The sequence below is a fragment of the Halorientalis litorea genome (assembly GCF_023028225.1).
Classification (GTDB): domain Archaea; phylum Halobacteriota; class Halobacteria; order Halobacteriales; family Haloarculaceae; genus Halorientalis; species Halorientalis litorea.
The window spans coordinates 2,529,554-2,586,281 of record NZ_CP095482.1 but is presented as its reverse complement, the minus strand read 5'-3'; the positions used below and the strand labels follow the sequence as shown (position 1 = coordinate 2,586,281).

54 protein-coding genes (2 of these 54 cut by a window edge) are annotated in these 56,728 nt (G+C 64.9%); 20 read left to right on the top strand and 34 right to left on the bottom strand.

The genetic code is table 11. The annotated features are described in order from the left end of the window. The 5 genes from MUG95_RS13785 to MUG95_RS13765 all read right to left on the bottom strand — a co-directional run. A protein-coding gene (locus tag MUG95_RS13785) for a poly-gamma-glutamate biosynthesis protein PgsC/CapC (RefSeq protein WP_247008785.1) crosses the window boundary here: on the bottom strand, positions 1 to 972 show its 5' portion. Its footprint begins 192 nt before the window's first position; 972 of the gene's 1,164 nt are visible here — the first part of the coding sequence; it begins with the start codon at positions 970 to 972; its stop codon lies off the left edge, out of view. Between the two features lie 62 nt (positions 973 to 1,034). Further along, complete coding sequence (locus MUG95_RS13780) at positions 1,035 to 1,415, bottom strand: response regulator transcription factor (protein ID WP_247008783.1); 381 nt, start codon at positions 1,413 to 1,415, stop codon at positions 1,035 to 1,037. Positions 1,416 to 1,463: 48 nt separating this feature from the next. Beyond that, positions 1,464 to 3,497: a GAF domain-containing protein gene (locus tag MUG95_RS13775; RefSeq protein ID WP_247008781.1), complete on the bottom strand. Its 2,034-nt coding sequence runs from the start codon at positions 3,495 to 3,497 to the stop codon at positions 1,464 to 1,466. A gap of 197 nt (positions 3,498 to 3,694) precedes the next feature. Further along, positions 3,695 to 4,000, bottom strand: coding sequence for a hypothetical protein (locus MUG95_RS13770; RefSeq protein WP_247008780.1), 306 nt, complete (start codon positions 3,998 to 4,000; stop codon positions 3,695 to 3,697). Positions 4,001 to 4,256: 256 nt separating this feature from the next. Continuing rightward, positions 4,257 to 5,015, bottom strand: a complete 759-nt coding sequence (locus tag MUG95_RS13765) for a hypothetical protein (protein WP_247008779.1) — start codon at positions 5,013 to 5,015, stop codon at positions 4,257 to 4,259. Positions 5,016 to 5,614: 599 nt separating this feature from the next. Between MUG95_RS13765 and MUG95_RS13760 the strand changes: the two genes are divergently transcribed. From MUG95_RS13760 to MUG95_RS13750, 3 genes are all read left to right on the top strand, one after another. Next, positions 5,615 to 6,931: an ABC1 kinase family protein gene (locus tag MUG95_RS13760; protein WP_247008777.1), complete on the top strand. Its 1,317-nt coding sequence runs from the start codon at positions 5,615 to 5,617 to the stop codon at positions 6,929 to 6,931. Positions 6,932 to 7,135: 204 nt separating this feature from the next. Continuing rightward, entirely contained in the window at positions 7,136 to 9,529 is a 2,394-nt protein-coding gene (locus MUG95_RS13755) for a sensor histidine kinase (protein ID WP_247008775.1), read from the top strand. Positions 9,530 to 9,725: 196 nt separating this feature from the next. Next, positions 9,726 to 9,920 (top strand): cold-shock protein, encoded by a 195-nt coding sequence (locus MUG95_RS13750; RefSeq protein ID WP_247008773.1) that lies wholly within the window; start codon positions 9,726 to 9,728, stop codon positions 9,918 to 9,920. 56 nt (positions 9,921 to 9,976) lie between these two features. Here the strand turns inward: MUG95_RS13750 and MUG95_RS13745 are convergent, their stop codons facing one another. The 3 genes from MUG95_RS13745 to MUG95_RS13735 all read right to left on the bottom strand — a co-directional run bounded on the left by MUG95_RS13745 (position 9,977) and on the right by MUG95_RS13735 (position 13,056). Next, positions 9,977 to 10,381 (bottom strand): metal-sulfur cluster assembly factor, encoded by a 405-nt coding sequence (locus tag MUG95_RS13745; protein ID WP_247008771.1) that lies wholly within the window; start codon positions 10,379 to 10,381, stop codon positions 9,977 to 9,979. Continuing rightward, a complete protein-coding gene (locus MUG95_RS13740; RefSeq protein WP_247008754.1) occupies positions 10,378 to 11,445 on the bottom strand; it encodes an amidohydrolase family protein in 1,068 nt (355 codons plus the stop codon). Before MUG95_RS13740 ends, MUG95_RS13745 begins: the two co-directional genes overlap by 4 nt. A gap of 75 nt (positions 11,446 to 11,520) precedes the next feature. Continuing rightward, entirely contained in the window at positions 11,521 to 13,056 is a 1,536-nt protein-coding gene (locus tag MUG95_RS13735) for an FAD-binding domain-containing protein (protein WP_247008752.1), read from the bottom strand. A gap of 130 nt (positions 13,057 to 13,186) precedes the next feature. On the opposite strand from MUG95_RS13735, the gene MUG95_RS13730 reads away from it, so the two are divergent. After that, a complete protein-coding gene (locus MUG95_RS13730) occupies positions 13,187 to 14,911 on the top strand; it encodes an ATP-binding protein (protein ID WP_247008751.1) in 1,725 nt (574 codons plus the stop codon). Here MUG95_RS13730 and gatA read toward each other — a convergent pair. Then, positions 14,908 to 16,191: an Asp-tRNA(Asn)/Glu-tRNA(Gln) amidotransferase subunit GatA gene (gene gatA, locus MUG95_RS13725; RefSeq protein ID WP_247010495.1), complete on the bottom strand. Its 1,284-nt coding sequence runs from the start codon at positions 16,189 to 16,191 to the stop codon at positions 14,908 to 14,910. The two genes, MUG95_RS13730 and gatA, sit on opposite strands and share 4 nt — an antisense overlap. Next, positions 16,188 to 16,466 (bottom strand): Asp-tRNA(Asn)/Glu-tRNA(Gln) amidotransferase subunit GatC, encoded by a 279-nt coding sequence (gene gatC, locus MUG95_RS13720; protein ID WP_247008750.1) that lies wholly within the window; start codon positions 16,464 to 16,466, stop codon positions 16,188 to 16,190. The genes gatA and gatC overlap by 4 nt, the downstream gene beginning before the upstream one ends. Before the next feature lie 232 nt (positions 16,467 to 16,698). Between gatC and MUG95_RS13715 the strand changes: the two genes are divergently transcribed. After that, positions 16,699 to 17,676 carry a transcription initiation factor IIB gene (locus MUG95_RS13715; protein ID WP_247008749.1) on the top strand — a complete coding sequence of 326 codons (978 nt, stop codon included), beginning with the start codon at positions 16,699 to 16,701 and terminating at the stop codon, positions 17,674 to 17,676. A gap of 43 nt (positions 17,677 to 17,719) precedes the next feature. Here the strand turns inward: MUG95_RS13715 and MUG95_RS13710 are convergent, their stop codons facing one another. The 3 genes from MUG95_RS13710 to MUG95_RS13700 form a co-directional block, all read right to left on the bottom strand. Beyond that, entirely contained in the window at positions 17,720 to 18,244 is a 525-nt protein-coding gene (locus MUG95_RS13710) for a plastocyanin/azurin family copper-binding protein (RefSeq protein WP_247008748.1), read from the bottom strand. Between the two features lie 82 nt (positions 18,245 to 18,326). Beyond that, on the bottom strand, positions 18,327 to 19,412 hold the full coding sequence (locus tag MUG95_RS13705) for an asparagine synthase C-terminal domain-containing protein (protein ID WP_247010494.1): 1,086 nt from the start codon (positions 19,410 to 19,412) through the stop codon (positions 18,327 to 18,329). Continuing rightward, positions 19,412 to 20,095, bottom strand: a complete 684-nt coding sequence (locus MUG95_RS13700; protein ID WP_247008747.1) for a PHP domain-containing protein — start codon at positions 20,093 to 20,095, stop codon at positions 19,412 to 19,414. Before MUG95_RS13700 ends, MUG95_RS13705 begins: the two co-directional genes overlap by 1 nt. A gap of 162 nt (positions 20,096 to 20,257) precedes the next feature. Between MUG95_RS13700 and MUG95_RS13695 the strand changes: the two genes are divergently transcribed. After that, positions 20,258 to 20,635: a winged helix-turn-helix domain-containing protein gene (locus tag MUG95_RS13695; protein ID WP_247008746.1), complete on the top strand. Its 378-nt coding sequence runs from the start codon at positions 20,258 to 20,260 to the stop codon at positions 20,633 to 20,635. Further along, the gene (locus tag MUG95_RS13690) at positions 20,635 to 20,919 is read left to right on the top strand and encodes a DUF7521 family protein (protein ID WP_247008744.1); all 285 of its coding nucleotides are present in this window, start codon (positions 20,635 to 20,637) and stop codon (positions 20,917 to 20,919) included. The genes MUG95_RS13695 and MUG95_RS13690 overlap by 1 nt, the downstream gene beginning before the upstream one ends. Positions 20,920 to 20,932: 13 nt before the next feature. On the opposite strand, the gene MUG95_RS13685 is transcribed toward MUG95_RS13690, so the two are convergent. Genes MUG95_RS13685 through MUG95_RS13670 form a run of 4 tightly spaced genes read right to left on the bottom strand, consistent with a single transcriptional unit; the run spans position 20,933 to position 25,061 of the window. Then, a complete protein-coding gene (locus MUG95_RS13685) occupies positions 20,933 to 21,763 on the bottom strand; it encodes a sulfite exporter TauE/SafE family protein (RefSeq protein WP_247008743.1) in 831 nt (276 codons plus the stop codon). Continuing rightward, positions 21,763 to 22,440, bottom strand: a complete 678-nt coding sequence (locus tag MUG95_RS13680) for an SCO family protein (protein ID WP_247008735.1) — start codon at positions 22,438 to 22,440, stop codon at positions 21,763 to 21,765. The genes MUG95_RS13685 and MUG95_RS13680 overlap by 1 nt, the downstream gene beginning before the upstream one ends. Then, complete coding sequence (locus tag MUG95_RS13675; RefSeq protein WP_247008733.1) at positions 22,440 to 24,863, bottom strand: heavy metal translocating P-type ATPase; 2,424 nt, start codon at positions 24,861 to 24,863, stop codon at positions 22,440 to 22,442. Before MUG95_RS13675 ends, MUG95_RS13680 begins: the two co-directional genes overlap by 1 nt. A gap of 9 nt (positions 24,864 to 24,872) precedes the next feature. Then, positions 24,873 to 25,061, bottom strand: a complete 189-nt coding sequence (locus MUG95_RS13670; RefSeq protein WP_247008732.1) for a DUF8131 family protein — start codon at positions 25,059 to 25,061, stop codon at positions 24,873 to 24,875. Between the two features lie 202 nt (positions 25,062 to 25,263). Here MUG95_RS13670 and MUG95_RS13665 point away from each other — a divergent pair, with 202 nt between their 5' ends. From MUG95_RS13665 to MUG95_RS13640, 6 genes are read left to right on the top strand one after another with little or no spacing between them, the layout of a single operon-like run. Then, positions 25,264 to 26,541, top strand: coding sequence for a halocyanin domain-containing protein (locus MUG95_RS13665; protein WP_247008730.1), 1,278 nt, complete (start codon positions 25,264 to 25,266; stop codon positions 26,539 to 26,541). A gap of 7 nt (positions 26,542 to 26,548) precedes the next feature. Next, positions 26,549 to 27,079, top strand: a complete 531-nt coding sequence (locus MUG95_RS13660) for a cytochrome c oxidase subunit II (protein WP_247008728.1) — start codon at positions 26,549 to 26,551, stop codon at positions 27,077 to 27,079. A gap of 1 nt (position 27,080) precedes the next feature. Continuing rightward, positions 27,081 to 28,835, top strand: coding sequence for a b(o/a)3-type cytochrome-c oxidase subunit 1 (locus MUG95_RS13655; RefSeq protein WP_247008726.1), 1,755 nt, complete (start codon positions 27,081 to 27,083; stop codon positions 28,833 to 28,835). A gap of 24 nt (positions 28,836 to 28,859) precedes the next feature. Next, entirely contained in the window at positions 28,860 to 29,426 is a 567-nt protein-coding gene (locus MUG95_RS13650) for a hypothetical protein (RefSeq protein WP_247008724.1), read from the top strand. A 47-nt stretch (positions 29,427 to 29,473) separates the two neighbouring features. Further along, positions 29,474 to 31,798, top strand: a complete 2,325-nt coding sequence (locus MUG95_RS13645) for a DEAD/DEAH box helicase (RefSeq protein ID WP_247008722.1) — start codon at positions 29,474 to 29,476, stop codon at positions 31,796 to 31,798. A gap of 41 nt (positions 31,799 to 31,839) precedes the next feature. Further along, the gene (locus MUG95_RS13640) at positions 31,840 to 32,871 is read left to right on the top strand and encodes an NAD(P)/FAD-dependent oxidoreductase (protein WP_247008720.1); all 1,032 of its coding nucleotides are present in this window, start codon (positions 31,840 to 31,842) and stop codon (positions 32,869 to 32,871) included. 19 nt (positions 32,872 to 32,890) lie between these two features. On the opposite strand, the gene MUG95_RS13635 is transcribed toward MUG95_RS13640, so the two are convergent. From MUG95_RS13635 to MUG95_RS13625, 3 genes are all read right to left on the bottom strand, one after another. After that, the gene (locus MUG95_RS13635) at positions 32,891 to 33,070 is read right to left on the bottom strand and encodes a zinc ribbon domain-containing protein (protein ID WP_247008718.1); all 180 of its coding nucleotides are present in this window, start codon (positions 33,068 to 33,070) and stop codon (positions 32,891 to 32,893) included. A gap of 112 nt (positions 33,071 to 33,182) precedes the next feature. Continuing rightward, positions 33,183 to 34,403, bottom strand: a complete 1,221-nt coding sequence (locus MUG95_RS13630) for a TIGR04347 family pseudo-SAM/SPASM protein (protein WP_247008716.1) — start codon at positions 34,401 to 34,403, stop codon at positions 33,183 to 33,185. After that, positions 34,400 to 34,636 (bottom strand): Htur_1727 family rSAM-partnered candidate RiPP, encoded by a 237-nt coding sequence (locus tag MUG95_RS13625; RefSeq protein WP_247008714.1) that lies wholly within the window; start codon positions 34,634 to 34,636, stop codon positions 34,400 to 34,402. The genes MUG95_RS13630 and MUG95_RS13625 overlap by 4 nt, the downstream gene beginning before the upstream one ends. Positions 34,637 to 34,789: 153 nt before the next feature. On the opposite strand from MUG95_RS13625, the gene MUG95_RS13620 reads away from it, so the two are divergent. Together MUG95_RS13620 and MUG95_RS13615 are read left to right on the top strand one after the other, a co-directional pair. Then, entirely contained in the window at positions 34,790 to 35,317 is a 528-nt protein-coding gene (locus tag MUG95_RS13620; RefSeq protein ID WP_247008712.1) for a halocyanin domain-containing protein, read from the top strand. A 182-nt stretch (positions 35,318 to 35,499) separates the two neighbouring features. After that, complete coding sequence (locus tag MUG95_RS13615; protein ID WP_247008710.1) at positions 35,500 to 35,760, top strand: DUF7520 family protein; 261 nt, start codon at positions 35,500 to 35,502, stop codon at positions 35,758 to 35,760. On the opposite strand, the gene MUG95_RS13610 is transcribed toward MUG95_RS13615, so the two are convergent. The 3 genes from MUG95_RS13610 to MUG95_RS13600 all read right to left on the bottom strand — a co-directional run bounded on the left by MUG95_RS13610 (position 35,761) and on the right by MUG95_RS13600 (position 41,240). Next, complete coding sequence (locus MUG95_RS13610; protein WP_247008708.1) at positions 35,761 to 37,374, bottom strand: long-chain-fatty-acid--CoA ligase; 1,614 nt, start codon at positions 37,372 to 37,374, stop codon at positions 35,761 to 35,763. It abuts the gene before it with no gap. A 74-nt stretch (positions 37,375 to 37,448) separates the two neighbouring features. Beyond that, positions 37,449 to 39,458, bottom strand: a complete 2,010-nt coding sequence (gene acs / locus MUG95_RS13605; RefSeq protein WP_247008706.1) for an acetate--CoA ligase — start codon at positions 39,456 to 39,458, stop codon at positions 37,449 to 37,451. An 81-nt stretch (positions 39,459 to 39,539) separates the two neighbouring features. Continuing rightward, complete coding sequence (locus MUG95_RS13600; protein ID WP_247008704.1) at positions 39,540 to 41,240, bottom strand: methylmalonyl-CoA mutase family protein; 1,701 nt, start codon at positions 41,238 to 41,240, stop codon at positions 39,540 to 39,542. Positions 41,241 to 41,406: 166 nt separating this feature from the next. Here MUG95_RS13600 and MUG95_RS13595 point away from each other — a divergent pair, with 166 nt between their 5' ends. After that, complete coding sequence (locus MUG95_RS13595; protein WP_247008702.1) at positions 41,407 to 42,171, top strand: enoyl-CoA hydratase/isomerase family protein; 765 nt, start codon at positions 41,407 to 41,409, stop codon at positions 42,169 to 42,171. 282 nt (positions 42,172 to 42,453) lie between these two features. Next, positions 42,454 to 43,437, top strand: coding sequence for an LLM class flavin-dependent oxidoreductase (locus tag MUG95_RS13590; protein WP_247008700.1), 984 nt, complete (start codon positions 42,454 to 42,456; stop codon positions 43,435 to 43,437). Positions 43,438 to 43,458: 21 nt separating this feature from the next. On the opposite strand, the gene MUG95_RS13585 is transcribed toward MUG95_RS13590, so the two are convergent. Together MUG95_RS13585 and MUG95_RS13580 are read right to left on the bottom strand one after the other, a co-directional pair. Continuing rightward, positions 43,459 to 44,586, bottom strand: coding sequence for an acyl-CoA dehydrogenase family protein (locus MUG95_RS13585; protein WP_247008698.1), 1,128 nt, complete (start codon positions 44,584 to 44,586; stop codon positions 43,459 to 43,461). A gap of 67 nt (positions 44,587 to 44,653) precedes the next feature. After that, on the bottom strand, positions 44,654 to 45,256 hold the full coding sequence (locus tag MUG95_RS13580; protein WP_247008690.1) for a flavin reductase family protein: 603 nt from the start codon (positions 45,254 to 45,256) through the stop codon (positions 44,654 to 44,656). Positions 45,257 to 45,388: 132 nt separating this feature from the next. Here MUG95_RS13580 and MUG95_RS13575 point away from each other — a divergent pair, with 132 nt between their 5' ends. Continuing rightward, positions 45,389 to 46,201: an N-acyl homoserine lactonase family protein gene (locus MUG95_RS13575; protein ID WP_247008689.1), complete on the top strand. Its 813-nt coding sequence runs from the start codon at positions 45,389 to 45,391 to the stop codon at positions 46,199 to 46,201. Between the two features lie 65 nt (positions 46,202 to 46,266). Further along, the gene (locus tag MUG95_RS13570; protein ID WP_247008686.1) at positions 46,267 to 47,022 is read left to right on the top strand and encodes a citryl-CoA lyase; all 756 of its coding nucleotides are present in this window, start codon (positions 46,267 to 46,269) and stop codon (positions 47,020 to 47,022) included. A gap of 24 nt (positions 47,023 to 47,046) precedes the next feature. Here MUG95_RS13570 and MUG95_RS13565 read toward each other — a convergent pair whose 3' ends face one another. After that, a complete protein-coding gene (locus tag MUG95_RS13565; RefSeq protein ID WP_247008685.1) occupies positions 47,047 to 48,000 on the bottom strand; it encodes a cyclase family protein in 954 nt (317 codons plus the stop codon). 130 nt (positions 48,001 to 48,130) lie between these two features. Here MUG95_RS13565 and MUG95_RS13560 point away from each other — a divergent pair, with 130 nt between their 5' ends. Continuing rightward, positions 48,131 to 49,744, top strand: coding sequence for an AMP-binding protein (locus tag MUG95_RS13560; protein WP_247008683.1), 1,614 nt, complete (start codon positions 48,131 to 48,133; stop codon positions 49,742 to 49,744). An 11-nt stretch (positions 49,745 to 49,755) separates the two neighbouring features. Here the strand turns inward: MUG95_RS13560 and MUG95_RS13555 are convergent, their stop codons facing one another. From MUG95_RS13555 to MUG95_RS13520, 8 genes are all read right to left on the bottom strand, one after another. Further along, on the bottom strand, positions 49,756 to 50,157 hold the full coding sequence (locus MUG95_RS13555) for an acyl-CoA thioesterase (protein ID WP_247008676.1): 402 nt from the start codon (positions 50,155 to 50,157) through the stop codon (positions 49,756 to 49,758). 45 nt (positions 50,158 to 50,202) lie between these two features. Beyond that, positions 50,203 to 51,834, bottom strand: coding sequence for an AMP-binding protein (locus MUG95_RS13550; protein WP_247008674.1), 1,632 nt, complete (start codon positions 51,832 to 51,834; stop codon positions 50,203 to 50,205). Positions 51,835 to 51,915: 81 nt separating this feature from the next. Then, complete coding sequence (locus MUG95_RS13545; protein ID WP_247008672.1) at positions 51,916 to 52,356, bottom strand: nuclear transport factor 2 family protein; 441 nt, start codon at positions 52,354 to 52,356, stop codon at positions 51,916 to 51,918. A gap of 43 nt (positions 52,357 to 52,399) precedes the next feature. After that, positions 52,400 to 53,116, bottom strand: coding sequence for an ABC transporter ATP-binding protein (locus MUG95_RS13540; RefSeq protein WP_247008670.1), 717 nt, complete (start codon positions 53,114 to 53,116; stop codon positions 52,400 to 52,402). 28 nt (positions 53,117 to 53,144) lie between these two features. Next, a complete protein-coding gene (locus MUG95_RS13535; RefSeq protein ID WP_247008668.1) occupies positions 53,145 to 54,182 on the bottom strand; it encodes a branched-chain amino acid ABC transporter permease in 1,038 nt (345 codons plus the stop codon). After that, on the bottom strand, positions 54,175 to 55,110 hold the full coding sequence (locus tag MUG95_RS13530; protein WP_247008666.1) for a branched-chain amino acid ABC transporter permease: 936 nt from the start codon (positions 55,108 to 55,110) through the stop codon (positions 54,175 to 54,177). Before MUG95_RS13530 ends, MUG95_RS13535 begins: the two co-directional genes overlap by 8 nt. A 20-nt stretch (positions 55,111 to 55,130) precedes the next feature. After that, a complete protein-coding gene (locus MUG95_RS13525; protein WP_247008664.1) occupies positions 55,131 to 56,351 on the bottom strand; it encodes an ABC transporter substrate-binding protein in 1,221 nt (406 codons plus the stop codon). Positions 56,352 to 56,517: 166 nt separating this feature from the next. Beyond that, positions 56,518 to 56,728: the 3' end of an ABC transporter ATP-binding protein gene (locus MUG95_RS13520; protein ID WP_247008662.1), read on the bottom strand. The gene runs 473 nt beyond the window's last position; 211 of the gene's 684 nt are visible here — the last part of the coding sequence; the start codon falls outside the window, past its right edge — the gene reads right to left on this strand; it ends in the stop codon at positions 56,518 to 56,520.

Below are 56,728 nucleotides of genomic sequence, written 5' to 3'. Positions count from 1 at the left end.
TGGAACGAACACGACTGCTTGGAGAGGCAGTACCAGACGCCGCTCGAATGGCCCTGTCACGTGAGCGTTATACGCTGTGATGCCCGCGAGGAAGGCAATGAAAAACGCAGACAGCCCACGACTAATCGGGAGCGAGAGCGTGAGTGGCACTGCCACGAGAAGTGCAAACGCGGTGGTGGTTCCGAGCAGTACCCGGCCATACCGCAGTATTGCGGCGTTCACCGCCTGAACGAAGCCAAATGCAAGAACCACTAACACGAGATACATGGCGATCAGCCAGGCGTTTGTGAGGGCGTAGACTGCCAGCAGGACAGCCGTAATGACCCCCACCCGGACGCCAAATCTCCCTCGGATACGCTCGGATAACAGAAGACCGAGAACGAAGAGACCGGCCACGACTTCCCTCGAAATGACGACTGCTTCTGCTGAAATATCAACAACTGCATTTTTATACACCGCAACGTCGGCGGTTTCTGCGAACAACACCGGTGGCGTCACTGTCCCGAATCGGGCAGCTATCCCCGGCGTGACCAGTCCCCACCCGATGACGACCAGTCCTGCAAACAGTCCTATCGTTGCGAGTAAATCGTTCCGGCGAAACTCCGGCTTGATGCTGTGGAAGTTGTAGGCCGCGAGACCGGGGAGAATGCTGCCGATAAACACGATGAGATCTGCATCAAACCCGACCTGAGTCAGCCCAAGAAGCGTTACCAACGGGACTGACGTTCCGATGACTAATGCGGCGACGAATTGGTCTCGACCGTAGATCAGGGTTCGCTGTCGAAGATACCAGAGACCGATGTACGCTGCGATAGTACTGAGGACGAACACCGGCACCATCAGGACGTTTTTGAGCGTGTACACTGCGAGGACCGGGACGGTGATCGCTCCACCGAGTCGGTAGCCAGTAAACTGTGTCGTCACTGCTACGCCAAGTAACCCTACGACGGCCAACAGCGTAGCAACCCACATTACAAAAGGAAACGAGACTGATACCTAAAGGTCTACGCATGTGAACGACTACCACTCGACACTCAGACTGCGTCGAGAACGACCTCGATTCGCCCCACAAGTTCGGCTTCCGAGAAGGGCTTTGCCACAAAATCGTCAGCACCGGCGTCGAGTGCTTGCACGATATCTTCCTCCCGGTTGCGGGACGTCAACATGACGACTGGCAGATCCACGAGTGCGTCGTGATTCCGGATACGTTCGAGGACGGAAAGGCCATCGAGTTCGGGCATCATCACGTCTAAGACCACGAGATCTGGTGTATCGCTGGTCCGTGATCCGAGATGCTCCCAACACGCATCACCATCTGTGAACGCCACCACGTCCCATCCGTTTTCAGTCAGGTTGAATTCGACGGCTTCCCGGGTCGTCTCATCGTCCTCAGCGATCACTATTTCGGCGGTCATGTGGGTCTCCTATCCACGCTTTATTACGGCGACGCTTGGTTCCACGGGTCATTCGCTCCGTTCACCAGTTCGGATTTCGATGCGTGCTCCCTGGTCTGTGGCGGGTACTGAGAGGTCCCACCCGTGTGCTTCCACGACATCGACGACGCTCATGAGTCCGATTCCGAATCCCGACATCTCGTCCGTGTCTCCGAGTGCTTCGATCTCCGTCCGTTGCTTGTCGGAAAACCCTGGCCCGTCGTCGGCGACGTAGAACCCCGCCTCATCAGCGAGTGGGCCGACCTCCACGGTAACGTCGTCGCCACCGTGTTCGACACTGTTGCGAAAGAGATTACCGAACAGTTGCAACAGTCGTGTCTCGTCGGCCTGTATCTCACCGAGCGGGTCGTCTGCGGACAAGGTCGCTTTCTGGGCGTCGGTATACGACCACGCTTCCTCGACGATTGGTTGCAACGAAAGTGTGCGTATGTTGACTGCCTGTCGATCACCGCGTGCGATCATCAACAACTCGTCGATGAGTTCCTCCATCCGCTCTAAGGACTGTTCGACGCGTTCGAAATGCTGTGACTCGTTCGTTTTGCGGGCGATTTCGAGAAAGCCGACCGCTCCCGTCATTGGGTTTCGGAGGTCGTGTGCCACGACATCGGCAAACCCTTCGAGGCGGTCGTTCTGTCGCTGGAGTGCTTCACCACGCTCGGCTAGCTGTTCTTCTCGCTTGACTGCAGTTATAGCCTCCGTGACCAACGCCTCAAGAAGGCGGAGACTTTCGATGTCGATCTCGTCGAAGGCACGTGGCTCGGTCGCGGAACTCGTGATGATGCCATGATTCCCGCAGGGAACGTGGACCTCTGACCGCAATTGTGTCTCCGGGTTGTAGGTTCCTGTTTGTTTGGTCAGGTCCTCGTGGTACCGGATTTCGCCACTATCGAAACTCTCCCAAATGAGTGCGTCACCCCGCTCGAACGTCGGGGCCTCCCCAACGACCCGTACTGCTTCGTCTGTTTCAACCGCCGCAGATAACACGTCGTCGTCAGCATCATACTCCCAAAACGCACTCACCGGGAGATTGAACAACTCGACGACCATCTCCATCGTGATCTGTGCGACGTCCGTCATCGTTTCAGCCGTCAGCAACCGCTGTGATACTTCGTGCAGACCTTCCAGGCGTTCTTCGAACCGCTGCCGTTCGAGTTCGTACCCGGCCCACTGTCCGAGAAGCTTGATTACCTCTCGTTCGCCGGCGGTGAATTCCCGGTCACGGTCGTGTGGGGCCGCAAAGCAGAACGTCCCGTAGAGGGTCTCCCCGACCTTGACCTTCGTTCCGATATAACAGCCTAAGTCGAACAGTTCGTACGCCGGGTCGTCGTCGCCCAACTCCGCTCGTGCGTCCTGCATACCGACCAGGTCGTCGCTTTCGATGGTCTTCCGACAGTACGACTGCTCCAGCGGTGCGGTTTCGTCTGGCTGGAGCAGTGTATGATCGCCAACAGCGTGTACAATCTCTTGTGTGTCTTCCTCTATTCTCGACAGGAACCCAAACGGCAGATCAAGGTACTCACACCCAATGGAGAGGATGCGCTCGGCTTTTTGTTCGAACGTGAGAGCGTCCTCTGCACCAACTTGATAGAGTTTGGCCAGTACCTCCTGTTTTTGTTCTGCCGCTCGGGCCCTCCGCTCGCGGTCTGTCACATCCCGAACCACGCCGACAATATCGTCAGTGCCGTCGTCCCGGATATGTTTCGAGACGCGAACGTCTACCATTTGTTCGGTTTCCTGATCAATTTCGAAGGTCAGAATTTCATCCTGGATTTCTCCGTCGGCAATGGAGTTGATGGTTGTAACGAATCGATCAAACTCGGCTGATTCAACCAGTCCTGATTCGACCAGCGTGTCGAACGTGTTGCCAACCAGTTCGTTCCGCTCACGTCCAGTCAATGAGCAAAGCGAGTCGTTGACGTAGGTGATAGTCCCGTCCAGATCAACGATGAAAACGCCGTCTCGAATGGCTTCGATGACGGACCGATAGACACTGATGCTCTCTTCGCGGTCCCCCCAAGCGTCGTCATGGGGATCTGCGTCCATAATTTATACTCATACTCATGAATAATGGTTATTTGGTTTCGCTGAATCAAAGCGCTGTGAAGAGAGGTTTGTCGACCAGTACAGAGCCCGATAGTGAATGGTTCAGAATCTCGTCTGCACTCCGGAGCTGGGCGAATCGTTGGATCCCAATGCGCTCGTAATCGTTCGTGGGCTTCAAAACTCTTCATGCTCGATATCTATTTCGCCGGGTTCGGCGTTACGAGCGTCTTCGAGGTCGTCCTGCAACTGCTCGACTTGCGGTTGGAGTTCTTCGGCCTTCGATTCGTTCTGACTGTAGCGAGGGATCCTTCTTGACGGGCAGCGCGGGCCTCCTGTATCAATTCGTAGAGATACTTTGATCGACTCCCGTAGCCCTGCTCCTCGGCTTCCTGCATCCACTTTTCGGCGTGCTTGCGACTGGGGTAAATCGCAACGTAGGTCGTCTCTTCGGACAGGCCGACCTCGGTCTCCCACTCGGTCTGCTGTGGCTCTTCATCGCTCATAGTGTTTCACAATGGACAATTACGGCTGGATGCACCTAGGCCTATGGATAGATCGTGAGTCGTGAGTGCCGAGGCCTCCGAGTTACCGGTATCAGAGAGCCATCTGTGGCTCTGGACAGCGTTGAGAATACAGACACGTAGAGCGACCGCAGCGGACTCTCGCTCTTCTCATACAGAGTTTGTCAGGAAGGACGTGCGAGACACAGGGCACGTATCGGGAACAAACGGTCACGACCGCCTCGATAGCGCGAATCGGTTACAGATGGGTCAAGTACCGGTGGCCGCCGCTGACCACCAGTCCGAGTCCGAGGAGCCACTGGAGTGCGCCAGCGACGAAACGTAGCGCTGGCTTGCCTGTGTGGTAACTGGTAGTGACGACGACGAAGCCGTCTTGTGTCTCGACTACAAGTCCTCCGTCGTCGTACTCGTTGGCGGGGACAGGCGGCAGTTCAGTGTCTACCTCTGCACCCTCGACGTAGTGGTCAGTCGTCAACGAGTCCCGCCGAATCACACGGCGCAGTTCCGGCGGCACCCTCTCGATGGGGACGGCGATAGCGTTTAGCACCTCCATAGGTGAACGAGGAGTCAGCGTGACTCTGACCTGCCCCTCCGGAACCGTTTCTGAGATACGGTGCGTCGTCCGGGTCCGTTCGTAGAACTGCCCACCGTGGACGGTGTATGCTTGGCCCGTGGTCCAGACTTCCGGTCGGTCGATGGTCAGCGTCCGTGGTTGGCCACTCCCGTTCAGTAGCCACGTCTCCAGTACACAGAGTCGCGTGCTGCTGGTGTCGGTAAGCCCATCACAGCCGATGCCGGCGATGCTTTCCGGTCGGTTGGCCCACTCGCCGTCGACAGTAAAGCGCGTGTCGTCGTCGGCGGCAGTGACGGCCACGCGCTGGTACTCGTAGCGCTCGTCGCCGGGTGAAACGATGTGGAAGTGGCCCACGTTCACCAGCAGAAAAACACCGACGACCAGAAAGATCAAACCTCGACGAGCGGGCGCGTCCAAGGTCATTAATTACCGGCCCTGTGTCGAATCAATATACCTTTGCTCCGGACAGTCTGGACTCCGGGCAGTACGTGTACTTCAGAGTCACGCGGCCAACTGAGGGCCACCAGTTGGAGAGTATATCGCTACAGATTGCACACTCAAAAACGGAGTGTGGAGTATCCGACACCTGAATCGTGCCGGTACGAACATACGACACCACGACTGACGTTGCAGGAGTGAAAACTGTCATCAATCGGTTTGTGCCCGTAGGTCGTCCGGATTCGAGTGCCGAGGCCTGCATCTCCCATCTGAGGGGATGTATCCGGTAGTGGCCGAATGAACAGCGAAGCGTGAAATCAAGCGGTGCTAATACCAAGCAAATACCGTTCGTACGGGAATGGGTGGTACTCTCCCTCACTGCAGACGGGTTTAAATACAGTAAGAAATACCTCGTATGAGAGGATGTAGAGTCAATTTGATATTGAATATATACTTGTAACGATGGCTCAGCCAGTCCATCGGTATCGAGGGGGTCGTACGGAACGGGCGATGCGGGGCCGTCGGCGCGTCCGTTCGGGGCCGGGGACCGCACTCGAACCGCCCACATGTCGAGGTGATACGGCGTGATATCGAGACTTCGGACCTACGCTCGCATCGTCGTCATCGTCTATGCGTTCCTTCCGATTATCGTCACTTCCACGCTCGATAGACTGCTGGGTGGAAACGAGCGATTGCGGGAACGACAGGCGGTCTGGTTGCGGGAGACGCTCGTCGACCTCGGGCCGACGTTCATCAAACTCGGGCAGTTGCTCTCGACCCGTCCGGACGTGGCTCCACCGGAGTGGCTGGCGGAACTGGAGAAACTACAGGACGACGTCCCGCCCTCCCCGTGGGAGGACGCCCGGAAAGTCGTCGAAACGGATCTGGGACCAATCGAAGAGCGGTTCGACTCCTTCGACACCGAGTCGATAAGCGGTGCGAGCCTCTCACAGGTCCACCGGGCGAGCATCGACGGCCGCGACGTCGCGGTCAAGGTGCGCAGACCGGAGCTAGAGCATCGCGTCGAGCGCGACCTCGAAGCCCTCGACAAACTCCTGTGGGTACTCATCCAGTTCGTCGACGACGGACGGGCCTTCTCGCTCGAGAACCTCTCGGAACACTTCCGGGAGACGCTCTACGAGGAGATGGACTTCGAGCGCGAAGCGCGCATGATGGCTGAGATACGCGCGAACTTCGAGGACGACGACCGCGTGACGATTCCCGAGGTCGTCGACTCGCACTCGACGGAACGGGTGTTGACGATGGAGTACGTCGACGGCACGAAACTGACCGACCTCGAAGAACTCGACCGGATGGATATCGACCGACCGCGACTGGCGAAGGACCTCCACCAGGTGTACCTGAAGATGTGTCTCGTCGACGGCGTCTTCCACGGCGACCCCCATCCGGGCAACGTCGCCGTACAGCCCGACGGCACCGCGGTCCTGTACGATTTCGGGATGAGCGACCACGTTCCCGATGGGCTCCAACAGAAGTTCGTCAGCTTCTATCTGGCCGTCGGCAGCGAGGACCCCGACGAAGTGATTACGGCACTCTCCGAACTCGGGATGCTCGATCTCGATGCTGCTGAGGGGGGCCGCGAAGAGTTAGAGGAACTGGTCGCCACGCAGGTCGAGGCGGCACAGGGCGGCGGGTTCGACTTCGCGGAGATGCGCGCTCTCGTCGAGGACCTCGAGGAAGTGGTCTACGAGTTGCCCTTCCGGCTGCCGAAGGACATGGCACTCGTGTTGCGCGTCATCGCCATCGGCGAGGGCATCTTCACGACTGTCGACCCGGAGCACGACATCGTCGAGGTGAGCGCGGAGATGCTCGCTCGCCACGGCTACGCCGATGCCGAACGGGTCAAAGAAATCGCCGAAGGTGGCCTCGAAGTCTCCTGAGATACCGGGGCCGCCTTTCGCCCCACGACACCGCAGGAACCGACCGTCGACCGGTCGTGCGGGCCGGTACAGTTCGAGGGCTTCCGAGAGAGTGCGTGCGTAACTCCGGCCGAAGCCAGGGCGTGACCAGTCTCGGTCGACGTGGCAACTGAGTGGTGTGAGAGAGGCAGTAGTGTTTATACGACCCAAGCCTTTCGATAACCAATGAGCGGTGGCTTTCGGGAGGCGTATCACCAAGCGAGCGAGGTACTTCACAGTATCCACAGAGTCATCATCGACGCTTCGACCCGCGACGAACTCGAAGCGGGGGTCTGTTCGGCGTTCGCCGACTCCGAGGCGTACGTGTTCGCGTGGATAGGTGAACACGACGAGGAGACCGACGAAATCAGGCCACGGGTGGCGGCAGGTGTCGGCGGCGGGTATCTCGACGAAATCTCGATTGCCGTCCACGAACCGCCATCCAAGCACGGACCGACGGCGACGGCCACCCGCACCGGTCGTGTTCAGGTGATGCAAAACATCAGGGACGACCCGGAGTACGAGCCGTGGCGGGACCACGCGCTCGAACAGGGCTTCGAGTCGAGTGCCGCCATCCCGATAACCGACGGGGACATACAGTACGGCGTTCTGAACATCTACTCCGCGCGGGCCGAGGCGTTCGGCGAAGACGAGCGAAGTCTGTTCACGGAGGTCGGTGAGACCATCGGGACGGCACTGTCCGGCATCGAGGCACAGCAGGAACTGCGCTCCCGCAAACGGAAGTACGAGCGACTGACCGAGCGAGTCTCGGACGCGTACTACGCGGTCGATTCCCAGTGGCGAATTACCTACTGGAACGAGCAGATGGCGGAGCGAGGGGGCGTACAAGGGGAGGAAGTACGTGGTGAGGTACTCTGGGACGCGTTCCCGGAACTCCTCGGGACGGAGGCCGAGACGCAGTATCGCGCGGCGATGGAGACACAGGAGCCACGGTCGTTCGAGACGTACATCGGCGAGGGGTTCGACTACTGGGTGGACGTGGACGTGTATCCCGACGAGGACGGGCTCTCGGTGTTCTCCCGGGAAATCACGGAGCGCAAAGAGCGCGAGCGTGAACTCCGCGAGACGACACGAACATTGGAGGGGGTCATCAACGCCGCACCGGACCCCATCGTCATGCTCGACGACGAACTGCGAGTCACGATGTGGAACCCCGGGGCAGAACGGGTGTTCGGCTGGACGGAGTCGGAGATTCTCGGCGAGCGGGCACCGTTCGTGCCCGACGAGAAGGAGACGGAGTTCCAACAGTTCGTCGAGAAACTGGACAGCGGCGGCCAGAATCGGTTCGTCGACACGGTCCGGCAGACGAAAGACGGGGAGCGTATCGACGTCGGATTGTCCTCGGCGAAAGTCGAGACCGAGGGCGAGTTCTCCGGCTACATCGGCATCTTCAAAGACATCCGAAAGCCGAAGTCGTACGAACGCCAGATGGAGGCACTCCACGACGCCACGCGGCGGCTCGTGGACTCGGCGGACAAGGACGAAGCGGTGGCGATAGCGGTCGAAGCCGCCGAGGACCTGCTCGACTTCCAGATACCGTCGGTCTGGTATCCGAACGAGGCGAACGACGCGCTGGAAGTCGTGGCGGACTCGGACGAACACCGCCGACTCCTGCGCGAATCCGGGACGCCCTCCCCGGCACACCCTCGCGGCGACTGGCTGTGGGATGTCTTCGAGGCCGGGGAGACAGTCGTCTACGACGACATCGACCCCGAGGACTTGGTCTCGGACGTGCCGTTCAAGTCCGCGATACTCGTGCCGCTCGGTGAACACGGCCTGTTGGCCTGTGCGAGCCGTGAGGAAACCGGGTTCGAGGACCGGCACGTGACGCTTGCGACCGTCCTCGGACGGAACGTGACCGCAGTGCTCGACAGCCTCGAAGGGGAGAGCGAACTGCGGGAGCAACGCGACAACCTCGAAGTCCTCGACCAGATGGTTCGACACGACATCCGAAACGACCTCCAAGTCATCTCCGGGTACGCAGAGGCACTCCAGACACGAGTCGACGACAGCGAACGGGAGTACGTCGAGCAAATTCTCGCGAGTACCGAAAGCGCGACCAGTCTGACGCAGGCAGCCCGTGACCTCGCGGAGGTCATGCTGCAAACCGAAAGCGAGTACGAACCGATACCGCTCCGACGGCGGTTGATGACACAACTCGAAGAAGTTCGCGCCATGCACAGTCACGCGTCGATAACTGTCGACGGCCGGCTTCCCGACAGTACCGTCGTCGCCGACGAGATGCTCCCGTCGGTGTTCCGGAACCTCCTAAAAAACGCCATCCAGCACAACGACAAGGAAGTTCCAGAGGTCGTCGTCACGGCGTCCGAACGCGACGAGACAGTCGTCGTCAGCATCGCCGACAACGGGCCGGGTATCCCCGACGAGATGCAGGGCGAGATGTTCGCGAAGGGTGAGAAAGGACTGAAGAGTGACGGAACCGGCATCGGCCTGTACCTCGTGGAGACACTCGTGGACGGCTACGGCGGCACCGTCTGGGTCGAGGACAACGACCCCGAAGGGGCGGTGTTCAACGTCGAACTGCCGCTCGCGGAGTAGCGACCGACCCAGAACTGCCGATACGTCGAAAGCCCGGACAGGCAGTGTGGAATCGAGGGGCATTTTTGTTGAAAGCGGCCAAGTTGGCCGGATGTTCAGATTATACCCGATACAATGGATATACAAAATCTATAATCCGAACAGAGAAAACAGATTGCCAACCCTTATCCGTGTACCCAGTCTCCGTTTACTCGCAATGGCAAACGGTAAAGTTGATTTCTTCAACGACACAGGCGGTTACGGTTTCATCGATACTGAGGACGCGGACGAGGACGTTTTCTTCCACATGGAGGACGTTGGCGGCGAGGACCTCACCGAAGGTACTGACATCGAGTTCGACATCGAACAGGCCCCCAAGGGCCCGCGCGCGACGAACGTCGTTCGCAACTAACTAGTTTCGCACCGTCGCGTCACCGCGACACCGCGTGACTCTGCTTCTTTGGACACTCACTCCGTAGCGCGGTCGCCGCTGTAGCGTGCCTCGTACCGTTCTAGCGTGGCGTCCCGCTTGGCTCTGGCAGCGTCAGTCATCATTTCGGGCGTCCACTCCATCCCGGCGTCGGTGTCGACGGTGACCGACTCAACGCCGGCGAGCGGTTCCACGCAGTCCGTTATCTCCGTGATGAAGTACGGGACCATGTGACAGGCCGGCGTCGTGAGGTGCATCTCGACGCGCGCCTCGCTGCCGTCGACGGTGACCGACTCCACCAGCCCCATCTCTACGATGTCGAGGTTCGACCCGTTGGCCGCCGTACAGGGGTCAACGACAGCCCGGAGTTCGTCGCGGATGCGGTCGGGTGTGACCGAAGCGTCGGCCGCAGTATCCACGGCCGCACCGTCGTCCGTGCTCATGCTTCCACCTCGAAGGGGGTCGTGGAGTACGGGTCGGCGAGGTCGGTGTCGGCGTACTCGTCGTCGCCGATGGCGTCCTGCAGTTCGTCCACGTCGAACCCGTGGGCGTCGGCGAGGTTCGCACCGACCATCTTCCGCTTGTCGTCGTCGGTAATCGTGTAGGTGCCGTCACGGGACTCCATCTCGGGGAAGTCGAGTTCCCACAGCGACTCGAGCAGCAGTCGCGGGTGGAACTGCGGCGTGCCACAGCCCCAGATGACTTTCTCGACGGCCTCCTTCCCGCCGGCCCACAGCAGGTTCTCCATCGTCTCGACGAACTGGTCGGGCCGGGTCGCGGCGTCGGCCGCCGTGATTTCGAGGTTGACGTAGACGTTGTCGTGTTCCGCGATGCGGTAGCCCGTCTCCTCGGCGAGGATGAACCCGCCGTGGACGATTTCGAAGTTCAGGTCCGGGAAACTCGCGGCGGCCTCCTCGATATCGTCGACCCGGTACGGGTCGAGCGGGACGTTCCCGAACGGGACCGCCTTGTGAACGGCAACCACGTCGAGACCCAAGTCTGCGCACCGCTCCCAGAGCGGGAACGCAGTCTCGGCATCGTCCATCTTGAACCCCGTGTGCCCGTCGTCGCTCCAGTAGGAGGGGTAGACTTTCACGCCGTGGACGCCGTACTCGTCGGCCTGCCGGGCGAGTTCGTCGCCCGGGTTCTCCATGCCGATGATGTCGATGCTCGCCAACTGCGCGCTTCGGTTCGGATGGGCTTCCACGAACTCGCGGGCCTTCCCCATCGACGTGAGGCCGTCCTCGAAGATGGTGATGGACTGGGGATGGAAGACGGTGAAATCGACCGGACTCTCGCGAAACAACATGTTCGCCGTCACCGACGGGTCCCAGTCGGTCAGGAAAGACTCCTCCGTTCGGCGGTACTGTTCGGGCATCGCCGCCTCCGCCCCCAGCATCAGGTCCACGACGGGTTCGGCGTATCGCTCGATGGCGTAGTTCGACGGGTGCAGGTTGTAGGCGTGGGACACGGCATCCGCCACGAATACGTCGTCCAGTGTTACCATGAGAACGCACATCACGCCCGGCCCGGTTAAAAACTCTGCACGAATAGTGGGGTGGAAAAAAAGATACCCCACGGTTCAGAACTCGTCGAGTGTGGCCTGCCCCTCGCCGGTGCCGTCCGCGGCCTCCTCCGTGGCACGCCCACCCCGTCGAGACAGCGACGCACGCCGCCGGACGGTCGGGTCGGCGTACACTGCCTCTTTGGCCCGGTCGTCGAGTCGTGCCATCTCCTCGCGGGCACGGTCGGCGCGTGCCTCGAAGTCGACGACCGGATACGGATAATCCGTGCCCACCTCGACGCCAGCCTCGTCCTGTACGGCGAGCGGTGCCTTCTCGGGACGGGGCAGGTGTTCGTCCGGGAGCGGCGCGAGTTCGGGGACGTACTCGCGGACGAACGCACCGTCCGGGTCGTACTCCCGGGCTTGTTTGGCCGGGTCGTAGACGCGAATCGGGTGAACGCCGACGAGTCCCGCCTGTGCCTGCCACTGCGTGTAGTTGATGGCGGCGTCTGCGTCGACGAGGTGGGCGTACATGAAATCGGCTCCACGCTTCCACCACTCCCGAAGGATGTAACAGAAGACCGACGCGCACATCGCCCGCATCCGGAAGTTGATGTAGCCCGTCTCCACGAGGGCACGCATCGCGGCGTCGACCATCGGGAACCCCGTCCGTCCCTCCTGCCACGCCGCCACCAGTTCCGGGTCGTGTTCGTCGCGTCGGAACCCCCGGAAGACGGGGTTCGCGGCCGTCTCCGTCCATCCCGGCCAGTCGGCGAGTTTCTGGTTGTAGTGGCGGTTCCAGTACAGTCGCGACTCGAACATCGACCGCCCGCGGCCGTCCGGGGCGTCCTGTACCGTCTGGTAGGCCTGCCGCACCGAGAGACACCCGAACGCGAGATACGGCGAGAGCCGCGACGAGCGGTCCTCGGCGGCCGCGGGTGGCGAGACGACCGACGGGTACTCGCCGACACGCTCACGGAAGGCCGACAGTCGCTCGTTGCCCGCGACGGTCCCACCCTCGGGGACGGCCGTCTTCGCCGGAGCCACGTCGTATTGCTCCCGCACGTCGTCGGGCGTCACGTCGCTGTCGAGCGGGTTCGGCGGGAGCGAGTCCGGGCGCGGGTGCGGGTCGGCCTCGAAGTACGCCTCACACTGGTCGCCCCATCCGTCGCGTGTCTCGACGGTGACGGTCCCGTCCGGTTCGCGGTTCTCGGGTCCGGGACGGACGATACCGTCGTCGGCGAACGCGGTGACAGCGGGCCAGTCGCGGACGGCGCGGTCACGCTCGCGGCCGCGTCGGGCCGTCACGTCGCGGTTGAGAGACACCGCGTCGACAGCCCCGGAGTCGAGGAGCGTACGCAGTCGCTCACGGGGGTCGCCGTGCAAGAGCGCGAGGTCCGACCCGAGCGAGCGGTACTGCCGCCGGAGGTCGGCCAGCGACTCGTGGAGGAACTCGCGTCGCGCGTCACAGGCGAGTGCGTCGGGGCCGTAGTACCGCGGGTCGAAGACGAACGCGGGCACGGGCCGGGCGTCGGCGTCCGCGGCGGCCGCCGCGAGGGCGGCGTTGTCCGCGGTCCGCAGGTCCGCACGGTGCCAGACGAGGACGCGGGTCACGTCCGAAGGGAGGGCCGGGACGTGCAAAAGCGTTCACTCGCGACTGCGGTTCGAATTTTGGTCCGAATCAGAATGCTTCCGGAAGGGACGCCGAACAACGCTTTTGTGGGTTGCTACGTGGGTTTCGTGCGTGCAACTCACCGTGATGGCGGTCGCACGCGCGGTGTCGCTGGCGAGTGGCCTCGTCCTGTTGGGCATCGGCTACCGCGCGTGGGCGACGCGTGACAGACCGCTCGCGCGGCGGTTCGCGCTTCTATCCGGGACCGTCGGGCTGTCGGCACTGGCGGTTGCCGCCGTGGCACCGGCTTACGGGCCGTACGAACTCGTCTGGCTGTACACGTATCTCGCCGTCCCGGTCGCACTCGCGTTGCTGAGTTTCGACCACTACGGGGTCGACCTCGTGACGACGCGCGGCCACGCTGTCGCGTTCGTGCTCCCCGCAGTCGCCGGTGCTATCGGCGGAACCGTCGTGACGCTCGGTGGCGGCGGAATGATGGGTGCCGGAACAGCGGCGACGCTCGCCGGCCTCCCACCGCTCGTGGTGGAGGCCGCCGGGCTGTTCCACGAAGCGGGCCTCTACTACGCCAGTGGCCTCGTCGTCGTCGCCGTCGGTCTGTTCGTCCGCACCGTCGTCCGATACGACCACCTCGACACGGGACTCGGTGCGTCGCTCTCGCTCGTCGGCGTCTGGCCGTGGGTCGGGTTCGTTCTCATGCCGGAGGTAGCCGCCACGAGCGGCTACGACATCGCACTCGGTATGGTCGGCGGCGGCTACCTCCTCTGTGTCGCGGCCGTCGGCCTCGTCGCCGGCCCGTACGACCTGTTCGATTCGGTGCCCGCGGCCGGGAACGTCGGCCCGAAGACTGCCCTCGACTCCATCGACGACGCCGTGTTCGTCACCGGAACCGACGGGACACTGCTCAGAACCAACGCCGTGGCCCGAGAGACGTTCGGAGTCGCGGACGGTGATGCCGTCGGAATGCGACTCGCCGCAGTGCTCGGAACCGCACTCGACACGTTCCACGCTACGGACACCGTCGACCTCGAAACCGTCGGCGGGACACGCCGCTTCGAGACGCAGGTGTCGCCCGTGCCCGGCCGCGACGGCCCACGCGGCCACACCGTCGTCCTCAGAGACGTGACACGGCGACAGACGCGCGAGCAACGGCTCACGGTCCTGAACCGCGTCCTCCGGCACAACCTCCGCAACGACTTGAACGTCATCCGCGCACACGCCACACGCATCGCCGAAGCCGAGGACGCGGACCCGGAGACGGGTGCCGAGCAGATACGGACGACGGCGGACGGCCTGTTCAGTCTCGGCGAGCGCGCCCGCGACGTCGAACGCATGATGTCGTTCTCGGCCGCTCCCGCTCCGCGGGCCGACGTGGCCACAGTCGTCGAGCGCGTCGTCGCCGACGTGGACGCGGCGTACCCGGACACGGAGTTTACTTCGGCCGTCCCCGACGACGCCGTCGCTGGCGTCGACGAGCGCGTCCTCACGATTACCCTCCGAAACGTGGTCGAGAACGCCGCCGAACACAACGACGCGGAGGCACCACTGGTCGTCGCGTCCGCTACCCGACGCGAGGATGGCACGGTGTGTGTGGCCGTCAGCGACAACGGCCCGGGCATCCCGGAGACGGAGCGTGCCGTGGTCGAGGCGGGCACGGAGGACCCACTCGAACACGGGAGTGGCCTCGGCCTCTGGTCGGTCAAGTGGGGCGTCACGCGGATGGGTGGGACGCTCTCGTTCGCCGAGAACGACCCGCGGGGCACCGTCGTCCGGGTCGACCTCCCACCCGCGACAGAGCCGGACCGAGCCACGACAGGAACGACTGCGCCGGCTGATTAGGCCAACGCACTTCCCGCCCGGATAATCGTCTCCTCGCCGAAGGCCGGGCCGACGAACTGCAGGCCGACCGGCCCCTCGTCGGTTTCGCCCGCCGGGACCGAGATGGCGGGGAGGTTGGCGAGGTTCACCGGCGTCGTGTTAGCGTCCGCGAGGTACATCCGAAGCGGGTCGTCTAGGCTCTCGCCCATCGCCATCGGTGGGACGGGCATTGTCGGTGACGCCAGTACGTCGGCGTCTTCGAGTGCCGAATCGAAGTCCTGCTTGACCCACGCACGGGCGTCCTGTGCCTTCTTGTAGTACTTGTCGTGGTAGCCCGCCGAGAGGGCGTACGTACCCAAGAGGACGCGGCGTTTGACCTCCTCGCCGAAGCCGCGGTCACGCACGTCGGCGAACTCCTCGTTCCAGTTGCCCTCGTGGTCGCTCTCGGGGCCGTAGCGCACGCCGTCGAACCGTGCGAGGTTCGAGGACGCCTCGGACATGGCGATGACGTAGTAGGCTTCGACGGCGTGTTCGACGGACGGGAGGTCGACCTCGTGGTAGCTCGCACCCTGTGCTTCCAACTCCGCGATGGCGTCCCAGAACGTCTCAACGACGCCCTCGTCGGCACCGTCGAGCAGTTCCGTCGGCACGCCAATTTCCATCCCGTCGACGTCCCCGTCGGCGGCGGCAGCGTAGTCCACGGCCGCCTCACTGTCCGGCGGTGCTTCGCGGGTCGTCGCGTCGTACTCGTCGGGGCCGGCGACGACCGAGAGGAGTTCCGCGGCGTCCTCGACGGTCCGGCCGAACGGCCCGATTTGCTCCAAGGAGTTCGCGTAGGCGACGAGACCGTACCGGGAGACGAGGCCGTAGGTGGGTTTGATACCGACGACGCCACAGAACGCGGCGGGACAGCGTACCGACCCGCCGGTGTCCGACCCCAGCGCGAGGTCGGCCTCGCCCGCGGCGACGGCGGCCGCAGAGCCACCGGACGACCCGCCGGGTACCCGACCCTCGGCGGCCGGGTTCTCGGTGGGACCGAACGCCGACGTTTCGGTGGTCGTCCCCATCCCGAACTCGTCCATGTTGGTCTTGCCAGTGATGGTCGCACCGGCGTCTTTCAGCCGCTTGACGGCCGTCGCGTCGTATGGGGGCACGTAGTCTGCGAGCATCTCGGACCCGCAGGTCGTGCGGAGTCCCGCCGTCGAGATGTTGTCCTTGACGGCGACCGTCCGGCCGGCGAGCGGGCCGTCGGCGGCCCCCTCGACCGTCTCCTCGGTGATGTAGAGGTTGTACGACATCAGGAGACCTTCGGCCCTTTGAAAAAGCCCGCTTCGCTGTCCGGGGCGTTCTGCAGTGCGTCCTCTTGGCTCAGCGATTCGCGTTCCTCGTCCGGGCGCATGACGTTGGCGAGGTCCGCCTCGGACTCGACTTCGGGCACCTCGTCGAGCGTCTCGAAGTAGTCGAGGATGTCGGCGAACTGCTCGGCGAAGCGGTCGACCTCGTCGTCGTCGAGGTCGATCCGCGCCAGCGAGGCCACGTGTCGGACCTCCTCACGGTCTACGGCGGGGTCGCTCATGTCCGCGGCGAGGCCCGGACTGGCACTAAGGGTTTCGGTCCCCGATATCACCGCACCGGACCCGACACGACCCCGGTCCGTGTGTGCTCGACCGGCACACAGCCGGACCGGCGAAGTCCCGAAAAACGACTCTGTGAGCCGCTAAAACCGGCGGAAGGTTTAAGTCGGCGCGAGCACAACATATTGTTACGTCCGACAGTTTTCCGGGCAGTAGTGCCCGCCGATTCAACCAATGACAGACACCACCATCAGAGAATACACGCGCGAGCGCGCGAGCGAGGACGAAGACCAAGCGTCGACTGACGAAGAGACTGAGACACTCGTCTGCCCCGAGTGTGACGGCAACCTCGTCAGCGACTCCGAGCGTGGCGAGACGGTTTGTGAAGACTGCGGCCTCGTCGTCGAGGAGGACGAAATCGACCCCGGGCCGGAGTGGCGCGCGTTCGACGCCAGCGAGAAAGACGAGAAGTCCCGCGTCGGTGCCCCCACCACCAACATGATGCACGACAAGGGACTGTCGACCAACATCGGCTGGCAGGACAAAGACGCCTACGGCAACTCACTGTCCTCACGCCAGCGCGAGAAGATGCAGCGACTGCGCACGTGGAACGAGCGGTTCCGGACCCGCGACTCGAAAGAGCGCAACCTCAAGCAGGCACTCGGCGAAATCGACCGCATGGCCTCCGCCCTCGGCCTCCCCGAGAACGTCCGAGAAACCGCCAGCGTCATCTATCGCCGCGCGCTCGACGAGGACCTCCTCCCCGGCCGCTCCATCGAAGGCGTCTCCACCGCCTCGCTCTACGCCGCCGCCCGGCAGGCCGGAACGCCCCGGAGCCTCGACGAGATAGACGCCGTCTCCCGCGTCGAGAAAGACGAAGTCGCCCGGACGTACCGCTACGTCGTGCGGGAACTGAACCTCGAAATCCAGCCCGCCGACCCCGAGAGCTACGTCCCCCGCTTCGTCTCCGACCTCGACCTCTCCGACGAAGTCGAACGCCGCGCCCGCGAACTGCTCTCGACGGCGAAGTCGAAGGGCGTTCACTCCGGCAAGTCCCCCGTCGGGCTAGCGGCCGCGGCCGTCTACGCCGCGTCACTGCTCGCCAACGAGAAGGTCACACAGAGCGAGGTCAGCGAGGTGGCCCAGATTAGCGAGGTCACCATCCGCAACCGGTATCACGAACTGCTGGAAGCCGAAGGCCAAGTAGTCTGAACGGGTATCCCTTCTTCGTTCCCGACACGTTGTCCGGTCTGTGTCACCGAACAGTAAAGGACCCGACCATCCCGGTACCGCGGTGCGGACTACAGAAGTACTCGTACTGCCCGGGCGTCTCGAACGTGTAACTGTAGGTATGCCCAGTATCGTACAGCATCTCGTCGTGCCCCGACCACGAGGCACCGTCCGGCGTGTCGGCGACACCGATATTGTGGCTGTTGCCCTCCCAGTCCCACGTTACTCGTCCGCCGACGGCCACCACGAACGTCTCCGGTCGGAACCGGAACCGCCCGTCCGGGCCGACGGCGACGGTAACTGACTCCGGCGGCGGAGTGGCTGTTTCGGTCCGTGTCGCCGTCTCGGTTGGCGTCTCCGTCGGTGTCGCCGTCGCCGTCGGCGTCCGGGTTTCCGTTGCCCGCTGTGTTGCTGTCGGCGTCCGGGTTGGCGTGTCCGTGGACGGTGGTGTTTCGGTTTCGGTGTCAGTCGAGTCCGTCCCGCCGACACACCCAGCGACACCGAAGCAGGCGAGCAATCCAGCACGGCCGAGGAATCGACGCCGGTCCATGTCCGTTTCAGGGGCTACCCGACTATCAATCTGGCCACGCAGAGAATCAGCGGGTCAGTCGTATCTCGATACGCGGCAACAGTCACTCACAGCGGTCGGCGATGTACTGTGAGACGTGGTCGTCCATCCGCCGCTTGAAGCCCGCCTGCCGGGCTAGCCTGTCGAGTTCCCGTGCGACGAGGGTCCCGTACTGGACGGCTTTCTTGTCCCTGTCGACCACGTCCTCGGGGAGCGACACCCGGGCCGCCTCGCGGAGCGCGTGCTTCCTCGTCGGGTCGCCGTCCCGGTCAGCGACGAGGAGGGAGCCCGGAAGGCGAAGTGCCGCGGCGACCACCCGGTCGTGGAGATACGGCGCGGCGGGTTCGACGCCGGCCGCCTGCAGGGTGAGCGTGTCGCGTGGCAGTTGCTCCGCGAGCGTCCCGAGGAGTTCACGGGTCGCCCCGCGCACCGTCCCCGCGTCGACACGGGGGTCGTCCGAGGCCTTCGCCACCTTCGCGTAGCCGCCGAACAGTTCGTCCGCACCCTGTCCGACTGCCAGCCTGTCGTAGCCGTCGGCGGCGACGCGGCGGGCGGTCAGGTACAGCGGGAGCGCGATGTTGACGTCCATGGCGTTCCGGCGACCCGTCGCCCGCACCACCTCGGGGACTGCCTGCTCGATGTCGTCGTGTGTCAACTCGACTACCGTCACCGACCGGTCGAGTGCCTCGGCGGCCGAGCGAGCGGCGGCCACGTCGTGGCTGTCGGGAAAGCCCGTGACGTACAGCGGCGCGTCGAGACGGGCGGCCAGCAGTGCCGAATCGAGGCCGCCAGAGAAGGCGACGGCGAGGCCGTCCGTGTCCACGCCGTCGATGCTCGTCTCGACGGCGTCCCGAACCGTCTCGACGGCCGTGGCGTCGTCGGCGAACGGGTCGGGGTCCGGGAGTTCCCACACCCGTTCGTCACCGGTCTGCGTGCGGACGTGGCCCGCTGGCACCGGATTCGGGTCCGTGAGGGTCGTCGGGTCGAACGCCCACGTCGTCGGGGCCGCGGACTCGGCGTAGAGCGGGACCCGCCCCAACACGTCGCGGACGAGTTGCCCGTCGAGTTCCCCGGCGAACCCGCGGGTTCCCGGGAGAGGGTCACCGGCGTCGAGGGCGGCACGGACCGTCTCGGTGTCGGCCCCACGTATCATAGCAGGTCCGAAAAGCGGTTGCGGACCCGGCGTTTCACGCCGCCGGCGGCCTGTCGGAAGCTAATCCGCCACGGCGTGCGGCGTCCTTCGACGGTCGTTCGTCCGTCGCGGATGGCCGCGAGCATCGCGTCGGCGGTGCGCTCGGCCGCGTCGATGCGCGTGACCGCCTGCCCGACCATCTCGCTGATGTGGGCGTCGCTCCCGGCGGTCATCGCCATGTCGTACTGCCGGGCGAATGTTTCGGCCTGTCGGTTGGCCCGCCCAGTCAGGAGGCGGGAGTTGTACACCTCGATAGCGTCGGCGGCAGTGAGTTCCATGCGCGAGATGTTCGCGAGGACGCCGCTCCGCGACTCCTGAAACGGGTGTGGCACCACGGCGATGCCGCCGCGGTCACGGATGCGGTCGAGCGTCTCGGCGAACGGCAGTCCCGGAGGGACGGCCTCCTCGACGCCGAGTGCGAGGACGTGACCCGCGGCACTGGACACTTCCATTCCGGGAATTCCGACGAGGCCGTAGTCGTCGGCCCTGTCGGCGGCGTCGAGGCTCGCGTCTATCTCGTCGTGGTCCGTGACGGCGATGGCGTCGAGTCCGACCGCCTCCGCCTGTCCCAACAAGAGTTCGACGGGGTCGCGGCCGTCGTAGGACAACGACGAGTGACAGTGCAACTCGGCGGCGTACACGTTCGGGCCTTCGAGGGGAGTTCTCAAAAGCGAACCGATAATCGGCGAGCCACGACGGTCGGCGAACATGTTCCACAGAACGACCGAAGCGAGCCGCGTCGGTGCGGATGTGACGGACCGTGTCGGTGCGGTTATATAGCTCCGTCTGTCAGGGTTCGATATATGGTCCGGGACCCGTTCGCGGACGAGGAAGGGCCAAATCTGCAGTCCATCCTCGACGCGCTCGACGACCCGAAGTGTCGGGTCATCGTGCGGAGTCTCGACGAACCGATGACGGCCGAGGAAATCGCCGAGGCTGCTGACGTGCCCCTCTCGACGACCTATCGAAAGCTCGATTTGTTGACCGAGGCGTCACTCCTCCGTGAGGGCATGGAGATACGCTCCGACGGGCAACACGCCAGCCAGTACGCCGTCGACTTCGAGGAAGTCGTCGTCAGGCTCTCGGAGGAACGGGAGTTCGAGGTCGGCGTCAGTCGGGTCGCACGGACCGCCGACGAACGGCTACAAGACCTGTGGTCGGAGGTGCGTAAAGAAACGTGATGTATCCACTCGTGCACGTCCCCTCGGCTATCGTCGCGCTCAAAACCGTGACGCTCCTGTTGGGAGGACTTATCGCCTACTTCGCATACTCGGCGTACCGCCGAACCGACGCCCGGCCGCTGGGCCTGTTGGCCCTCGGGTTCGCGTTCGTGACACTCGGGGCGTTGCTCGCCGGCGTCTTCGACCTCGCACTCGATGCACCGCGCTCGTCGGCCATCATCATCGAGAGCGGCATGACAGCGCTCGGGTTCGCCGTCATCGTCTACTCGCTGTACGCGCGGTGAGCAGGGCCGGACCTCACCCCAACGGCTGATACACCGGTACAGGGATTCTCGGCACGTCGATACCGACGAGCATCAGCCCGTGTGAGAGCGGGAGATATCCCAGCACGAGGAACGCGACGCCCAACACCCGGTGCAGGCGGACGCGGGTCCGCGCGCTCACGGACTGGAACACGGTCCCGTAGGCGAACAACGTCGGCACCGTCCCGAGCCCCAACACTGCGAGCGATAGTGCCCCCTCGACGGGCGACCCACGGGCCACCGCGTAGAGGAAGGCCGGATACAGCAGTGGACAGGGGAGGACGCCGTGGACCATCCCCAAGCCGACGATGCGCGGGCCGCCGACCCAGTCGTCGACGCGGTCGGTGACGAGACCGTAGGCCCGCGAGAACACCCGTCCGAGGCCCGGAATCGAACTCCCGTGGCCGACAGAGCCTCGAACGAGGTAGCCCAGTCCCGCCGCGACGATGACGACGCCGACGGCCAGTCCCGTGACCGCCCGAACCGGCCGAGCGATGGCGGCGACGGCCGCCGCGTCGAACAGCACGGCTCCGAGCGCGCCCATCACCGCCCCGATTGCGGCGTAACTCACCGTCCGCCCGAGGTTGAACAGGAGGTGCTGGCGGATGTCGTGCCAGCCGACACGGGACTGGCCCCGGCGGTCCCGGGCCGTCGCCGTCGTTCCGCCGTCACCCCGCGCCATCCGGTCGGCGTACAGCGTCACGAGCGGGCCACACATCCCCAGACAGTGCGCGCCGCCGAGGAGGCCGATGGCGGCGAACACCGCGAGGCTGACACCAGTCCCCGGGTCCGCGAGGCCGGACTGGAGGAGGACTGGGAGGGACATCAGGCGGTGGCGATGCGTTCGAGGTGGTCCGGGAGTTGGCGGCCGGCGCGCTGGCCGTCACGGTAGGCCCGTTCGACGTACCCGTCGGCGTTCACGAGGAGTATCAGGGTGCTGTGCGTGAACATGTACTGGTCCATGTCCTCCGGTGTCGTCCGCTGGAACGGGACGCCGAACTCCTCGTCGACGACTGTTCGCGCCCGCGTAGTGGATTCGGGCCGGAGGAAGTGCCACGTCCCGGTGTCGAGTTCGATGTTCCGGTCCTCGGCGTACTGCCGGAACGCCGCCGGAGTATCCCGGTCCGGGTCGAAGGTTATCTCCGCGAACGTCACGTCCTCGGCCCAGCCCCCCTCGATTGCACGCTCCTGTGCCTTCGTGAGCGCGAGCGTCAGCACTGGACACGCAGTCATGCAGGTGGTGTATATGAACGTCAGTGCCAACGGCGTGTCGACGTCCGTGGTGGTCACTTGCCGGTCCGAGAGTGCGGCTGGGAGGGTTACCTCGGGAATCGGCTGGCTCCACTCCGGATACGGGTACGCCGAGGGTTCGGCGTCCAGTTCCGGCCGCGAGAGCGTCGTGTTGGCACTGCTCGACCCATCGAGTGCCGAACAGCCAGCAGTTCCGACGGTGCCGGCGGCGAGGCCACCCGCGACGGTTCGGAGGTAAGTGCGTCTGTCCATTAGTCGGTAGTTACGGGCTGACCGTCTTGATTGTCTCGTTCCGTGGCGGCGTCGCCACACGACCGGGCAGAGTTGCCCACGACCAGCAAACTGCTCGACGCCATGGCGACGGCGGCCAGCAGCGGGTTGATGAGACCGGCCATCGTCAGCGGCAGTGCCACCGCGTTGTAGCAGAAGGCCCAGCCGAGGTTCTGTCGAATCCGGCGGCGGGCGGCCCGGGTGATGGAGAACACCGACGGCACAGTCGCCAAGTCGTCCGTCGTAACCACCACGTCGGCGGCGTCGGCCGCTAGTCGCGTCCCACTCTCCAGTGCGATGCCGATGTCTGCGGCCGCGAGTGCCGGTGCGTCGTTGCTCCCGTCGCCGACCATCGCGACGGTCCCCTCGCCGCGGAGTCGCTGGACGACTTCGGCCTTCGCCTCCGGCGGGACGCCCGCGAACACCTCCGATACCGCGTCGTGGTTCCGGAACCGTTCGGCGGCCCGTTCGTCGTCGCCGGTGATGACGACCACGTCGCGTTCTGTGGCGAGGTCCGACACGACACGCTCCCACTCGGGTCGTGGCTCGTCGGCGGCGACGACTAGCGCGCGTGCCCGGCCGTCCCATCCGACGAGTGCCGGAACGCGCCCAGCGTCGCCGGCCCGTTCGTAGTCCGCTCGCAGGGTGGCCGGAATCGACAGGCCCTCGGCCGCCAGCAGTTCGCGCGTGCCGACGACCACACGCTCTCCGTCGACAGTCGCGCTCACGCCCCGTCCGGGGTGGCGTTCGAAGTCGGTCACGGGCAGGTCCGGCGGCGCGGTGTGGTCGGTCACGGCGTCGGCCAATGGGTGGTCCGAGAACTGCTCGACAGCACTCGCACGGGCCAGCGGGTCCGGGGCCGTGACCGCGTGGCCACCGTCGCCGGCGATGCCATTGTCGTGTCTGACCGTCTCTACGACGCGCATGCGGCCCGTGGTGAGCGTCCCCGTCTTGTCGAACGCCACCACGTCCGTCTCGGTGGCCGTCTCGAACACCGACCCGTCGGTGACGACGATGCCGCGGTTCAGTGCCGACCGCACGCCGGAGGCGACGGCGAGCGGTGTGGCCAGTCCCAGCGCGCACGGGCACGAGACGACCAGCACGGCCAACCCGGTCAACAACGCGCCGGTCGGCGTCGCACCGAGTGCGAGGTGAACCGCGACCGCGAGCAGGGCGAGGACGACGACCAGCGGGACGAAGACGGTGGCCAGTCGGTCGGCGAGTCGCTGCACGCCGGGCCGGGAACTCTGGATTGTCCAGAGCCGCGAGAGGAGTCTGTCGAGGGTACTCTCCGTCCCCTCGGCGGCGACGACGAGCGCGCCGTCCGTGACTAGCGCGCCGCCGACTACCTCGTCGCCCTCACTCCGCCGCTCCGGGACGGACTCGCCGGTGACGAGCGAGCGGTCGAGGGCGGCCGTCCCTTCGACGACGTGCCCGTCCACGGGGACGCGCTCGCCGGGCCTGACGAGGAGTTCGTCGCCCGGCGACAGGTCGTCGACGGCCACCTTCTCGGTGCCGTCGGGCGTTCGTCGCCGTGCCTCGCCGACCCGTTGTTCGGTGAGGTCCGTGAGGTGACCGGCGGCACGCTCCTTGACGCGCGTCTCGTAGTAGCCGCCGAGCGTGACGGCCATCACGACGACGACGGAGATGTCGAAGTACACCTCTACCCCGCCGGTCAGGAGCGTCGCGACGCTGAAGACGTACGCCGTCGTCGCGGCCAGCGCGACGAGTAAGTCCATGTTCGGTTGTCCGGCCCGGAGGCTGACGTAGGCCCCCCGCAGAATCGGGTAGCCGGTGTAGAACAGCACGACGCCGGACATGACCGCGGCGTTCCCGAGTAGGTACGCACCGGCGGCTCCGTGGACATCGAGCAGGAGCGTCTCGGAGTCCACGCCGAAGTACGCAGGGTAGAGGAAGAGCACGTACCACAGCATCACCATCATGCCGAAGAAGCCCCCGACCAGCAGTCGTCCGGAGAGTTCCGTCTCTGTCCGGGTGTCTTCCTCGACGGGGCGTGCGCGGTAGCCCGTGCCCGAGAGCAAGTCGAACAGGTCGTCCTCGGCGACGGTGTCGGGGTCGTAGACGACCCGGACCATATCCGAGGGATAACTCGCCTCGGCAGCGAGGACACCCTCGTCGTCCGTCGCCCGCCCCTCGACGAACGCCTCACAGGTCGCACAGTGCATGCCCTCGACGGCGAAAAAAGTCTCTTCGCCGTCGGCATCGTCGACTCGCGACCCATCCCCGGCGACGGCATCCCGTGCCTGTTCCGGGTCGGTCTCGCCGGGGTCGTCCAGCGTACGCGCTACTTCGAGGCACCCTCGACAGCAGAACCGGCCGTCGACGGACCCGGCGGTGACCGGTGGGTCCGGTGTCGGCAGGTCACAGAGGGTGCATGTGGACATCGAGTGGCGTCAGTGTGTGGCGTGGCTGTCGTGGCCGCCCTCCACGGGCGAGAGCATGTAGTAGAGGCTCGCGACGATGAGCAGGGTGTTCACGACGGAGAACGCGACGATGCTCTCACCCCGTGCGACGAGGAACACCACGACGGGGACGAGTGCAACCAGTCCGACGCCCGCGAGTAGTTGCGGTCTGAAATCCATACGCTTTGTATTCTCGCCACGGTCAAAAACCCTATCAGCTAGTTCTCATCAAGTGAGAACCGACGATGGCCCTTATGTCTCTTACTCGGTTTTCGCCGAGTATGGAGCGACGTGGGTACGAGTACGTCCGGGAAGCCGGTCGGCGTTCGGGACCGGTGGCCGGGCGCGACGGGCTATCGACGACGGAGGTGACGGACGAGATATGAACGACTCCGACACGAGACCCGGTCCGAGCAGGCGGTCCGTCCTCCGCGCCGCGGCAGGTGGCGCGACGGCGGCCGCACTCGGTGCCGGGGTGACAGGCACGGCAGTGGCACAGGACGGTAGCTTCGACGGGTGGATGGCCGACGTCGGCAACTACGACGGGAGCGTCACCGACGCCACCGGACAGGACGAGGTCACGGTGGGCGTCGGGACGCAGGGCAACGGCGGCGCGTTCGCGTTCGGCCCGCCCGCCGTCCGCGTCGACCCCGGAACGACTGTCGTCTTCGAGTGGACCGGCGAAGGCGGTCAGCACAACGTCGTCGCCGAAGCGGGCGGCGACTTCGAGAGCGAACTCACGTCGGAGGCTGGGTTCACCTTCGAGCAGACGTTCGAGAGCGAGGGTGTCGTCAAGTACTACTGTGACCCGCACCGCGCGCTCGGGATGAAAGGCGTCGTCGTCGTCGGTGGCGACGGCGACGGCGGCGGTGGTGGCGGTGGCGGCACACCCGTCCCCGCCGAGTACGGCGACTGGTTCTCGAACGTCGACAACTACGACGGCGAGACGGTCGACCGCGGGGGCCAAGACGAAGTGACGATAGCGGTCGGCTCGCAGGGCAACGGCGGCGGGTTCGCCTTCGACCCACCAGCGGTGCGCATCACCCCCGGGACGACGGTCGTCTGGGAGTGGACCGGAGAGGGTGGCCAGCACAACGTCGTCGCCGAGGAAGGTGCCGACTTCGAGAGTGACCTCGTCGAGGAGGCCGGGTACACCTTCGAGCAGACGTTCGAGGAACCCGGCGTCATCACGTACTACTGTAATCCACACCGGGCGCTCGGGATGAAAGGCGCGCTCGTCGTCGACCCGACCGCCGGCGGTGGTGGCGGTGGCGGCGAGGGAGACGGCGCGGGCGAGGAAGGCGGGGAGTTCACGTTCACGCCGGAGCTGACTGGCTTGGTCGGTGCCATCGTTCTCGGCGTCGCCTCGCCCATCGTGTTCGCGCTGTTCCTCCGGTCCCGTCGTGACAGCCTCGGCGAACCCGAGGCGGCGGGCGCGGGAGAAGCGGCGGACAAACTCGAACGCATCGAGGCCGAGGAGACACGGACCGTGACGGCCGAGACGCCGGACTCAGAACCGGTCGAGACACTCGAACACGACGACTTCGACCCCATGGGGACGGCAGGTCTCATCGTGGGGTACTTCCTCATCCTCGTGCTGATGTGGGTGTTCATGTACTTCGTCGAGTTCCTCGGCAACGGACCAACGATAATCGGGTGAGAGAGAGATGGAGATACACAGATTCGAGAAACTCTGGCTGGGCGTTGGACTGGTGCTCATCGTCGGTCTCATCGCGACCGTCGCGTACGGTGCAGTCGGACCGGGTGTAGCGATGATGGACGACGACGGCGGCACAATCGACCCCGAGACGGTGGCCGACGGAAACTACGAGCAGGCCAACTTCAAGTCGCCGGGTGTCAGACAAGTGGGCGAGGACGAGTACACCGCCCACGTCGTCGCACGACAGTTCCTCTTCGAACCGGGAACGCAGGAGCCGATACAGGTGCCGGCGGGGTCCGAAGTCACGTTCTACGTGACCAGCCCCGACGTGGTCCACGGCTTCTCGGTTGTGGGAACCAACGTGAACACGATGGTCATCCCCGGTCAGGTGGCCCAGTTCACGACCCAGTTCGACGAATCCGGGGAGTACGGCATCGTCTGTCACGAGTACTGTGGCGCGGCCCACCACACGATGGCCGGGACCATCGAGGTGGTGCCGCAGTCGCAGTTCAATAGCACGATGACGGTGGGTGAATGACATGGCAACGATAGACGATACTGCGACGGACACGGAGACTGGAGAAGAGTACGCGACGCCGCCCGAGGAACGGTCGGCGTATCTAGACCGCTACCCGAGTGCCGCCCGCATCGTGCGGTGGTGTTTCCTCGTGGCGTTCGGTGCCCTCGGCGTCGGCGGCCTGTTCGGGATGATACAGGCACTCCACCGGACGGGTGTCTTCCGCGGGTTCGTTAGCTCCTCGGACTACTACAGCGTCCTGACGGGCCACGGCGTCCTGCTCGTGCTCGTGTTCACCACGTTCTTCATCGCCGGCCTGTTCACGTGGGCGGTCACGCAGAGTCTGGAGATGGACCTCCCGCGGCCACGGCTGGCCGTGACGTGGTTCTCGATGATACTACTCGGCACGGTGCTCGCGGGGACGGCGATTCTTGGCGGCCTCGTCGACCAGATTCCCGCCTCTGCGGACGTCCTCTACACCATGTACTCGCCGATGCAGGCCCACCCCATCTTCTACATCGGGGCGGCACTCATCATCGTCGGGTCGTGGATTGCGGGCGCGAACTACTTCCTGATGTACCGCGACTGGCGGGCCGAAAACGCCGGTGAGCGGATTCCGCTGCAGACGTTCATGGTGTTGACCACGTTCCTGATGTGGTACCTCGCGACCGTCGGCATCGCCATCGAGGTCGTCGTGTTCCTCATCCCGTGGTCGCTCGGCCTCATCTCGGAGGTCAATCCGCTCTTTACCCGGACGCTGTTCTGGTACTTCGGTCACCCGGTCGTCTACTTCTGGCTGATGCCGGCGTACCTAATCTGGTACACCATCCTGCCGAAACTCTCCGGCGGTCGGCTGTTCTCGGACCCGCTGGCCCGCGTCGTGTTCGTCCTGTTCCTGCTCCTGTCGACACCGACGGGGATTCACCACCAGTACGTCGATCCCGGCATCCCCGAGGGCTTCAAGTTCGTCGCGATGACGAACACGATGTTCCTGCTCCTGCCGAGCCTGCTGACGGCGTTCACCGTCGTCGCGAGCATCGAACACGGGGCACGGCAGAACGGCGGCGGCGGCCTGTTCGGCTGGCTGAAGAACCTGCCGTGGGACAACCCCGCCTTCTCCGGCTGTACGCTCGCGGGCCTGATGTTCGCGGCCGGCGGATTCTCCGGTATGATAAACGCCGGGATGAACATCAACTACCTCATCCACAACACGCTGTGGGTGCCCGGCCACTTCCACCTCACCGTCGGGACGGCGTCGGCACTGACGTTCATGGCCATCACCTACTGGCTCCTGCCACAGCTCACGGGCAAACGCATCCGTAACTACACGATCGCGTCTATCCAGCCCTACGTGTGGTTCATCGGCATGTTCCTGATGTCGAACGCCATGCACCGGGCGGGCCTCGCCGGCGTGCCCCGGCGGACGGCCGAACCGCAGTACCCCTCGCAGGGCATCACCTTCGAGGGCGTCGTCGGCGGCGTCTCGGAGATGCGACTGCAGATCGCCATCGGCGGCGTCCTGCTGACCGTCTCGCTGGCGATGTTCCTCTACGTCATTGCGACGACGTGGCTCGGCCCGCGGAGCGAGCGCATCCGCGTCAACGGGCGGATTCCGAAGCCGCTCTCGTCGGCCGACGACAGCCCGCGGGTGCTCGACAACATGAAATTGTGGATTGCCATCGCAGTGGTGCTGGTCCTGCTGACCTACGGACCGCCCGTCGCGAGCATTGTCGCCGACGGCATCTTCGCGGGCGGGAGCGCGCCCGTCCCGGTCTGATACCCCCCTCTCTCGACTACAACCGTGTCACGACACACTGCCGACGCCGATTCGGGCGACGTGGACCGCAAGCGGCTGGTACGGCTGATGATACTCATCGGCATCGTCCTCATCGTCGTCATCGAGGGCGTCACCTTCGCCGGCTTGCTCGGTGACGCCCTGCTCGGCGGCAACGGGGACGGAAACGGTGGTGCGGGCACCGCCACCGACACGGCGACGCCCGCCACCGACCGGGTCGGCGTCGGCGACGAACTCCTCGCCGAAACGCCACAGCGCGAGACGGTCAGAGCGGCGTCCGTCACGGCCCGCGACGACGGCTGGGTGTTCCAACTGACGCTCGCAATCAACAACACGGCCGACAGCGACTATCAGTTCCGCTTCGAGACGGTCGAGACGACCGGCGGCCAGCAGGTCGACGGGTCGGGGAGCATCGTGGTTCCGGCGGGCGAGTCGGACACCGTGACCGGCCGCTGGGTCCTCCCCGAGAGCGAGCGACCGGACGCGGTGACCGTCGTCGGCGTCCAGTTGGCGAACGAGACGACGGTCACCGAGACTGTCGCCATCGAGCGAATCCCGGTGCAGTACCAGTGACTGCCGGCGGGCGGAACCGTTAGGCCGGTCTGGCCACAAGCGAGCGCGTGGACGAGACCATCGGCTGGCTCCGCGACCGACCGTACTACGAGGGCCAGATAACCCACCACGAGGCTATCCCGGGGAGCGCGGCGTCGTTCGCGGACCTGACACTCGAACCACGGCTCGCCTCGGCACTCGACGACCGGGGTATCGACCGGTTGTACGGGCACCAAGCCGCGGCCGTCGAGGCGGTCCGCGCGGGCGAGAACGTCGTGCTTTCGACCGACACGGCGAGCGGGAAGAGTCTCGCCTACACGGTCCCGGCGTTCGAGCGTGCGATGGACCACACGGGCTGTACGCTCTACGTCGCGCCACAGGTCGCGCTCATCAACGACCAGACGGAGACGCTCGCGGACCTCGCACACGGGTTGGGCTTCGGCAGTCGCGTCGACGTGGCCCAGTACACGGGTCGCCAGTCCAAGCGGGAGAAAGAGCAGGTCAGGGAGCGACAGCCGACCGTACTCCTGACGACGCCCGACATGCTCCACTACGGGATTTTGCCCCACGCACACCGACTGTGGGACTGGTTCGTCCAGCGGCTCGAAACCGTCGTCGTGGACGAGGTACACGAGTACCGCGGCGTGTTCGGGAGTCAGGTGTCGTTGGTCCTCCGGCGGCTGAACCGCGTCTGCGAGCGGTTCGACGCGTCGCCGCAGTACGTCTGTTGCTCGGCGACCATCGGGAACCCCGTCGACCACGCGGCGACGGTCACCGGACGGCCGCCGTCGTCGTTCTCGGCCGTCACCGACGACGAGAGCGCGACGGGGCCGACCCACTGGCTGTTCTGGAATCCACCGGCGTACGACGAGGGGGACGGGTGGCACGGCGGAAGCCGTCGCAAGTCCAGCCACACGGAGACCAAGCGGTTGTTCGTCGACCTCGTCGCTCGGGGACTCCAGACGGTCGTGTTCACGCCGTCGCGACAGACGGCCGAGCGGTACGCGAGCGACAGCGCGGACGAACTCCGGCGGCGGGGCGAGCGAGACACGGCCGAGAGCGTCACCGCGTATCAGGCCGCGCTGACGACCGACCGCCGCGAGGCGGTGGAGGCGGGTCTCGCGTCGGGCGAGATACGCGGCGTCTGGAGCACGAACGCGCTGGAACTCGGCGTGGACATCGGCGGCCTCGACGCCGTGCTGTTGGACGGGTACCCCGGCACGCGGATGGCGGCCCACCAACAGGCCGGGCGTGCCGGACGGGGAACCGACCCCAGTCTCGTCGTCACCGTCTGTGGCGAGGACCAACTCGACCAGTACTTCGCGGCCAACCCCGAGGCGTTCTTCTCCGGTGCCCCGGAGGACGCCATCGCGGACCCGAGCAACGGCCACCTCCTCCCCGGACACGTCCTGTCCGCGGCGCGCGAGACGTGGCTGAAACCCGACGACGACCGACACTTCGGCGACACGTTCCCGGAAGTCGTGGCGGAGTTGACCGAGGCAGGCTCGCTCGACCGCCGTGAGACGGACGCGGGCATCCGGTGGCTCCACGACGGGGGCGGCAGTCCCCAACACGAGATGAACCTGCGGACCATCGACGACCGGCAGGTGCAGTTGCGCGAGCGGGCGAGCGGCGACACCGTCGCCGACTTACCATTCGGCGACGCGCTCCGGGATGCCCACCCGGGCGCGATTTACCACCATCAGGGGCGGAGTTACGAGGTGGTCGACCTCGATTTGACACACGGGGTCGCTGACCTCTCGCGGACGCACGCCGACTACTACACGACGGTACTCCACGATAAGGAGATAACCGTGGACCGCGACCGGGCGGAGACGACGATGCCGGGGCGGGACGACGCCGTACTCCGGTTGGCGGACGTGACGATGCGCAAGCAGATAACGGGCTACGAGCGACGGGACGCGAGCACGGGGGAACCGCTCGGAGAGTTCCCGCTCGACCTGCCCGAGACGACGCTCGAGACGACGGCGTTCTACTTCACCGTCCCCGCCCCGGTCGAGGCCGAGATGCGTGCCAGCGACGGGGCGTTCGCGGGCGGCATCCACGCCGCCGAACACGCGACGATAGCGATGATGCCCGCCGAACTCCTCTGTGACCGGCGCGACATCGGCGGCCTCTCGACGCCCGTACACCCACACACTGGTCAGTCCACGATATTCGTCTACGACGGCTACCCGGGCGGTGTCGGATTGACCGAGCGGGCCTACGAGGACATCGGGCCGTTGCTCTCGACGACCCGCGAGATGGTCGCGGCGTGTGGCTGTGCGGACGGGTGTCCGGCCTGCGTCCAGTCCCCCCACTGCGGGAACGCGAACGACCCGCTGGACAAGTCGTTGGCCCTGCACCTCCTCGATGCGGTCGGTCCCGACTGACTCTCCCGTAGTTTTACGCCCCCTTGCGCACACGTTCCGGTATGACCGCGACGGTTGGGGTGGTCGGCGGCGGTATCGCGGGGACGGCGGCGGCCTACGGGTTGCGGGACGCTGACGCCGACGTGGTGCTGTTCGAGGCCAGCGACAGGCTGGGTGGCCGGATGGTCACCCGCGAGCGCGGCGGCTGTACGTACGACTACGGCGCGAACTTCGTAAAAGGGGCCGACGAGCGGTTCCGGCGCGTCCTCACGGAGGGGGTCGGTTCGGATCTCGTGACCGTCGAGGGAGACGTGTGGGTGTTCGACGCCGACGGGAACACGGCGGCGGGACGGACAGAACAGGCCCCGAAGTACACGACGGAGAGCGGCGTCCGCGGTATCGCAGAGGCGTTCGCACGCGAGAGCGGGGCAACTGTCGAGCAGAACACGCGTGTCGGCCACCTCACGCGACGGGCCGACGGGTGGACGCTCTCGACGACAGGGGGGTGTGAGGCACGCGTCGACGCGTTGGTCCTCGCGCTCTCGGCGGGCGAGGCGGCCAGTGCCATCGCGGACGCCGACTGGGGTGCCCAACTGTGCGGTGACCTCGTGGCCGCCGCCGAGCGGGTGCCGCACCGCCCCGTCGACAGCGTGGTCTGTCACTACCCGTTCCGGGAGGAGTACCCGTTCTACGGACTGGTGTCGACCGACAAAGACCACGAGGTCGGGTGGCTCTCCCGCGAGGAGTGCAAGCCCGGCCACGTCCCGGCGGGCGAGAGCCTACTCGTCGTCCAGATGAGTCCGGGGTGGACGACGGCCAACTTCGACGCCGACCCGGCCGAAGCCGGGACCGCCGCCCGGGAGGCGGCCGCGGAGTTGCTCGACGACGAGCGACGACGGGAACCGGACTGGACCGACCACGCCCGCTGGACGGCGGCCGTCCCCGACCGTGGCATCGACCCGGGACTGGTCGAGCGGACGGTGAGCCACGACCTCGCCATCGCTGGCGACTGGGTGGCCGGGACCGGGCGCACGTACGCCGCCCTGCAGACGGGACTGGAGGCGGCGGACAGACTGCAACTCCGACTCGGGTGAGGACGAGCGGGGCGGACGGTCAGGCGGTTGCCTTCCCCGGTGCCGCACGGATAGCGTTCGCGCCACACGCCGGACAGTCCACCTGTGAGGTCGACGCTATCGGCGACTCGAACACTTCGCTGCACTCGCGACACTCGTAAGTGAACGTCCGTACGCGGTTGCCCCCGACCATCGACCTGAGTTTGTCAAGGAGTGTCATGGCTCCGTTCAGACGTTTCTCACCGGGGTAATTCAATCTATTCGGGCCTGTCGTTACATGTACCGTGCGAAATCAGAGTTGACGGAGAGTTTCGGCGGGAGTGCCGCCTCGGTCAGTCCGCGGGGTTCGGTCCGGTGTCGACGGCGGGGTTCTCGCCCCGAATTTCGGCGTCGGTCAGGTAACACTGTGGGTCGGGAGCGAATGGGTCGTCGTGGACCGAGAGCGCGCGCAGGCGCGACCCCCCGCGACAGACCGACTGGTACTGGCAGTCCGCACACTTCCCGGTGAGGTGGTCGGTCCGCTCGCGGAGAGCCGCGAGAAGCGGGTTCGACTCGTCCTCCCAGATGGCACCGAACGAGCGGTCGCGGACGTTCCCGAGGGAGTACCCCTGCCAGAACTGCGTGAGGTGGACGTTGCCCTGATAGTCGATGTCGGCGACGCGTTCGCCGGTCGGGTCACCGCCGTTGACGCGGAGGTACTCGTAGACCCGACGGGCCTGCGCCTCGCCGAGGTTCTCGCGTGCGTACTCCACGAGATAAGCCGCGTCGGCGTAGTTGCCGACCAGCAGCGTCTCGATTTCCTCCCCCTCGTCGTGGTACGCGCGGGTCATGTCACAGACCGTCTCGACGGCTTCCCGACGCCGGTCGGGCGAGAGGTCCACGTCACGTATCTCGTCGCCGCGGCCGCCGTAATCGAGGTGATAGAAGCAGAAGCGGTCCAGTCCGGCGTCGTGGAGCAGGTCCACCACGTCGGTCAGGTCGTCGGCGTTGGCATCGGTGATGGTGTACCGGAGGCCGGTCTTCAGCCCGACGGATTGGCACGCCTCGATACCGTCGAGCGCGGCGTCGAAGGCACCCTCCTGCCCCCGGAACGCGTCGTTGCGTTCGGGGAGGCCGTCGACGGAGACGCCCGCGTACTGCAGGCCGGCGTCCTTGAGCGCGCGGGCACGCTCCTCGGTGATGAGCGTGCCGTTGGTCGAGAGGACGGGGCGAATCCCCGCGTCGGCGGCGTAGGCGACGAGTTCGTCGAGGTCCTCGCGGACGAGGGGTTCGCCGCCGGAGAACAGCACCACGGGCACGCCGTAGTCCGCGAGGTCGTCGAGCAGACGCTTGCCCTCGGCGGTCGAGAGTTCGCCGGGCGCGACTTCGGTGTCGGCGGCCGCGTAACAGTGGTCACAGTAGAGGTTGCACTGCTTGGTGGTGTTCCAGACGACGACCGGACGACGCTGTTTGCGCTCCCGTATCTGCTCGCGGTCGGACTCCCCGGCGGCGTCGTACCGCAGGCCGTCACCCTCGGCACCGAGGTCACAGAGGAGTTTACTGACGGAAATCATCGTTCCTCGACGGTGACCCGTTCTGTTTCGTCGGCCGGGCAGAGCCAGATGTCGGTCGCGTCCCAGCCGAGCAGTCGGGTGGCCTGTTCGCGGGCGAGGTTCGCAGTCGGTGCGGTCACGCTCCCGGCGTGTCTGAGCGGGTCGGCACGGTCGTCGCGGACGAACAGTTCCCACTCCCGTTCGGTCGTCGCACGCGGCGCGGCAGTTCGTGGTGTCTCTGCGCGCTCTGACATACCTACATCGTTAGTCGTGTACTGATAAACGCCCCCTGCGTTTTCCCGGAGTTTGAGAACGAAAACACATTGTTTACCCCTGTGCAATAGTGACATCAATACGTGGTGAGAAACGTGCTGAACAGACGGCGATTCATCCGTGGTGTCGGCGCAGTGAGTATTACCGCCGGGCTTGCCGGTTGTTCCGGCGGCGACGGTGATGGTGGTGGCGACGGCGGTGGCGATACAGATACCACCGAGAGTGGCGACGGTGAGACTGATACCACCGAAGGTGGTGACGGCGAAACTGATACCACCGAAAGTGGCGACGGTGGCTCGGACGGCGGCGACGTCCCCGCCGCTGTCGAGGAGTACCTCTCGGACGCGAATCAGTACGACGGGTCCGTCACGGACATGACTGGTAGCGATTCCGTGACCGTCGATGTCGGTGCTGGCTCGGACGGGTTCGCGTTCGCGCCGGCCGCGGTCCGCGTCTCGACTGGGACCGAAGTGACGTGGGAGTGGACCGGCGAGGGCGGTTCCCACAACGTCGTCGCCGAAGAGGGCGGCGACTTCGAGAGCGAACTTGTCGGAGAGGAAGGCCACACCTTCAGCCAGACGTTCGAGGAAACGGGCGTCGTCACCTACTACTGCAACCCCCACCGCGGCGTGGGGATGAAAGGCGCTATCGTCGTCGAATAGGGCGGCGTCCCGCGCTTTTTTCGTTTTCGCGCGTCTTCGCGGTCAGTTGACGACGAGCACGAACCCGGTGAGGAACATCATCGCGGCGATGCCCGCCAGCACGAGGAAGAGCAGGTCTTTCTCGGTCATTACGAGGACTACGAAGTGAAAAGGCTAATCTCCTTCGTCTCCAAGCGACGGCAATGGTCGAGAACCGTCGCGGAAGTCGCGTCGTGCTGTTCGTGTACGCCGCCGTCATCGCGATTGCTGGCGTCATGGGCTTCATCCTCGGGTCCGCGCGGCCACGGGGCCTCGACCCGCAACTGTTCGGGGTCATCCAACTGCCGCCGACGCCACTCGGCGTCGCACTCTACGGAATGGTGACCGTGGCCGTCGGCCTCGGCTTTTTTCTGTGGCTCGTCGTCTACGTCTCACGGCGGTACGACGACGCGAGCGTCGAGTAGCTACCCCTCGCCCACCATCCGGTCCTCGTCCTCCCACTCCTGTTCGCGGAGTTCGTACTTCTGAATCTTCCCGGTCGATGTCGTGGGCAACTCGGGGACGAACTCGAACCGGCGGACGATTTTGTAGCTGGCCAACCGGTCCTCACAGAACTGTTTGAGTTCGTCGGTGGTGACCGGCGGGTCCGACGGGTCACCGTCGGGGACGACGAAAGCCTTCGGCGTCTCGCCCCACTGCTCGCTCGGCGACGGGATGACGGCGACGCTCTTCACGGCGTCGTGTTCGAACAGGGTGTCCTCCAGTTCGATGCTGGAGATGTTCTCGCCGCCCGAGATGATGATGTCCTTCTTGCGGTCCTGAATGGCAATCATGCCGTTCTCGTCGACCGTCGCGAGGTCACCCATGTGGTAGTACCCCTCGATGCGGTCGGTGAATGCCTCCTCGGTGGCGTCGGGCTTGTTCCAGTAGCGGTCCATCACTTGGTTCCCGGCCACGACCACTTCGCCGATTGTCGCGTCGTCGTGTGGCACGTCGTCGCCGTCCTCGTCGACGACCCGAACGTCCGTCCCGAGGTAGCCCAGTCCCTGTCGCTTCTTGACTTTGAACCGTGAATCGTCGTCGTCCGCGAAGAGTCGCCGGGCGTCGGAGGTAGTGACGAGCGGGCCGGTTTCGGTTGCACCGTAGACGTGTTTGAGGTACCAGCCGAACTGGTCCTCGACGGTTCGGATGACGGCCTCCGGCGGCGCGCTCCCCGCGGTGGCGATTCGAACGTCGCGGTCTCCGGTCGTCGTGACGCCGTCGTTGCTCTCGTAATAGTCTTTGAGCATGTTCAGCACCGTCGGCGCGCCGCACATGTAGGAGACGTTCTCCTCGGTGACGGTGTCGAATATCCACTCGGCGTCGACCCCGCGCGTGCAGACGTGTTTCGCGCCCATCCCGCTCACTGCGAAGATGTGACCCCAGCCGTTGACGTGGAACATCGGGAGCGTCCAGAGGTACACGTCGTCGTCCGTGATGTCCTGGTGGACGGTCACGAGGTACGCGTGAATCGTCTCGGTCCTGTGCGTTCGGACGACGCCCTTCGGGTCGCCCGTCGTCCCGGAGGTGTAGTTTATCGTGATGTCGTCGCTCTCGTCCATCGCCGGCCGGTCGTAGTCGGTGCCGGCCTCGTCGATGAACGCCTCGAACGGTTCCCAGTCGCCGTCGACTGCCTCGGCGTCGTTCGTGACGAAGATGTCCGTCGGCACCTCGTCGCGGACGGCCTCGATTCGGGCCGCGTACTCGTGGTCGGCGTAGACGGCGTCGACACCCGCGTCCTCGAGGATGTACGCGAAGTCGTCGGGCGTCAGCCGGTAGTTCAGCGGCGTGTGGACCGCACCGATCTGCATGGACCCGTACGCCGCCGCGAGGTGGTAGTGGGTGTTCGGGTCGAGTACCGCGACGCGGTCACCCTTCTCGATGCCGCGTGCCTGTAGCGTCGCCGAGAACCCGTCGGCACGGGCACCCAGTTCGTCGTAGGTGTATCGCTCGCCAGTGGTCGCGACCACCGCCTCCCGGTCGCCGTAGTGTTTCCGGGCACGGTCGAGAAAATCGGTAACGAGCAGTGGCTTCTCCATGCGGGGCTGATGAACAGGAAGAAACATAAAATCCGTTCATTCCGTCTCCGGAACACGAACGGGCGGCGGGGTGGTCAGTCGCCGCGGACTTGGTCGCGGATATCTTCGGGGACGCTCGGGTCCCTGAGCGTCGTCGTATCGCCGAGTTCGTCGTCGTTCGAGATGTTCTCGAGCAGGCGACGCATTATCTTCCCCGACCGAGTCTTTGGTAGGTCGTCGACGAAGACGACGTTCGCCGGACGGGCGAACTTGCCGATTTCGTCCTCGACGGCGGCGACGATGTCGTCGTAGACGGCCTGACTCTCCTCGATTCCCTCGCGGAGGACGGCGTACACGTCGGGCACTTCGCCTTTCTCGGCATCCTCGCGGGCGGCGACGGCGGCCTCCGCGACGGCTTCGACTTCCGCGACGGCGGATTCCAGTTCCATCGTCCCCAGTCGGTGCCCGGCGACGTTCATCACGTCGTCGAGACGGCCGAGGATGCGGAAGTAGCCGTCCCGTTCGTGGACCGCACCGTCGCCGGCCTTGTACACCCAGTCCTCGGCGTCGTCGCTATCCACGTCGGAGAACTCACGCCAGTACTCGTCGATGAACCGCTCGTCGTCGCCGTAGACGGTCTGGAGCATACCGGGCCACGGCCTCTGGATGACGAGGTTGCCCGCGCGGCCGGTGGCTTCTTCGAGCGCGTCGCCGTTGTCGTCCACGATTGCTGGCTGGATACCCGGACAGGCCTTCCCCGCGCTCCCGGGTTTCATGTCTTCGAGTGCCGGGAGGTTCGTGATGAGGTGCCCGCCGGTTTCGGTCTGCCACCACGTGTCCACGATGACGGCGTCCTCACCGCCGATGTACTTGTAGTACCAGAGCCACGCCTCCGGCTGAATCGGTTCGCCCACGGTCGTCATGTGCCGGAAGTCGAAGTCGTAGTCTTCGACGTACTCGGCACCCCACTTCATGAACATCCGCACGGCGGTCGGTGAGGTGTGGAAGATGTCCACGTCGTAGCGTTCGGCCATGTCCCAGATGCGGCCCTTGTGCGGATGGTCGGGCGTGTCCTCGTACATCACGCTGGTCGTGCCGAGTGCCAGCGGCCCGTAGACGATGTAGGAGTGACCGGTAATCCAGCCGATGTCGGCGGCACACCAGTACGTGTCCTCCGGCTTGATGTCCAGCACGTACTTCGCGGTCGCGGTCACGTACGAGAGGTAGCCGCCGGTGCGGTGCTGACAGCCCTTCGGTTTCCCCGTCGTCCCGGAGGTGTACATCAGGAACAGCGGGTCCTCGGCGTCCCGGGACACGGGGTCCACGCGAGCGCGGTCGTTCTCGGCCAGCAAGTCGTCGACCAGCACGTAGGGGTCGTCGTCGCTGATTTCGACCTCGGGGTGGAGTTCGTCGTGGCGGGTCCACAGCAGGACCGTCTCCACGTCCGAGTCCGCGAGTTCGAGTGCCTCGTCGCACTTCTCCTTGTGGTTGAGGAAGTCGCCGCGGCGGTAGTAGCCGTCACAGGTCACGACCACGTCCGAGCCGGCGTCGTCGATGCGGTCGGCGAGGGCTTGGGCGGAGAACCCGGCGAACACCTCGGAGTGGGGCGCGCCGATGCGGGCACACGAGAGCATCGTCACCGGGAGTGCCGGAAGCATCGGCAGGTGACAGGTTACCACGTCGTCCTCCTGTACGCCCACGTCCCGGAGGCTGGCGGCGACGGCGTTGACGCGGTTGTAGAGGTCACGATACGTAATCGTCTCGCGCTCGTCGGTGTCGGTCCCCTCCCAGATGAACGCGGCTTGGTTCGGCCGCTCGTCCAAGTGGCGGTCGATACAGTTGTACGAGGCGTTGAGTTTGCCCCCGGTGAACCACTCGTAGAATGGCGGGTTCGAGTCGTCCAGCACCTCGTCCCAGTGTTCGTCCCAGTCGAACAGTTCCGCGTACTCCTCGAAGGCCTCGGGATAGTTCTCGTCGAAGCGGTCGTATATCCCCGGGTCCGAGACGTTCGCCTGCCCCACGAAGTCGGTCGGCGGGCGGAAGTACTCCTGTTCGGTCAGGCGTGACTCCAGTGCCACGTCCTCTGTGATGTTCTCGTCTGACATGTGTCTCCTTCTCTCGATTTGTTGGTGCTGCCGGTCGTATAATTCTACCCCCGACCAAAATCGGACGACTGCGGTGGACCGTCAGGCGAGGCCGAGCGTCTCCTGATACGCACCGTAGTGGTCCTCGAAGACGCCCATAATCTCGCCCATCGTGGCGTAGGCCTTCACCGCGTCGACGATGGCCGGCATGACGTTCTCGTCGGTCTCGATTGCTCCACGGACCGCGTCCAGTGCCGCCGCGACGGCGTCGTCGTCGCGGTCGGTCTTCACGTCGGCCAGTCGCTGTCGCTGGCGTTCCTGTACCTCCTCGTCGACCTGCAGGATGTCGACCGACGTGTCTTCCTCGATGGTGTACTGGTTGACGCCGACGACGACTTCCTCGCCCGCGTCGACGCGCTCCTGATACTCGTAGGCGGCGTCCTGTATCTCGCGGTGGAAGTAGCCGTTCTCGATGCCCGCGAGGACACCGTCACGCATCGACCCGTCGCCCATCTCGCGTATCTCTTCGAGGTAGGCCATCGTCTCGGCTTCGGCCTCGTCGGTCATGGCCTCGATGGCGAAGGAACCGCCCATCGGGTCCACGATGTCGGCCGTACCGGACTCCTCGGCGAGTATCTGCTGGGTCCGCAGGGCGACGCGCACGGCGTCTTCACCCGGGAGCGCGAGTGCCTCGTCGAAACTGTTGGTGTGGAGGCTCTGCGTGCCGCCGAGTACGCCCGCGAGTGCTTGGACCGTGACGCGCACGATGTTGGTCAGCGGTTGCTGGGCCGTCAGCGACTGGCCCGCCGTCTGGGTGTGGAACTTCATCTGTTTCGAGGCGTCGGCCTCGGCACCGTACCACTCGTCCATCAGGCGGGCGTAGACGCGCCGTCCGGCGCGGAACTTGGCTATCTCCTCGAAGATGGCGTTGTGCGAGTTGAAGAAGAAGGACAGTTGCGGGGCGAATTCGTCCACGTCCAGCCCCCTGTCGAGACAGTCCTCGACGTAGGCGAACCCGTCGGCGAGGGTGAAGGCGAGTTCTTGCACCGCAGTCGACCCGGCCTCGCGGATGTGGTATCCGGAAATGGAGACGGGGCTTATCTTGGGTGTCTCCGCGACGGCGTACTCGATGACGTCGGTGACCACCGACAGCGAGGGTTCCGGCGGGACGACCCACTCCTTCTGTGCGATGAACTCCTTGAGCATGTCGTTCTGGAGGGTCCCACGCAACTCCTCACGGGGGACGCCGCGCTGGTCGGCGAGCGCGACGTACATCGCGTAGATGACCGGCGCGCTGGGATTGATAGTGAAGGAAGTGGACACCTCCGAGAGGTCGATACCCTCGAAGAGGATTTCCATGTCCCGGAGCGTGTCGACGGCGACGCCCTCCCGCCCGACTTCGCCGTCGCTCATCGGGTCGTCGCTGTCCAGTCCCATCAGCGAGGGCATGTCGAAGGCCGTCGAGAGGCCGGTCTGTCCCTCCTCGATGAGGTAGTGGAACCGCTCGTTGGTCTCCGTGGCGGTTCCGAACCCGGCGAACTGCCGCATCGTCCACGTCCGGCCGCGATACATCGTCGGGTAGACGCCGCGCGTGAACGGTTCCTCCCCGGGAAAGCCGAGGTCGGACTCGTAGTCCAAATCGGCAACGTCCTCGGGGGTGTAGAGGCGGTCCACCGTCTGGTTCGAGACAGTGGCGAAGCGGTCCTTGCGCTCCCCGTAGGCGTCGAGCACCGGGTCCAGCGTCTCGGCCTCCCACTCCTCGCGGGCGTCGCGGATGGCCGCGAGGTCGTCCTCGTCGTACATGGCCGTAAAAATCGCCGAAAACGGCTTAATTCTTCCGCCGTCCGAGATTCCACTCACAAAGGAAGTACCCCCGACGGCGATAGTCGACGGCGTGGTCCGAATCTGGTTTCCGGTCTGTCCCCCGAGTGGGGGAAAGTACATCCTCGCGGGCCGTGTCGTCGTCTCCATGACGACGTGGCCCACCGACCAATACGTGACCGTAGAGTCGGACGAGCGACAGGCTGGAACCGTCCTGCAGGTCCGCCTCGACCGCCCGGAGAAACTGAACGCCCTCCCGTTCTCGTCGGTGGGGACGCTCACCGACCTGTTCGAACAGGTCGACCGGAGCGACGCCGACGCGGTCGAAATCACGGGCACGGGCGAGAACTTCTGTGTCGGGATGGACGTCGAGAGCGCGACCCGCGAGGAGTTCCTCGACCCGACCGAGAGCGGGAGCGTCCACGACCTCGTCACGGCCATCCGCGACGCGCCGTTCCCCGTCGTCGCAGCGGTCCGAGGGAAGGCATTCGGAACCGGCTTTTTCGTCTGCATGGCCGCCGATTTCGTCGTCGCGACGCCCGAGGCCGCGTTCTCGCTTCCGGAGGTCAAACTGGGGATGCCTGCCGGTGCCTACACGCCCGCGCTCCTCCCCGGCATCGTCGGCGAGAAGCGGGCCCGAGAGTGGCTCCTCACCGGGGCGGCTGTCGACGCCGAGGAAGCCGCCGAGGCGGGGTTCGTCACCACCGTCGCCGGCGACGAACCTCTCGACGAGACGGCGAGAGAGTTACTCGCCACACTCCTCGACAACAGCGGTCTCGCGATGGCACTGGTCAAAGAGGAGTTGGCAAGCGCGCTCTCTGACCCTGCGGCAGTCAAGGAACACGAGACGGACGCGATGCGCACCGCGTGGGAGGACGGCGACGTTGCCGACCGAATCGACGACCTATTTTAATACACGTAGGAAATAGCACAAATATATGGTTTCAAAAATATACACCTATATATCACTTCACAACTGTCTTAATTTGTTTCATTATTTTCTCCGTTCAAAATTGCTTTAAAGTGGCTCGGAAGTTTGTTTTACACAAAGGAAATTATATTCTAATATATTATATTTTTTATATTATGTGCTATTCACCTTTATTATTATATTTATTCGGACAGGTCCGTTTGAATCCGGACCGAATGTCGGGCCCGTGATTTATGTCGATGGCCACCCCAGTATTTCGGAGCGATGACAGTCGGGATACTCCTGCCGGAGACGGCGGAGACTGGCCAAGCGGAGTTCGGCGTCCGAGCGGAGGCGCGTGGCTACAGTTCGGTCTGGCAGGGCGAACTGTGGGGCGAGAACTCCTTCGCGGAACTGGCGGCAGTAGCCGAGCGGACTGACGGCGTAACTATCGGGACGGGCATCGTCAACGTCTTTTCGCGCTCTCCGGCGGTGCTGGCGATGGGCGCGAACTCGCTGGACCGTCTCTCCGACGGACGGTTCGTCCTCGGCGTCGGGGTCAGCACGCCGAAGGCCATCGAGGACCTGCACGGAATGACCTTCGAACGGCCCATTCGGCGGACACACGAGGCGGTCGAACTCGTGCAGTTGTTCACGAGCGACACCGACTCTGTGGACTACGATGGGGAGGTGTTCGACACGGCCGACTTCCCGGGGTTGTCGGCGGACGTGCCGGTGTACAACGCCGCGCTCGGCCCGGCGAACCGCCGTGTCACCGCGCGGCTGTGTGACGGGTGGCTCCCGAACATGGTCCCGTACTCGGAACTCGACGGCGCGTTCGAGTACGTCGCCGACCACGCCCGGGAGCGTGACCGTGACCCCGACGACATCGCCGTCGCGCCGTGGGCACACGTCGCCGCGAACGACGACGACCCGGATGCGGCTCGCGACGCCGTTCGCGGCGCGATAGCGTACTTCGCCGGGTCGGCCGACGGGTACAAGAACGCGGTGGCGACGGGCTACCCAGACCACGCCGAGCGTATCGCCGACGCGTGGCGGTCCGGCGACAGGGACGCGGCCCGCGGCCACGTCACCCCGGAGATGGTCGACGACTTGGGCTGTTCGGGAACGACCGACGACGTGCGACAGAAACTCGGCGAACTCGAAGACACCCCGGCAGTGGACACGCCGTTGGTCTCGTTCCCGTCCAGTCTGGACGACGACGCCATCGAGCGGTCGTTCGCGGCCGCCGCACCCGAGGCGTACTGACCCGCTCGCACTCGTCGCCGGTCACTCTATTTTCGGCACGCCCTCCCGTTTCAGCGTCGCCGCTATCTGGTTTTTCTGTATCTCGTCGGTCCCCGCACCGATGCGGAAGCCACGGACGAACCGATAGAGGTACTCCAAGGGGTGGCCCTGCTGGTAGCCGTTCGCGCCGTGAATCTGGAGTGCCTCGCTCACGACGTGTTCGGCGAACTCGGAGGCGTACAGCGTCGCCAGCGAACTCTCCAGTCGGTCGGGGCGGTCACCGCGTTCGGCCGCGTTCCGCCCCGCCGACAGCGCGAGCGACCGCGACGCTTGCAGGTGTTTCACCATGTCCGCGAACTTCCACTCGATGCCCTGGAACTCGAGGATGGACTGGTCGAACTGCTGGCGGTCCTGTGCGTACTCGAAGGCGCGTTCGACGGCGAAGCCCATGAACCCGTTTATCATCGCCGAGTTACCCAACCGCTCCCAGTTCAACGACTCGAACTGGTTCGCCGCGTCACCGCGGACGAGGACGTTCTCGTCGGGGACCACCACGTCCTCGAAGAACAGTTGGGTCTGCGTGTGCCCGGCCATGTTCGTGAAGTGTTCGCCGATTTCGACACCCTCGGCGTCCAAGTCGACGATGACGCTCCCGATACCCTCCTCGAACAGGACCCAGACGACGACGCCCTCGCTGTCGGGCACGTCGCTCACCCACGTCTTCTGGCCGTTCAGACGCAACTCGGCCCCCTCCTCGCGGACGGTGGTCTCCATCGAGAACACGTCGGACCCGGACTCGGGTTCGGAGATGGCCGTCGCGATGAACGCCTCGCCCTCGACGAGCGGCGGGAGGTACGTCTCCTTGACCGTCTCGGACCCGAACTTCTGGACGATAAGCGGGAAGAAGTGCAGGACGTTCAGGGCGTAGCCGGTGTCCGGACAGACCTGCCCGACGGTGTCGATGACCAGCATCGCCTCGAACTCCGAGAGTCCGGCCCCGCCGTATGCCTCGTCGAGGTTCAGCCCGAGGAAGTCGTTCTCGGCGAGCAGGTGGATGTTCTCCCACGGGAGTTCACCGCCCCACCTGCCCGCCTTCTCGGCGAACTCACTCTCCGCGAGGTCCCTGACCGACGACACTATCATCTGTTGCTCTTGGGTGAGGTGTACCATTCTCTCGTATGCAGGTCCGCGGTCAAATAAACGTTCCTCCCGGCTCAGCGTGCCGTTCCCGCCGCTCTCAGAGGTCCGGGTCGTAGTCCCGTTGTGTCGGGAGGATGTCGATGCCGGTGTAGTACGGTCCGCCGAGACGACCCACGGCGTCGACCAGCGTTGCGTCCACCTCGCCGCCGTCGCGGACGCTCTCCGCGAGGTGAACGTGTTCGACACGGCCGAAGACGACGGTGTTGCCGTACACGTCCAGCGAGTCCTCGAAGGAACACTCGAAGTGTGCCTCGGCTTCCGCGACCCGTGGGACGTCGACGGTTTCGGCGGGGGCTTGCGTCACGGCCGAGATGCCGAACTCGTTCTCGCCCGCGTCGAGGGGCGCGCTGGTCCGGTCGACGGATTCCAGCAGGGGTTCGGTCACGAGGTTGTAGACGAACTCGCCAGTCGTTTCGACGTTCGACGGCGTGTCCTTTGTCGACCCGTCGTCCCGCGGTTCGAAGGAGAGCGCGAGGACCGGCGGGACGGTACTCGCGACGGTGAAGTAGCTGAACGGCGCGAGGTTGACCCGGCCGTCCGCGTCGCGTGAACTAATCCAGCCGATGGGTCGCGGAACCACGACGCTACTGAGGAGTCGGTGGAGGAACTCCGCGTCCCCGTTACCGAGCGATATCTCCATGTCGGCCGTAGGGGGATGAGTATCATAAATCCACGCGGGAGTGGCAGTCGCCGTATTCACGAGTCCGCCAGCTACGGAACCGTTCGGCAGAACGACACAATTATGATATGGGTGCCCCCTCTTGTCCCGTCTATGCCGGATATAGAGGTAACTGCGTTCAACACGTCGGACTGGACCTTCGATTACAGCCAAGTCGTCCAGATGCGCGGCTTCGGCAACGAGTACACCGCTAAATGCCCTGCCTACCTGATAGACCACCCCGAGGGGACGGTCCTGCTCGACACCGGCGTCAGCTACGAGGCACTGGAGGACCCGGAGGGGTACGGCGCGCCCCACATGAAGGCGATGCGCGGGATGACGGCCATGACCGAGGACCACCGGCTGACGGCCCAACTGGACGACGCGGGCTACGACCCGAGCGACGTTGACACGGTGATACTCTCACACCTCCACCTCGACCACGCGGGCGAGATTACCCAGTTTCCGGACGCCGAGTTCGTCGTCCAGCAGGACGAACTCCGGTACGCGTGGTGGCCCGACCAGACCCAGTGGACCTTCTACCTCGAAAACGACATCAGCCCGCTACGCTCCTACGACTACGACGTGACCGTGGCCGACGGCCGTTACGACGTGTTCGGCGACGGAAGCGTCGTCTGTCTCCCGACGCCGGGCCACACGCCCGGCCACCAGTCGGTCGTGCTGGACTCCGTCGAGGGTCAGACCGTCATTCTCGCCGCCGACGTGGCCCACGTCCGGGACGCCTACGAGAAGGAACTGTGTACCGCGTTCAACTGGTCCACCGAGGAGACGGTCGCCTCGATTCGAAGGGTCCGTGACCTCGCCCGCGAAGAGGACGCGCTGGTCGCCTTCCTCCACGACAGCGACGACTTCGAGACGCTGAGCGACCAACCCGGTATCACGACGCGGGACCCCTCGACGAACTGAGTGCGACCGAGGGTATCTCGGCCGGGACACGAAGATTGATACTCCGGGCGCGTCTCGACCCTCCCATGTCGCGTACGTTCGAGTCACGACTGTCGGACCACGACGAAGAATCGATTTCCTTCCGGGAGAAGGACCTCGCCACCGAGGTGCTGGGCGAGATGACGTTCACCCAGACGCTCTACTACATGTGGACGGGTGAGGAACCGACCCCCGAGGAGGAGGAAGTCCTCGACGCGATGTTGTCCTCGCTGATGGTCCACGGCATCACGCCGTCGTCCATCGTGAGCCGGCTGACGCTGGTCACCGAACCCGACGCGGTCCAGAACTCGGTCGCCAACGCGGTCAACGGCGTCGGGTCGCGGTTCATCGGGACGATGAAGGAGTGCGCCGAGGACCTCGAAACCCTCGCCGCGGCCGACGACCGGGAGGCGGCCGTGCAAGAACTCGTCGACGACTATCAGGACCGTGGCGACAACTTCGCCGGTATCGGCCACCCGGACTTCGACCCCGAGGACCCGCGGGCACAGACGTTCTTCGAACTCGCCGAGGACGCCGACGTGGCGGGCGAACACATCGACATCATCCACGACGTGCAGGTGGAGTTCGAGGACCGCACCGGCCTGACGCTCCCCATCAACGCGACGGGAGCTATCGCGGCCGTCACGCTCGACATGGACCTCCCGCCGACGGCGGCGCGTGGCTTCGCCATCGTCAGCCGTGCGACCGGCGTCGTCGCGGAAATCCTCGAAGAGGAACAGAACCCGATGGCGTTCGATATCTGGCAGGAGATAGACGAGCAGGTCACTCACCCAGACGAGTAGCGCGGCGTCGCGCTTTTCGCCGCGCTATCGGACCGCGAGCGGGTTCACCGGCGACCCGGTGCCGTGGACGAACTTCAGCGGCGCGGCGACGTAGAAGAACGCGTAGCGACCGCTCTCGTCACAGGCCTCGGCGAGGGCAGAGAGGTCGAGCATCTCGTTGAACACGACGCCCTGGTCCCGCAGGAGGCCAGCGTGGAGCGGAATCGGCGTCCCCGTCTCGTCGGAGATTGTCTGTTCGTTGGCGATGGTGTCGGTACCGAACGCCGGAATCTCCCGCTCGTGGAACCACTCCAGCAGTTCCTCCGAGTGGGTGAGGCCGGGTTCGCGGAACTTCCCCTCGTAGATGTCGATGCCGTCCTCGTCGTAGTACTGTTCGAGCCACCCCGTCCGCAAGACCGGGACGTCACGCTGTTCGAGTTCGACGCCTTGGGCCGCGGCGCACTCCCGGAGTTCGTCGAGGGTGATACGTGCCCCGGGTTCGAGCGTCTCGACGCCGCGATGGCGCGCGATATCCAGCAGGACGCCCCGACCCAGTATCCCGTGGTCGCCGAGGGTGTCGACGGAACAGCGGTCGAGGCCTCCCTTCGTGGTGTTGGCGTCGAAACCGTTGTACATCTCGTCGTCGTACCAGATGTGTCCCGGTGCGTCGACGTGTGTCGTCCCGTGGAGCGGCATGTGGACCACGTCGTCGGCCCCCTGCGCCCGGCCGTGAGCGGTGGCCTTTCCGGACTCGTAGTGGCCCTTGTCGCGGTCCATGTAGTGGTTCGTCCCGTCCCGGCCCGGCCACACTGGGTCGCCCTCGGGCCGCCCGATGGGGAGGCCGAGCGCGAACGTCTCGCCGTCCTCGACGGCCCGAATCCCGCGTAGCACTTGCTCGTTCGTCAGGTAGTTCACCGCGCCGAGTTCGTCGTCCTCGCCCCAGCGACCCCAGTTGCTCGGGACGCCGTCGAGGAAGTCCATGCCTTGCTGGTCGGACATGATACACCAATCTCCCGGCGGCGACTAAACCGTTGTGTCGGGCGCACCCGGACCAGTCGTGATAGCGTGCTAACTGGCTCTGTGGTGCCTCACAAGCAGGTATAAGTGCGACGGCGGGGAAGTTCGGACTATGGTATCATCGCCCAGACCCACGGACCTGCCGGTCCGTCCGGGGGAGTTCCCAATCAGCACGGTCACGGAGTTGATAGCGACGAAGACGGCCGAGAACGGCGACGACACGTTCCTCGTCGAGAGCGAGACGGGGCGGGAGTTGACCTACGCGGAAGTCGGCGAGAAGGCGGACACCATCGCGGCGGCACTCGCGGACCTCGGCATCGGGAAGGGTGACCGCGTGGCGACGTTCATGCCCAACGTCCTCGACCACGTCCTCGTGTGGTTCGGCTGTATGCGCATCGGGGCGGTCTGGGCGTCGCTGAACACGGATTTGGAGGAGGCGGACCTCCGTCAACCGATTCGGGACATCGAAGCCACCGCGCTGGTCGTCGACGAGTCCTGTCTCGACCAGTACCAGTCTGTCCGTGACGGCGTGGCGGTCCAAGAGGAGTTCGTCCGCGGGGCCGAACTTGCCGGTGCCCGCCCGTTCGAGGACTTGCTCGACGCCGACGGTAACCCCCCCGAGGTGGACGTCGCACCCGGTGACCCCGCACAGATAAACTTCACTGGCGGGACGACGGGCACCCCGAAACCGATTCTCCTCCCCCACTTCGCCGTCGTCGCGACGGGATATCGCTACCGCGAGGCGTTCGACGCGACGCCCGCGGACACGCACCTCACCGTCCTCCAGTTGTTCCACGTCGGCGGCCAGCAGTTCGGCGTCGTCGGGCCGATGATGTGTGACATGAAAAGCGTCGTCGTCCGTCGGTTCAGTGCCTCCGCCTTCTTCGAGCAAGTCAACGAACACGAGGCGACCATCATCGACCCGCTCGGCGGAATCTGGGGCGCGCTCCTGCGCACCCACGACGGACCCGTCGAGAACACCGCACGCGTCGGCGTCGGGTCGATGGACCCCGAGTTCGCCCGCCCCGCCCACGAGCGGTTCGACATCGACATCGTGGAACCGTACGCGCTCTCGGAGAACGGCGGCATCCTGCTGACCTACCACACGCTCACCGAGGACGACTACGAGTCAATCGAGGACGGCACCGGCAAGCCCGCCGGCTACGTGGACGACTGCGAGTGGGCCGTCTTCGAGATACTCGACGACGACGGCGACCCCGTCGAGACGGGCGAAGTGGGCGAAATCTGCCTGCGCCCGGCCATCCCACACACGTTCATGAAGGAGTACTTCAGCCACCCCGAAGCCACCGTCGAAGCGTTCCAAGGGCTGTGGCTCCACACCGGTGACCTCGGCCGCATCGACGAGGACGGGATGTTCCGCTTCGTCGGCCGGAAGGCCCACTGGCTCCGCCGGATGGGCGAGAACATCTCCGCACAGGAGATAGAGGTCGTCCTCGAACGCCACGACGCCGTCGCGGAGGCCATCATCGTCGGCGTGCCCTCGGAAATCGGCGAGGAGGACATCAAGGCCTACGTCATCGCCGACGGCGACGTGACGCCCGAGGAACTGGTCGCGTTCTGTGAGGGGAAGCTAGCGGCGTTCAAACACCCCCGCTACGTCGAGTTCGTGGACTCGTTCCCCCGGAGCGACACGAAGAACAACGTCCAACGCCACGACTTGCGCAAACGCGGTATCGGCGACGCGTGGGACCGTGAGGCGCAGTGAGCCACCTGCGACTAGTCGGCGTACGCCGCGAGGCCGTCCGCGAGTGCCGTGGGGACCGCTCGTGACTCCTTTTCAGACAGCGACGCCGCGACGCGGACCTCCGTCGCCCGGAACACCGCCTCACCGTCGGCCCGTCCGGTCGCGTCGAAGGTAATCGTCGAGTCGTCGACGGTGGGCGTGACTGTGATGTCGATGTCGGTGCCCAGCGAGACGGGCGCGACGTAGTCGATGTCGACGTGGACGACGAACAGCGCGAGGTCACGCGCTTCGAGGTTCTCGGCGTAGCCGTACCCGACCGCCGAGAGGACGTCCTCGACGGCGCGGTTCAGGTAGCGGAGGACGCTCACGTAGAACATCGTCCCCGCCTGTGTCGTGTCTTCGATGCGCACCTGCTGGACAGTGGAGTAGGCCATACCGTCAGTCCCCCCGAGCGGAACATAAACCCACGGGGCAACCGGTTACGTCCCTCGGTCAGGGTCCACCAACCTGCCCGCCCGGTCGACCAGTTCCGCGCGCTGTATCTTCACGCCGTTGGGACTCTCGGTCGTCGGGAACGAGTCCACGAACACGAACTCGGAGGGGACCTTGTAGTCGGCGACGTGTTCGTTCATGAAGGCGGCGAGGTCGGATTCGGCGACCGACTGGCCGTCGGCACAGCGTACGAACGCGACGGCAACTTCCTCGCCGTCGCCCCTGTCGACGCCGACGACCTGTGCCCGCTCGACGGCCGCGTGGTCCTCGATGGCACTCTCGACTTCCTGTGGCGTCACGCGGAAGCCCCGCAGGCGGAGCATGTCCTCGATGCGGGAGTGGTACGTCATCCGTCCGTCGTCGGCAACTTCACACATGTCGCCGGTCGCCAGCCACCCGTCCGCGTCTATCTCCTCGGCGGTCTTCTCGGGTTTGTTGAGGTACTCGCGCATCCGGACGTACCCGCGCAGGTGGAGTTCGCCGGGGTCGTCCGTGCCCACGTCCTCGCCAGTCTCCGGGTCGCGGATGGTCACCTCGATGTCCTCGTGAATCGGGTAGCCGCCGGCACGGTGCCGTTCGTCGGCGTCGGCGTCCGGCGGGCTGAGACACATGTGAGAGTGTCCCTCGCTGAGGCCGTACGGCTGGTCGACCGGGAACTCACACGTCGCCTCTATCTCGTCCAAGTCGTCCTGGTCAACCAGCCACGCGCTCCCGCGTTCGAGCGAGGTCAGGTCCCGACCCGTGTCCATCATCGCCGCGTACATCTCGCCGACGGCGGCGATGTAGGTGACTTCCTGCTGTTCGATGGCGCGAGCGGCGTCCTCGGGGTCGAACGTCGGTTGGAGGACGAGCGTCGTGCCAGCCAGCAGGTTCGCCCACGAGAAGTCGAAGCCGGCGACACCACAGACGGGGATAACGGCGATGCCCGTGTGGTCCGAGTCGACGCGCTGCCACTCGACCATCGCGCGCGGATGGGTGACCGTGCTCACGTGGTCGTGGATGACGCCTTTCGGCTGGGAGGTGGTGCCGCTGGTGTAGAACACCGTGGCGGGGTCATCCGGGGAGACGTCGATGTCGGCGGCGAGCGCGCCGGCGTCACGGCCCCGCTGGATGACCTCGTCGTAGGTGTACGCGCCGCGTGGAACGTCCGTGTCCCCGTCCGGGTCGAGAACGACGACACGCTCCAGCGCGAGGTCCGTGGCGGCCGCCAGTTCGTCGGGAGCCACCTCGTCGACTGCCGGGCACACGTCCCGGAGCATGTCGAGGAAGTCCCGGGTCAGCAGTTGCCCCTGCAGGACCAGCGTCGTCGTCTCGCTGTCCTCCAGCATGTATTCGAGTTCGTGCGTGCGATACCGCGTGTTGACCGTCACGACGGGTGCCCCGACGCGGGCGAAGCCGACGTAGGACTCGAACCACTGCGGACGGTTCGGGAGCCAAATCGCCGCCGGGTCGCCGGACTGGTGTCCCAACGCCGCGATGCCGTCGGCGAAGTCGGTACTCCCCTCGGCGAGTTCGTCGAACGTCGTCTCCCGTCCCTCGAAGCGGAGCGCGGTCCCGTCGTGTTCTGCCGCGAGCGTGTCGACTGCGTCCGCGACAGTCTCTCTCGTCAAGGATACCATGCTCTGCCTACACTGGGAACCCGGGAGCAAATAAATCCACGACACCGCTCGGCAGACAGTTCCGACCGGAACCGCCGCCGGTCAGTCCTCGCCCCAGCCGTCGTCGTACTCGGCGACGTAGTTGAACCGAGTGTCGACGGACTCGAACAACCACTTACCGTCTTCGCGGACGTAGCTGTCGGTGTACTCTCCCTGTATCCACATGTCCGTGCCCTCGGAGGTGGCCGGAGCCTCGAAGTACCACCGTCCGCTCGCGGTGTCGCCGTCGACGTCGATTATCGGGTTGTGGAGCATGTGGACGATGAACGAGTAGTAGTCGGGCACGATGTCGGCGACGAACTCGTGGAGTTCGTCGTGGCCGGTGTAGGTGCCGGCACTCCCGAAGTCGATAGTGCCGTCGTCGACGAACAGGGACGTGAACTCGTCGGGGTTCGTGTGGTCGATGTGGTAGCAGTAGTTCGCACGGAGTTGCCGTATCTCTTCACCCGATTCCAGTCGCTCTAGCCGCTCTTCGACGGACATGGAACGACGTTCCCCGCCACGGGGCAAGAAAGTTCCGGCGAGGTCAGCCCATCAGGCTGCTCGTAGCCTCTTCGTAGGCCTCGCGGAACTCGCCGCGCTCGCCGAGGTAGGTGAGCGTCTCCTCGCGCATCAGGTACATCGAGTCGGCTATCTCTTGGGCCAACTCGACTTTCTCGTCCACGAGGATTATCGTCACGCCCTCCTCGCTGATGTCCTGAATCGTCTGCCAGACGTCGTCGACGATCTGTGGCGCGAGGCCGAGCGTCGGCTCGTCGAGCATCAGGAGGTCGGGTTCCGCGACCAGTCCCTGCGCGATGGCGAGCATCTGCTGTTGCCCGCCGCTCATCGTCCCCGCGAGTTGGTCTTCGCGTTCGTCGAGGATGGGGAAGATGTCGAACAGGTCGGCCATCGCTTCCGTCGCGCCCGCTTCCCCGATGGGTGACCGGGCGATGAGCAGGTTCTCGCGGACCGTCATGTCCGGGAATATCTGGTGCCGTTCGGGGACGTACACCAGCCCCTGCTCGATTATCTCGTGGGGTTTCTGCCCCACGATGTTCTGTCCCTCGAAGGTGATGGCACCCTCGTCGGGTTCTTTGATGCCGGCGATTGTCTTCAACAGCGTCGTCTTCCCGGCACCGTTCGCACCGACGATGGAGACGACGGAGCCCTCGTCGGCGGTCATACTCGCGTCACGGACCACCGTGAGGTCGCCGTAGGAGATGTCGACACTGTTCACGGTGAGTTGCGGCTCGCTACTCATCGTGCCCACCTCCCGAGCGTGTTCCGGGTCACGACCACAACCCCCTGAGCTTGTCGCGGATAGAGATTCCGACGCGGTTCTGGTAGGTACCGAGGATTCCCGCCGGCGCGAACAGGACGATGGCGATGAGCGCGCCGCCGATGAGGTACTGCTGGAAGCCACTGATGCCAAGCAGCCGCGAGAACTCGGGGATGCCGACCATCACGAGCGCGCCGACTATCGGGCCGTGGATGGTCCGCAGGCCACCCACGACGATGATGGTCAGCAGGATGACGGTCTGTGGCAGGACCCACGAGTTAGGCACCATGAGGTTGTTGACGTGGATGTACGAGGCACCGCCGATGCCGAGCAGGAAGGCCCCGAGGACGAGGGAGACGAACTTGTACTTCGAGGGCTGGTACCCGATGGAAGTCAGCAGGTCCTCGTTCTCGCCGGTCGCCACCGAGAGCGTCCCCAGCAGGGAGTTGTCGAAGGCGGCGACGACGACGACGGAGAAGATCAGTACTGCCAACAGGAAGAGGTACGTCTCGACCTGTCCGGTCAGTGCCATCCCGGCGATGGACGGGGTTTCGATGTCACCGACCCGGAGTCCGGCGGGGCCGACAGCCGCCCAGATGACGAGCGCGGTGAATATCAACTGTTCGAGCGCGAGCGTCGCGATGACGAAGTCGAAGGAGGTGCGGATGATGATGGCGATGAGCGCGACGACGACGCCGACAAGTGCCCCGGCCACGCCGCCGAGCAGGAACGCGACGAGGAACGGGACACCGGCCTGTGCTAACAGCCCGGAGGAGACGCCGCCGACGATGGCGATTGCCGCCGGACAGAACACCAGCAGGTCCGGCCACCCGACCATGATGTTGTAGCCCATCGCGATGATGGCGAAGATGAGGATGGGGCGCGCGATGAATCCGATGTTCGAGGCGGCGAAGGGGATGAACAGTAGCCCCGGAACGAGGACGTACAGTGCCTGTCGAACGACCGCGGGCCAGTCGACGCCCGCGAGGTCGATGTCCAGCCCCTCGATTGCGGCCGCGTCCTCGGGTCGTGCTGATTCCTCACTCATCGCTACTCCTCCAGTCGGAGACGCGAGCGCGCAGTTGCACGATGACCGGACTCGCCCGTTCTGTCGAGAGAAGTGCCTTGGCGAGGAAGAACACGATGAGCAGCAGGAACTCCGAGGCGAAGATGTAGTACGATTCCAGCTGTTGGACCGCGATTGCTTCGTACAAGCCGAGTCCGAACCCGGCGGCCGCGGCACCGAGGATGTTCCCGAACCCGCCGAGGATGACGATGATGAACGCCTTGATGAGCAGGCCGAAGCCCATCGACGGTTCGAGGGTGAACAGCGCGGCGTTCAGCACGCCCGCCACCGCAATCATCCCGCTCCCGAGCAGGAACGCGAGCAGGAACAGGCGGTCGACGTCGATGCCTTTCATGTACGCCAGTTCGCGGTCCTGCACCACCGCGCGGATGCTCCGCCCGATGCTCGTGTAGTTGATGAGCCAGTAGAGGAACACGAAGTTCAACACCGCGACGGCGATGACCACGACTTGCAGGTACGACACCGGGATCCCAAATATCGGGATGGATTTGCCAGCACCTTGGAGTTCGGCGATGGTGACCGAGAGTGGCGCGCGCGACCAGATACTCCCGAACGCCTCTTCGAGGATGCGCGCGGCACCCAACGTTATCAGGATGACGCCGAAGATGTACTCCGACTCGCTCCGCCCGTAGAGTGGTTTGAGGAGCGTGAGTTCCATGACGGCACCGACGGCGACGATGCCGACGACGGCCCCGAGGATGCCGATAGTCCAGTGCAGTCCCATGATGCCCGCCAACTGGTAGTACACGTACGCGCCGCCGGCGAACAGCGCGGCGTGTGCCATGTTCGGGATGTCCATCACGCCGAAGATGATGGTGAAGCTGGCAGCGAACAGTGCGTACACGCTCCCGATTATCAATCCGTTTATCAGTGCGTCTGTGAGAGCCATTGTGAAGGTTGGTCAGGTGGTCAGAGGTCGACTTCCGGCGGGATGCTCGTGATGGCGGGGACTTCGCCCGACCACGGGACTTCGGTGACGGCCGGGTCGCCACCCTCGACGCTGAACCGTGACAGGGCAGCGTTGACCGCACCTTGCCCCTTGTTGTTGATTGTAATCGGCCCGACGAGAGTCTCAAGTTCGTTCTCGACGAGGGACGCCCGGAGGTCCGGACCCGAGGCGGATTCGGCGTTCTGGAACGCCTGTTCGACACCGATGAGTTCGGAGTAGAACAGGTTGTTGACCGGGTGCTGGGTTTCGAGGTCGAGGCCCTCCAGCGCGCTGGCCCGCTCCTCGAAGTCGTCGGGGAGCGTCTGGGCGATTGCCTCGTTGCCGGCCCACTCGGGGCGGGCGTACACCTGCGAGTGGTAGACGTTGTTCATCGCCGAGCCGAGTTCCCCGATGTTGGGCGTCCAGTCGCCGCCGACGACGCCCGAGATGACCGGCATCTGCTCGTTGAGGCCCCGCTGGCCCTGCTGTTCGAGGAACAACTGGAGCGGCGTCGCCCACGTGTCGATGATGACCGCGTCGATGTCGCCGTTGTCGTAGGCGTTGCTCGCCTCCGAGATGAACGACGAGAAGTCCTGCTGACTCCGCGGGAAGCGACCCAACTGGACGTAATCGCCGGGGTTGTCGGCCTCTCGGAACCAGTAGTCGACCGAACGGAGGGCGTCGTCACCGAACTCGCCCTCCTCGACGAGGTACCCGACCGTCTCGATGTCGTCGTTCTCCGAAATCCACGTCAGGTACGGGTACGCGTGCATCAGCGTGCTGGTGGTCCAGCGCAGGAGGTAGTTCCCCTCCTCGTTGATACGTGGCGTGAACCCGTGCGTGATGCCCGGAATCTCGTTCTCGTTGAGAATCGGGGCCGCGGTCAGCGACCCACCGGTCCGGAACACCGAGAGGACCATGTCGACGTTGTCGACGTTGACGGCGTTCTCGATGCCCGAGCGGACGCCCTCGTTGCTCGTTTCGGAGTCGTACTCCTCGATGACGACTTCGCGCTGTTCACCAGCCACGTTGAGGCCGCCGTCCTCGTTGACTCGCTGCTGCCAACTCCCTTGGATATCCGAGATGAGCTCACCGAAGAAACCCGCCGGCCCCGACAGCGGGTTGACGGCACCGAACGTGATTTGGTCCTCACCGCCGCCGCCGGTGAGACCCGAACACCCTGCGAGGGCACCAACAGTCACCGCGCCGCCCACTGAACGTAGGTACGTTCGCCTTGATGGCATAGTACCCCTGTATATCGGGCATTATATAAAGTCCACGGTGGTTTTTTATGTGGGTTGGGTCCTGTCGGGCGGACTCGTGGGCTTCACTGCTACTGACATACCTCCCGACGGCACCGGAGTGGCGTCACAGTGCCATCTCGCTCAGGTACTTCTGCTTCACCTCGGGGTCGTTCTTGATTTCCTCGGGGCTGCCGGTTCCGAGGACGCGCCCCTGATAGAGGACGATTATCTCGTCGGCGAGTTCGAAGGCCGTCTCCACGTCGTGTTCGATGAGGACGACGGTCCGTTTCTCGGCGATTCGCTCGATGTACTCTCTCATCTTGGGCTTCTCGGTG

Excerpts from the sequence above, each read along its gene's own strand:
- MUG95_RS13780 (WP_247008783.1), bottom strand. The coding sequence starts at position 1,415 with ATGACCGCCGAAATAGTGATCGCTGAGGACGATGAGACGACCCGGGAA.
- MUG95_RS13775 (WP_247008781.1), bottom strand. The coding sequence starts at position 3,497 with ATGGACGCAGATCCCCATGACGACGCTTGGGGGGACCGCGAAGAGAGC.
- MUG95_RS13770 (WP_247008780.1), bottom strand. The coding sequence starts at position 4,000 with ATGAGCGATGAAGAGCCACAGCAGACCGAGTGGGAGACCGAGGTCGGC.
- MUG95_RS13765 (WP_247008779.1), bottom strand. The coding sequence starts at position 5,015 with ATGACCTTGGACGCGCCCGCTCGTCGAGGTTTGATCTTTCTGGTCGTC.
- MUG95_RS13755 (WP_247008775.1), top strand. The coding sequence starts at position 7,136 with ATGAGCGGTGGCTTTCGGGAGGCGTATCACCAAGCGAGCGAGGTACTT.
- MUG95_RS13750 (WP_247008773.1), top strand. The coding sequence starts at position 9,726 with ATGGCAAACGGTAAAGTTGATTTCTTCAACGACACAGGCGGTTACGGT.
- MUG95_RS13745 (WP_247008771.1), bottom strand. The coding sequence starts at position 10,381 with ATGAGCACGGACGACGGTGCGGCCGTGGATACTGCGGCCGACGCTTCG.
- MUG95_RS13740 (WP_247008754.1), bottom strand. The coding sequence starts at position 11,445 with ATGGTAACACTGGACGACGTATTCGTGGCGGATGCCGTGTCCCACGCC.
- gatC (WP_247008750.1), bottom strand. The coding sequence starts at position 16,466 with ATGAGCGACCCCGCCGTAGACCGTGAGGAGGTCCGACACGTGGCCTCG.
- MUG95_RS13715 (WP_247008749.1), top strand. The coding sequence starts at position 16,699 with ATGACAGACACCACCATCAGAGAATACACGCGCGAGCGCGCGAGCGAG.
- MUG95_RS13710 (WP_247008748.1), bottom strand. The coding sequence starts at position 18,244 with ATGGACCGGCGTCGATTCCTCGGCCGTGCTGGATTGCTCGCCTGCTTC.
- MUG95_RS13695 (WP_247008746.1), top strand. The coding sequence starts at position 20,258 with ATGGTCCGGGACCCGTTCGCGGACGAGGAAGGGCCAAATCTGCAGTCC.
- MUG95_RS13690 (WP_247008744.1), top strand. The coding sequence starts at position 20,635 with ATGTATCCACTCGTGCACGTCCCCTCGGCTATCGTCGCGCTCAAAACC.
- MUG95_RS13685 (WP_247008743.1), bottom strand. The coding sequence starts at position 21,763 with ATGTCCCTCCCAGTCCTCCTCCAGTCCGGCCTCGCGGACCCGGGGACT.
- MUG95_RS13680 (WP_247008735.1), bottom strand. The coding sequence starts at position 22,440 with ATGGACAGACGCACTTACCTCCGAACCGTCGCGGGTGGCCTCGCCGCC.
- MUG95_RS13675 (WP_247008733.1), bottom strand. The coding sequence starts at position 24,863 with ATGTCCACATGCACCCTCTGTGACCTGCCGACACCGGACCCACCGGTC.
- MUG95_RS13670 (WP_247008732.1), bottom strand. The coding sequence starts at position 25,061 with ATGGATTTCAGACCGCAACTACTCGCGGGCGTCGGACTGGTTGCACTC.
- MUG95_RS13665 (WP_247008730.1), top strand. The coding sequence starts at position 25,264 with ATGAACGACTCCGACACGAGACCCGGTCCGAGCAGGCGGTCCGTCCTC.
- MUG95_RS13660 (WP_247008728.1), top strand. The coding sequence starts at position 26,549 with ATGGAGATACACAGATTCGAGAAACTCTGGCTGGGCGTTGGACTGGTG.
- MUG95_RS13655 (WP_247008726.1), top strand. The coding sequence starts at position 27,081 with ATGGCAACGATAGACGATACTGCGACGGACACGGAGACTGGAGAAGAG.
- MUG95_RS13640 (WP_247008720.1), top strand. The coding sequence starts at position 31,840 with ATGACCGCGACGGTTGGGGTGGTCGGCGGCGGTATCGCGGGGACGGCG.
- MUG95_RS13635 (WP_247008718.1), bottom strand. The coding sequence starts at position 33,070 with ATGACACTCCTTGACAAACTCAGGTCGATGGTCGGGGGCAACCGCGTA.
- MUG95_RS13630 (WP_247008716.1), bottom strand. The coding sequence starts at position 34,403 with ATGATTTCCGTCAGTAAACTCCTCTGTGACCTCGGTGCCGAGGGTGAC.
- MUG95_RS13625 (WP_247008714.1), bottom strand. The coding sequence starts at position 34,636 with ATGTCAGAGCGCGCAGAGACACCACGAACTGCCGCGCCGCGTGCGACG.
- MUG95_RS13615 (WP_247008710.1), top strand. The coding sequence starts at position 35,500 with ATGGTCGAGAACCGTCGCGGAAGTCGCGTCGTGCTGTTCGTGTACGCC.
- MUG95_RS13610 (WP_247008708.1), bottom strand. The coding sequence starts at position 37,374 with ATGGAGAAGCCACTGCTCGTTACCGATTTTCTCGACCGTGCCCGGAAA.
- acs (WP_247008706.1), bottom strand. The coding sequence starts at position 39,458 with ATGTCAGACGAGAACATCACAGAGGACGTGGCACTGGAGTCACGCCTG.
- MUG95_RS13600 (WP_247008704.1), bottom strand. The coding sequence starts at position 41,240 with ATGTACGACGAGGACGACCTCGCGGCCATCCGCGACGCCCGCGAGGAG.
- MUG95_RS13595 (WP_247008702.1), top strand. The coding sequence starts at position 41,407 with ATGACGACGTGGCCCACCGACCAATACGTGACCGTAGAGTCGGACGAG.
- MUG95_RS13590 (WP_247008700.1), top strand. The coding sequence starts at position 42,454 with ATGACAGTCGGGATACTCCTGCCGGAGACGGCGGAGACTGGCCAAGCG.
- MUG95_RS13585 (WP_247008698.1), bottom strand. The coding sequence starts at position 44,586 with ATGGTACACCTCACCCAAGAGCAACAGATGATAGTGTCGTCGGTCAGG.
- MUG95_RS13580 (WP_247008690.1), bottom strand. The coding sequence starts at position 45,256 with ATGGAGATATCGCTCGGTAACGGGGACGCGGAGTTCCTCCACCGACTC.
- MUG95_RS13575 (WP_247008689.1), top strand. The coding sequence starts at position 45,389 with ATGCCGGATATAGAGGTAACTGCGTTCAACACGTCGGACTGGACCTTC.
- MUG95_RS13570 (WP_247008686.1), top strand. The coding sequence starts at position 46,267 with ATGTCGCGTACGTTCGAGTCACGACTGTCGGACCACGACGAAGAATCG.
- MUG95_RS13565 (WP_247008685.1), bottom strand. The coding sequence starts at position 48,000 with ATGTCCGACCAGCAAGGCATGGACTTCCTCGACGGCGTCCCGAGCAAC.
- MUG95_RS13560 (WP_247008683.1), top strand. The coding sequence starts at position 48,131 with ATGGTATCATCGCCCAGACCCACGGACCTGCCGGTCCGTCCGGGGGAG.
- MUG95_RS13555 (WP_247008676.1), bottom strand. The coding sequence starts at position 50,157 with ATGGCCTACTCCACTGTCCAGCAGGTGCGCATCGAAGACACGACACAG.
- MUG95_RS13550 (WP_247008674.1), bottom strand. The coding sequence starts at position 51,834 with ATGGTATCCTTGACGAGAGAGACTGTCGCGGACGCAGTCGACACGCTC.
- MUG95_RS13545 (WP_247008672.1), bottom strand. The coding sequence starts at position 52,356 with ATGTCCGTCGAAGAGCGGCTAGAGCGACTGGAATCGGGTGAAGAGATA.
- MUG95_RS13540 (WP_247008670.1), bottom strand. The coding sequence starts at position 53,116 with ATGAGTAGCGAGCCGCAACTCACCGTGAACAGTGTCGACATCTCCTAC.
- MUG95_RS13535 (WP_247008668.1), bottom strand. The coding sequence starts at position 54,182 with ATGAGTGAGGAATCAGCACGACCCGAGGACGCGGCCGCAATCGAGGGG.
- MUG95_RS13530 (WP_247008666.1), bottom strand. The coding sequence starts at position 55,110 with ATGGCTCTCACAGACGCACTGATAAACGGATTGATAATCGGGAGCGTG.